Annotated in this window: 55 protein-coding genes; 47 read left to right on the top strand and 8 right to left on the bottom strand. The window is 62.0% G+C overall.

Annotated features, from left to right (window positions below; translation table 11 throughout):
* The first annotated feature begins 90 nt into the window (after window positions 1-90).
* From HX792_RS21235 to HX792_RS21215, 5 genes are all read left to right on the top strand, one after another.
* A complete protein-coding gene (locus HX792_RS21235) occupies window positions 91-1,422 on the top strand; it encodes a dicarboxylate/amino acid:cation symporter (protein ID WP_176997934.1) in 1,332 nt (443 codons plus the stop codon).
* A gap of 253 nt (window positions 1,423-1,675) precedes the next feature.
* Window positions 1,676-2,146: a (2Fe-2S)-binding protein gene (locus tag HX792_RS21230; protein ID WP_176997933.1), complete on the top strand. Its 471-nt coding sequence runs from the start codon at window positions 1,676-1,678 to the stop codon at window positions 2,144-2,146.
* Window positions 2,143-4,464: a xanthine dehydrogenase family protein molybdopterin-binding subunit gene (locus tag HX792_RS21225; protein ID WP_176997932.1), complete on the top strand. Its 2,322-nt coding sequence runs from the start codon at window positions 2,143-2,145 to the stop codon at window positions 4,462-4,464. The genes HX792_RS21230 and HX792_RS21225 overlap by 4 nt, the downstream gene beginning before the upstream one ends.
* Window positions 4,464-5,450, top strand: coding sequence for an XdhC family protein (locus HX792_RS21220; RefSeq protein WP_176997931.1), 987 nt, complete (start codon window positions 4,464-4,466; stop codon window positions 5,448-5,450). The genes HX792_RS21225 and HX792_RS21220 overlap by 1 nt, the downstream gene beginning before the upstream one ends.
* Window positions 5,447-6,058, top strand: a complete 612-nt coding sequence (locus HX792_RS21215) for a nucleotidyltransferase family protein (protein ID WP_176997930.1) — start codon at window positions 5,447-5,449, stop codon at window positions 6,056-6,058. The genes HX792_RS21220 and HX792_RS21215 overlap by 4 nt, the downstream gene beginning before the upstream one ends.
* A gap of 183 nt (window positions 6,059-6,241) precedes the next feature.
* Here the strand turns inward: HX792_RS21215 and rne are convergent, their stop codons facing one another.
* Window positions 6,242-9,394: a ribonuclease E gene (gene rne, locus HX792_RS21210; protein WP_218172741.1), complete on the bottom strand. Its 3,153-nt coding sequence runs from the start codon at window positions 9,392-9,394 to the stop codon at window positions 6,242-6,244.
* A gap of 759 nt (window positions 9,395-10,153) precedes the next feature.
* Between rne and rluC the strand changes: the two genes are divergently transcribed.
* Genes rluC through HX792_RS21195 form a run of 3 tightly spaced genes read left to right on the top strand, consistent with a single transcriptional unit; the run spans window position 10,154 to window position 12,767 of the window.
* Window positions 10,154-11,113, top strand: coding sequence for a 23S rRNA pseudouridine(955/2504/2580) synthase RluC (gene rluC, locus HX792_RS21205; RefSeq protein WP_016973682.1), 960 nt, complete (start codon window positions 10,154-10,156; stop codon window positions 11,111-11,113).
* Entirely contained in the window at window positions 11,100-11,762 is a 663-nt protein-coding gene (locus HX792_RS21200) for an HAD-IA family hydrolase (RefSeq protein ID WP_176997929.1), read from the top strand. The genes rluC and HX792_RS21200 overlap by 14 nt, the downstream gene beginning before the upstream one ends.
* Window positions 11,763-11,783: 21 nt before the next feature.
* Entirely contained in the window at window positions 11,784-12,767 is a 984-nt protein-coding gene (locus HX792_RS21195) for a S49 family peptidase (RefSeq protein ID WP_176997928.1), read from the top strand.
* A 131-nt stretch (window positions 12,768-12,898) separates the two neighbouring features.
* On the opposite strand, the gene HX792_RS21190 is transcribed toward HX792_RS21195, so the two are convergent.
* The gene (locus HX792_RS21190) at window positions 12,899-13,477 is read right to left on the bottom strand and encodes a nucleoside triphosphate pyrophosphatase (protein ID WP_176997927.1); all 579 of its coding nucleotides are present in this window, start codon (window positions 13,475-13,477) and stop codon (window positions 12,899-12,901) included.
* Window positions 13,478-13,582: 105 nt separating this feature from the next.
* On the opposite strand from HX792_RS21190, the gene HX792_RS21185 reads away from it, so the two are divergent.
* The 20 genes from HX792_RS21185 (at window position 13,583) to HX792_RS21090 (ending at window position 31,306) form a co-directional block, all read left to right on the top strand.
* The gene (locus tag HX792_RS21185) at window positions 13,583-14,113 is read left to right on the top strand and encodes a YceD family protein (RefSeq protein WP_010566563.1); all 531 of its coding nucleotides are present in this window, start codon (window positions 13,583-13,585) and stop codon (window positions 14,111-14,113) included.
* A gap of 13 nt (window positions 14,114-14,126) precedes the next feature.
* The gene (rpmF, locus tag HX792_RS21180) at window positions 14,127-14,309 is read left to right on the top strand and encodes a 50S ribosomal protein L32 (protein WP_003179396.1); all 183 of its coding nucleotides are present in this window, start codon (window positions 14,127-14,129) and stop codon (window positions 14,307-14,309) included.
* A 4-nt stretch (window positions 14,310-14,313) separates the two neighbouring features.
* Complete coding sequence (gene plsX / locus HX792_RS21175) at window positions 14,314-15,324, top strand: phosphate acyltransferase PlsX (RefSeq protein WP_176997926.1); 1,011 nt, start codon at window positions 14,314-14,316, stop codon at window positions 15,322-15,324.
* A 126-nt stretch (window positions 15,325-15,450) separates the two neighbouring features.
* The gene (gene fabD, locus HX792_RS21170; protein ID WP_176997925.1) at window positions 15,451-16,389 is read left to right on the top strand and encodes an ACP S-malonyltransferase; all 939 of its coding nucleotides are present in this window, start codon (window positions 15,451-15,453) and stop codon (window positions 16,387-16,389) included.
* Window positions 16,390-16,414: 25 nt separating this feature from the next.
* Entirely contained in the window at window positions 16,415-17,158 is a 744-nt protein-coding gene (gene fabG, locus HX792_RS21165) for a 3-oxoacyl-ACP reductase FabG (protein ID WP_015885432.1), read from the top strand.
* A gap of 191 nt (window positions 17,159-17,349) precedes the next feature.
* Complete coding sequence (gene acpP, locus HX792_RS21160) at window positions 17,350-17,586, top strand: acyl carrier protein (protein ID WP_003175607.1); 237 nt, start codon at window positions 17,350-17,352, stop codon at window positions 17,584-17,586.
* A 109-nt stretch (window positions 17,587-17,695) separates the two neighbouring features.
* The gene (gene fabF / locus HX792_RS21155) at window positions 17,696-18,940 is read left to right on the top strand and encodes a beta-ketoacyl-ACP synthase II (RefSeq protein WP_176997924.1); all 1,245 of its coding nucleotides are present in this window, start codon (window positions 17,696-17,698) and stop codon (window positions 18,938-18,940) included.
* Window positions 18,940-19,755, top strand: coding sequence for an aminodeoxychorismate lyase (gene pabC / locus HX792_RS21150; RefSeq protein WP_176997923.1), 816 nt, complete (start codon window positions 18,940-18,942; stop codon window positions 19,753-19,755). Before fabF ends, pabC begins: the two co-directional genes overlap by 1 nt.
* A gap of 1 nt (window position 19,756) precedes the next feature.
* Window positions 19,757-20,902 (top strand): endolytic transglycosylase MltG, encoded by a 1,146-nt coding sequence (gene mltG / locus HX792_RS21145; protein ID WP_176997922.1) that lies wholly within the window; start codon window positions 19,757-19,759, stop codon window positions 20,900-20,902.
* A gap of 19 nt (window positions 20,903-20,921) precedes the next feature.
* Window positions 20,922-21,554, top strand: a complete 633-nt coding sequence (tmk, locus tag HX792_RS21140; RefSeq protein ID WP_095017293.1) for a dTMP kinase — start codon at window positions 20,922-20,924, stop codon at window positions 21,552-21,554.
* Window positions 21,547-22,536, top strand: a complete 990-nt coding sequence (locus HX792_RS21135; RefSeq protein WP_176997921.1) for a DNA polymerase III subunit delta' — start codon at window positions 21,547-21,549, stop codon at window positions 22,534-22,536. The genes tmk and HX792_RS21135 overlap by 8 nt, the downstream gene beginning before the upstream one ends.
* 64 nt (window positions 22,537-22,600) lie before the next feature.
* Window positions 22,601-23,386 carry a TatD family hydrolase gene (locus tag HX792_RS21130; protein WP_176997920.1) on the top strand — a complete coding sequence of 262 codons (786 nt, stop codon included), beginning with the start codon at window positions 22,601-22,603 and terminating at the stop codon, window positions 23,384-23,386.
* Between the two features lie 444 nt (window positions 23,387-23,830).
* Window positions 23,831-24,499: a TetR/AcrR family transcriptional regulator gene (locus HX792_RS21125; RefSeq protein WP_176997919.1), complete on the top strand. Its 669-nt coding sequence runs from the start codon at window positions 23,831-23,833 to the stop codon at window positions 24,497-24,499.
* A 139-nt stretch (window positions 24,500-24,638) separates the two neighbouring features.
* On the top strand, window positions 24,639-25,607 hold the full coding sequence (locus tag HX792_RS21120) for a GTP 3',8-cyclase MoaA (RefSeq protein ID WP_176997918.1): 969 nt from the start codon (window positions 24,639-24,641) through the stop codon (window positions 25,605-25,607).
* A gap of 199 nt (window positions 25,608-25,806) precedes the next feature.
* Window positions 25,807-26,412: a DUF4823 domain-containing protein gene (locus HX792_RS21115; RefSeq protein ID WP_176997917.1), complete on the top strand. Its 606-nt coding sequence runs from the start codon at window positions 25,807-25,809 to the stop codon at window positions 26,410-26,412.
* Between the two features lie 16 nt (window positions 26,413-26,428).
* Entirely contained in the window at window positions 26,429-26,989 is a 561-nt protein-coding gene (locus tag HX792_RS21110; protein WP_176997916.1) for a DUF1285 domain-containing protein, read from the top strand.
* Window positions 26,990-27,059: 70 nt separating this feature from the next.
* Window positions 27,060-27,773, top strand: coding sequence for a GntR family transcriptional regulator (locus tag HX792_RS21105; protein WP_176997915.1), 714 nt, complete (start codon window positions 27,060-27,062; stop codon window positions 27,771-27,773).
* Window positions 27,770-28,771, top strand: coding sequence for an ADP-ribosylglycohydrolase family protein (locus HX792_RS21100; protein WP_176997914.1), 1,002 nt, complete (start codon window positions 27,770-27,772; stop codon window positions 28,769-28,771). Before HX792_RS21105 ends, HX792_RS21100 begins: the two co-directional genes overlap by 4 nt.
* A 158-nt stretch (window positions 28,772-28,929) precedes the next feature.
* Entirely contained in the window at window positions 28,930-30,396 is a 1,467-nt protein-coding gene (locus tag HX792_RS21095; RefSeq protein ID WP_176997913.1) for a cytosine permease, read from the top strand.
* Window positions 30,389-31,306, top strand: coding sequence for a PfkB family carbohydrate kinase (locus HX792_RS21090; RefSeq protein ID WP_176997912.1), 918 nt, complete (start codon window positions 30,389-30,391; stop codon window positions 31,304-31,306). The genes HX792_RS21095 and HX792_RS21090 overlap by 8 nt, the downstream gene beginning before the upstream one ends.
* Window positions 31,307-31,419: 113 nt before the next feature.
* Here HX792_RS21090 and HX792_RS21085 read toward each other — a convergent pair whose 3' ends face one another.
* The 4 genes from HX792_RS21085 to HX792_RS21070 all read right to left on the bottom strand — a co-directional run bounded on the left by HX792_RS21085 (window position 31,420) and on the right by HX792_RS21070 (window position 33,810).
* Entirely contained in the window at window positions 31,420-31,800 is a 381-nt protein-coding gene (locus HX792_RS21085; RefSeq protein WP_176997911.1) for a termination factor Rho, read from the bottom strand.
* A gap of 51 nt (window positions 31,801-31,851) precedes the next feature.
* Window positions 31,852-32,118, bottom strand: coding sequence for a hypothetical protein (locus HX792_RS21080; protein ID WP_176997910.1), 267 nt, complete (start codon window positions 32,116-32,118; stop codon window positions 31,852-31,854).
* Window positions 32,119-32,169: 51 nt separating this feature from the next.
* Window positions 32,170-32,511, bottom strand: coding sequence for a hypothetical protein (locus tag HX792_RS21075; protein ID WP_176997909.1), 342 nt, complete (start codon window positions 32,509-32,511; stop codon window positions 32,170-32,172).
* Between the two features lie 90 nt (window positions 32,512-32,601).
* Window positions 32,602-33,810 (bottom strand): MFS transporter, encoded by a 1,209-nt coding sequence (locus HX792_RS21070; RefSeq protein ID WP_176997908.1) that lies wholly within the window; start codon window positions 33,808-33,810, stop codon window positions 32,602-32,604.
* 351 nt (window positions 33,811-34,161) lie between these two features.
* Here HX792_RS21070 and HX792_RS21065 point away from each other — a divergent pair, with 351 nt between their 5' ends.
* The 8 genes from HX792_RS21065 (at window position 34,162) to HX792_RS21030 (ending at window position 44,878) form a co-directional block, all read left to right on the top strand.
* Window positions 34,162-38,199 carry a Pls/PosA family non-ribosomal peptide synthetase gene (locus tag HX792_RS21065; RefSeq protein ID WP_176997907.1) on the top strand — a complete coding sequence of 1,346 codons (4,038 nt, stop codon included), beginning with the start codon at window positions 34,162-34,164 and terminating at the stop codon, window positions 38,197-38,199.
* 5 nt (window positions 38,200-38,204) lie between these two features.
* Window positions 38,205-38,765 (top strand): 4'-phosphopantetheinyl transferase superfamily protein, encoded by a 561-nt coding sequence (locus tag HX792_RS21060; protein ID WP_176997906.1) that lies wholly within the window; start codon window positions 38,205-38,207, stop codon window positions 38,763-38,765.
* Window positions 38,766-38,831: 66 nt separating this feature from the next.
* Window positions 38,832-39,311 carry a GNAT family N-acetyltransferase gene (locus tag HX792_RS21055; protein ID WP_041161286.1) on the top strand — a complete coding sequence of 160 codons (480 nt, stop codon included), beginning with the start codon at window positions 38,832-38,834 and terminating at the stop codon, window positions 39,309-39,311.
* A 262-nt stretch (window positions 39,312-39,573) separates the two neighbouring features.
* The gene (locus HX792_RS21050) at window positions 39,574-40,395 is read left to right on the top strand and encodes an SDR family oxidoreductase (RefSeq protein WP_176997905.1); all 822 of its coding nucleotides are present in this window, start codon (window positions 39,574-39,576) and stop codon (window positions 40,393-40,395) included.
* 36 nt (window positions 40,396-40,431) lie between these two features.
* The gene (locus HX792_RS21045; RefSeq protein WP_176997904.1) at window positions 40,432-41,412 is read left to right on the top strand and encodes a substrate-binding domain-containing protein; all 981 of its coding nucleotides are present in this window, start codon (window positions 40,432-40,434) and stop codon (window positions 41,410-41,412) included.
* Entirely contained in the window at window positions 41,409-42,908 is a 1,500-nt protein-coding gene (araG, locus tag HX792_RS21040) for an L-arabinose ABC transporter ATP-binding protein AraG (RefSeq protein WP_176998018.1), read from the top strand. The genes HX792_RS21045 and araG overlap by 4 nt, the downstream gene beginning before the upstream one ends.
* A 19-nt stretch (window positions 42,909-42,927) precedes the next feature.
* On the top strand, window positions 42,928-43,893 hold the full coding sequence (araH, locus tag HX792_RS21035) for an L-arabinose ABC transporter permease AraH (RefSeq protein ID WP_176997903.1): 966 nt from the start codon (window positions 42,928-42,930) through the stop codon (window positions 43,891-43,893).
* A 181-nt stretch (window positions 43,894-44,074) separates the two neighbouring features.
* Entirely contained in the window at window positions 44,075-44,878 is an 804-nt protein-coding gene (locus tag HX792_RS21030) for an IclR family transcriptional regulator (protein ID WP_176997902.1), read from the top strand.
* Here HX792_RS21030 and HX792_RS21025 read toward each other — a convergent pair whose 3' ends face one another.
* The gene (locus tag HX792_RS21025; protein WP_176997901.1) at window positions 44,879-45,931 is read right to left on the bottom strand and encodes an NAD(P)-dependent alcohol dehydrogenase; all 1,053 of its coding nucleotides are present in this window, start codon (window positions 45,929-45,931) and stop codon (window positions 44,879-44,881) included. It lies immediately after the preceding gene.
* Window positions 45,932-46,113: 182 nt separating this feature from the next.
* Between HX792_RS21025 and HX792_RS21020 the strand changes: the two genes are divergently transcribed.
* Complete coding sequence (locus tag HX792_RS21020) at window positions 46,114-47,007, top strand: AraC family transcriptional regulator (RefSeq protein WP_176997900.1); 894 nt, start codon at window positions 46,114-46,116, stop codon at window positions 47,005-47,007.
* 170 nt (window positions 47,008-47,177) lie between these two features.
* On the opposite strand, the gene HX792_RS21015 is transcribed toward HX792_RS21020, so the two are convergent.
* Window positions 47,178-48,842: an electron transfer flavoprotein-ubiquinone oxidoreductase gene (locus HX792_RS21015; RefSeq protein ID WP_176997899.1), complete on the bottom strand. Its 1,665-nt coding sequence runs from the start codon at window positions 48,840-48,842 to the stop codon at window positions 47,178-47,180.
* 507 nt (window positions 48,843-49,349) lie between these two features.
* Here HX792_RS21015 and HX792_RS21010 point away from each other — a divergent pair.
* The 10 genes from HX792_RS21010 to HX792_RS20965 all read left to right on the top strand — a co-directional run bounded on the left by HX792_RS21010 (window position 49,350) and on the right by HX792_RS20965 (window position 56,890).
* A complete protein-coding gene (locus tag HX792_RS21010) occupies window positions 49,350-50,099 on the top strand; it encodes an electron transfer flavoprotein subunit beta/FixA family protein (protein ID WP_176997898.1) in 750 nt (249 codons plus the stop codon).
* Between the two features lie 2 nt (window positions 50,100-50,101).
* Window positions 50,102-51,031 (top strand): electron transfer flavoprotein subunit alpha/FixB family protein, encoded by a 930-nt coding sequence (locus HX792_RS21005; protein WP_176997897.1) that lies wholly within the window; start codon window positions 50,102-50,104, stop codon window positions 51,029-51,031.
* 169 nt (window positions 51,032-51,200) lie between these two features.
* The gene (locus HX792_RS21000) at window positions 51,201-52,016 is read left to right on the top strand and encodes an ABC transporter substrate-binding protein (protein ID WP_176997896.1); all 816 of its coding nucleotides are present in this window, start codon (window positions 51,201-51,203) and stop codon (window positions 52,014-52,016) included.
* Between the two features lie 9 nt (window positions 52,017-52,025).
* On the top strand, window positions 52,026-52,388 hold the full coding sequence (locus tag HX792_RS20995; protein ID WP_176997895.1) for a DUF4398 domain-containing protein: 363 nt from the start codon (window positions 52,026-52,028) through the stop codon (window positions 52,386-52,388).
* Window positions 52,385-53,200 carry an OmpA family protein gene (locus HX792_RS20990; protein ID WP_176997894.1) on the top strand — a complete coding sequence of 272 codons (816 nt, stop codon included), beginning with the start codon at window positions 52,385-52,387 and terminating at the stop codon, window positions 53,198-53,200. The genes HX792_RS20995 and HX792_RS20990 overlap by 4 nt, the downstream gene beginning before the upstream one ends.
* Before the next feature lie 250 nt (window positions 53,201-53,450).
* The gene (locus HX792_RS20985; protein WP_017138335.1) at window positions 53,451-54,890 is read left to right on the top strand and encodes a PLP-dependent aminotransferase family protein; all 1,440 of its coding nucleotides are present in this window, start codon (window positions 53,451-53,453) and stop codon (window positions 54,888-54,890) included.
* A gap of 104 nt (window positions 54,891-54,994) precedes the next feature.
* The gene (locus HX792_RS20980; RefSeq protein ID WP_176997893.1) at window positions 54,995-55,486 is read left to right on the top strand and encodes a translation initiation factor 2; all 492 of its coding nucleotides are present in this window, start codon (window positions 54,995-54,997) and stop codon (window positions 55,484-55,486) included.
* A gap of 162 nt (window positions 55,487-55,648) precedes the next feature.
* The gene (locus HX792_RS20975; protein ID WP_176997892.1) at window positions 55,649-55,903 is read left to right on the top strand and encodes a YkgJ family cysteine cluster protein; all 255 of its coding nucleotides are present in this window, start codon (window positions 55,649-55,651) and stop codon (window positions 55,901-55,903) included.
* A gap of 41 nt (window positions 55,904-55,944) precedes the next feature.
* Window positions 55,945-56,550 (top strand): START domain-containing protein, encoded by a 606-nt coding sequence (locus HX792_RS20970; RefSeq protein WP_176997891.1) that lies wholly within the window; start codon window positions 55,945-55,947, stop codon window positions 56,548-56,550.
* 103 nt (window positions 56,551-56,653) lie between these two features.
* Window positions 56,654-56,890: a hypothetical protein gene (locus HX792_RS20965; protein WP_176997890.1), complete on the top strand. Its 237-nt coding sequence runs from the start codon at window positions 56,654-56,656 to the stop codon at window positions 56,888-56,890.
* The last annotated feature ends 104 nt before the right edge of the window (window positions 56,891-56,994 follow it).

The following is a 56,994-nucleotide window of genomic DNA, read 5'->3' as shown; positions in this document are numbered from 1 at the left end:
ACAAATCCCTCCAGTGCAGGAGGGTTCGCAATTCAAGTGTCGTGGGCAATGGCGGATCTTTGCCACACGGGACGATTGAGGAACTTTGCAATGACGACTCGTCAGCCACTGTACAAATCCCTGTATTTCCAGGTGATCGTTGCAATCGTTATCGGTATTTTGCTCGGTCACTTCTACCCGCAGACCGGTGTGGCCCTCAAGCCACTGGGTGACGGCTTTATCAAGCTGATCAAAATGGTCATCGCCCCGATCATCTTCTGCACCGTTGTCAGCGGCATCGCTGGCATGCAAAGCATGAAATCGGTCGGCAAGACCGGCGGCTACGCGCTGCTGTACTTCGAAATCGTTTCCACCATCGCCCTGCTGGTAGGCCTGGTCGTGGTCAACGTGATCGAGCCGGGCGCCGGCATGCACATCGACGTTACCAAGCTCGATGCCTCGAAAATCGCCACCTACGTGACTCAAGGTGCGGACCAGAGCGTTGTCGGCTTCATCCTCAACGTGATCCCGAACACCATCGTCGGCGCCTTTGCCAACGGTGACATCCTGCAAGTACTGATGTTCTCGGTGATCTTCGGTTTCGCCCTGCACCGCCTGGGTGCCTACGGCAAGCCGGTACTGGACTTCATCGATCGCTTCGCCCACGTGATGTTCAACATCATCAACATGATCATGAAGCTCGCGCCAATCGGTGCCCTGGGCGCCATGGCGTTCACCATCGGCGCCTACGGTGTAGGTTCCCTGGTGCAACTGGGCCAGCTGATGATCTGCTTCTACATCACCTGCATCCTGTTCGTGGTCGTGGTGCTGGGCGCCATCTGCCGCGCGCACGGTTTCAGCGTGTTAAAGCTGGTTCGCTACATCCGTGAAGAGCTGCTGATCGTACTGGGTACTTCCTCCTCCGAATCCGCACTGCCACGCATGCTGGTCAAGATGGAGCGTCTGGGCGCGAAGAAATCCGTAGTAGGCCTGGTGATTCCAACCGGCTACTCCTTCAACCTCGACGGTACTTCGATTTACCTGACCATGGCTGCCGTGTTCATCGCCCAGGCGACTGACACCCACATGGACATCACCCACCAGATCACCCTGCTGCTGGTGCTGCTGCTGTCCTCCAAAGGCGCAGCAGGCGTGACCGGTTCGGGCTTCATCGTACTGGCTGCCACCCTGTCGGCCGTGGGCCACCTGCCGGTTGCCGGCCTGGCGCTGATCCTGGGTATCGACCGCTTCATGTCCGAAGCCCGCGCACTGACCAACCTGGTGGGTAACGCCGTTGCCACCATCGTTGTGGCCAAGTGGGTCAAGGAACTGGACACCGACAAGCTGCAGCGCGAGCTGGACTCTGGCGGTACCGGTATCTCCGAAACCCGCGAGCTGGATGACCTGGGCGTGGCCGAAGGCCCTGCACCTGTCGTCAAGTAAGCCGCTGATGGCGTGAACTGACGCCGCAGCAACCCACAAACGCCCCGACTTGTTCGGGGCGTTTGCGTTTCTGCCCGGCCACTCCCGGGTTTTTTGGTTTACATTAAGTAAATGCTCCATCAAAGGCCCGGTGAAGACCCGTCTTCACAAGAGAGCCTCCTCAGCCTGAGCCGATCTGCGCGCACCGAACCAGCAAGACCTTTTGCGCCAGATGGCTCGCCCCTCAACGCAGTGTGAATAGGCGGGCGTGCCCATGATTACCCTGAAACTCAACGGTCAAGACCATCAACTGGATGTCACCGAGGATATGCCGCTGCTGTGGGCGATTCGCGACGTGGCGGGCTACAACGGCACCAAGTTCGGCTGCGGCATGGGCCTGTGCGGCGCCTGCACCATTCACATCGACGGATCACCGGCACGCAGTTGCATCACCCCGATCGGCTCGGTCAAAGGCCAAGCCATCAGCACCATCGACAACCTGCACACCGATCCCATCGGCCAGGTGGTGCAGCAAGCCTGGCTGGACACCGCCGTGGCCCAGTGCGGCTACTGCCAGGGCGGGCAGATCATGTCGGCTACCGCCTTGCTGAAAACCAACCCGAACCCCAGCGATGAGCAGATCGAAGAGGCGATGGTCGGCAACATTTGCCGTTGCGGCACCTACAACCGTATCAAGACCGCGATCCGCCAGGCATCGACCCACCTGCAGGGGGCCAAGGCATGAGCCAGTTACCTGCTGATTTCGTGCTGAATAACCTCAGCCGACGTGGCTTCCTCAAAGGTGTGGGCGCTACCGGCGCACTGGTGATAGCTGCCAGTTGGGGCCTGCCCGATGCATTCGCCGCCGATGCCGTGAAGAAATACGGCGGCGACGCCATGCCCAACGGGCTGATCGATGACCCCAAGGTGTACGTCAGCATCGCCACCGACGGCACAGTGACCGTGGTGTGCAACCGTTCGGAGATGGGCCAGGGCGTGCGCACCAGTCTGAGCCTGGTGGTGGCCGATGAAATGGAAGCCGATTGGGCGCACGTGAAAGTCCAGCAGGCGCCGGGCGACGAAGTGCGCTACGGCAACCAGGACACCGACGGCTCGCGCAGCATGCGCCACTGGTATGAGCCGATGCGTCGCTGCGGCGCCAGCGTTCGGGCGATGCTTGAACAAGCGGCTGCCGATCAGTGGAAAGTGCCGCTGGCTGAATGCCGGGCGCAGTTGCATAAAGTGATTCACCAGCCAAGCGGCCGTGAGCTGGGTTACGGCGAATTGGCCGCCACCGCCGGTGCGCTGGCGGTACCTGCCCGTGACAGCTTGCGCCTCAAGCCAGCGTCGGAATTCCGTTATATCGGCAAGGAAGGCGTCAAGGCCATCGACGGCGCCGACATCGTCAACGGGCGCGCAGTCTACGGCGCGGACGTGCATTTCGACGGCATGCTCTACGCCACCATCGCACGGCCTAAAGTGTATGGCGGCAAGGTGAAATCCTTCGATGCCTCGGCGGCCTTGAAGGTGCCGGGTGTGATCAAGGTGCTGGAAATCGAAAGCCGCCCCTTGCCCTCCGAGTTCCAACCCCTCGGCGGTGTGGCCGTGGTGGCCAGCAACACCTGGGCCGCGATCAAGGGCCGGGAGGCGCTGAGCATTGTCTGGGACGACGGCGTGAATGCCGGCTACAACTCCATCGACTATCGCAAGGAGCTGGAAGCCGCTGCCTTGAAGCCGGGCAAAGTGGTGCGCAACACCGGCACCCTCGACCAGGCCATGGGCGAGGCCGACAGCACCCTGGAAGCCGCCTACTACCTGCCGCACCTGTCGCAATCGCCAATGGAGCCGATGGTCGCCATTGCGCGCTTCGACAAAGGTGAGTGCCAGGCTTGGGGCCCCAGCCAGGCGCCGCAGGTGACCCGCGAGCGCATCGCCGAGCGCCTTGGGCTGCCGTTCGATAACGTGACCTTCAACGTGACCTTGCTGGGTGGTGGCTTCGGGCGCAAATCCAAGCCTGACTTCATCATCGAAGCCGCTGTTCTGGCCAAGGAATTTCCGGGCAAGGCTGTGCGGGTGCAATGGACCCGCGAAGATGACATCCACAACTCGTACTTCCACACCGTGTCGGCCGAGTACCTCAAGGCCGGCCTGAACAAGGATGGCCTGCCTTCGGCCTGGCTGCACCGCACCGTGGCGCCGAGCATCACGGCATTGTTCGCGCCGGGCATGAACCACGAGGCGGCCTTTGAGCTGGGCATGGGCTTTACCAACATGGCCTACGCGATTCCCAATGTGCGCCTGGAAAACCCCGAAGCGGCGGCCCACACCCGCGTCGGCTGGTACCGTTCGGTGTCGAACATCCCTCACGGGTTTGCGATCCAGAGCTTTGTCGATGAGTTGGCCCACAAGGCTGGCCAGGATCCGCTGCAGTACCAGCTCAAGTTGCTCGGGCCGGACCGTCAGATCGATCCCAAGACCCTGAGCGATGAGTGGAACTACGGCGAATCCCCCGAGCGCTACCCGATCGACACCGCACGCCTGCGCGGCGTGCTGGAAACCGCGGCCAAGGCTGCCGGCTGGGGGCGCACGTTGCCCAAGGGGCGTGGCCTGGGCTTGGCGGTGCACTACAGCTTTGTGACGTACGTGGCGGCCGTGATCGAGGTTGAGGTCAAGGGCGATGGCACGCTGATCGTGCACAAGGCCGATATTGCCGTGGATTGCGGCCCGCAGATCAACCCGGAGCGCATCCGCTCGCAGTTTGAAGGCGCGTGTGTGATGGGTCTGGGCAACGCGGTGCTGGGCGAGATCAGCTTCAAGGATGGCAAGGTCCAGCAGGACAACTTCCATATGTACGAGGTGGCGCGCATGTCGCTGGCGCCCAAGGAAGTGGCGGTGCACTTGGTGACGCCCAAAGGCGAGGTGCCGTTGGGCGGCGTTGGTGAGCCCGGCGTGCCGCCGATTGCGCCGGCGCTGTGCAATGCGATCTTTGCCGCCACCGGCAAGCGTATCCGCAACCTGCCGGTACGTTACCAGTTGCAGGGCTGGCAAGAGGCGAAGGCCTGATGGACAGCGTGGATCTGAATGTCTTGCGCAGCGTGCTGGAGTGGCGCCGCGCCGGGCAACAGGTGGTGCTGTACAGCGTGGTGCAGACCTGGGGCAGTGCGCCGCGCCCGCCGGGGGCGATGCTGGCCCTGCGCGGTGATGGGGTGGTGATTGGCTCGGTGTCGGGCGGTTGCATCGAGGACGACCTTATTGCGCGCCTGCAGGACGGTCGGCTGGCGGATGACGGGCCACCGGTGCAACTGGTGACCTACGGCGTGACCCGCGACGAGGCCGCCCGATTCGGGCTACCGTGTGGCGGCACGTTGCGCCTGACTGAAGAGCGCGTGTTGGAGTGGGCCTGGGTGGCTGAGCTGCTGGCGCGTTGCGAGGCTCATCAGATCGTTGCGCGGGAGCTGGACCTGGCGACCGGTGAAGTCACCCTGAGCGATGCCAGCAAGACCGACGTGGTGAGCTTTGACGGCAAACGCTTGCGTGCCATCTATGGCCCTCGCTGGCGCCTGTTGTTGATCGGTGCCGGGCAACTGTCGCGTTATGTCGCCGAGATGGCGCGCCTGCTGGACTTCGACGTGCTGATCTGTGACCCGCGTGAAGAGTTTGTCTACGGTTGGGAGGAACAGCAGGGCCGCTTCGTGCCGGGTATGCCGGATGAAGCGGTGCTGAATATCCAGACCGATGAACGCACTGCCATTGTCTGCCTGACCCATGACCCGCGCCTGGATGACATGGCCTTGCTCACGGCATTGAATTCCAGGGCGTTTTACATTGGCGCGCTGGGGTCGCGGGTCAACAGCCAGAAGCGTCGGGAAAACCTGGCGCAGCTCGGCCTGTCGGCGGAGGCGATTGCGCGCCTGCACGGGCCGATCGGCGTGTATATCGGCAGCCACACCCCGGCGGAAATCGCTTTGTCGCTGATGGCGGAAATTGTCGCGATCAAGAATGGCGTGGCGGCGGTGCAGAAAAAACCGCTGTCGGTGCTGGCCGAGTGACAGTCACGGCGATTGTGCTGGCGGCAGGGCAGGGCAGGCGTTTTCGCACTGAAGCGGGGGCGGATAAGGATAAATTGCTGGCCGATTGCACGGGCCGGGATGGCGTAACGCGAGCGGTCATCGAGCAGGTGCTGGCGAATTTGCCTGCGCGCGTGGCACGGCGTCTGTTGGTGACCTCGCCTGAGCGTACGGAAGTGATTCGACTGGCCAAGGCCTATGGCTGTGAGGTTTTGCTGCTGCACTCGGCCGGCATGGGCGAGAGCATCGCTGCAGCGGTGGCGGCCAGTGGTTCGGCTGACGGTTGGCTGGTGGTCTTGGGGGACATGCCGTTCATTCAGTCGTCGACTATCGAGCAGGTGGTCGAGAGGCTGCAAGCGGATAGCATCCACGTCCCGGTGCAGGCGGGGCAGTATGGTCACCCCGTGGCGTTTGGTCATGGGTTCGGGCCAGGGTTGAGGGCGTTGGCGGGTGATCGCGGCGCTAGGTCGCTGTTTGCCGCTGGCGCTGTCAGGGAGATCCTGGTGGATGATCCTGGTGTGTTGTGGGATGTCGACTTGCCCTCCCTCCTGAGCTACACCCCACCTCCTGAACTGCCCTCCAGGTCCTGAATTGTCCCCGACCCTGTAGGAGCCCGGCTTGCCGGCGATGGCGCCCCCGGATATGTCGCATGGCTCAAGGGCCTCATAGCCGGCAAGCCGGGCTCCTACAGTGGATATTGGGGGTTGTATACGCGCAGCCAATAAAAAGCCCCGCCTGATCACTCAGGCGGGGCTTTTCAGTTACGGCTGGACTCAGGCGAGAGGTTTGCTCTCGTGTTCTGCTTCCAGTGCAGCAGCGGCGGCTGCGGCGGCCTCGGCTTCCTTGCGACGACGACGCACTTCACGTGGGTCGTTCGGCGCGCGGCCGTTTTCGGTCAGGGCGCTGGCCGGGGCGGCTTCGACCACCGGGGCTGCCACTTCGGCAACCACTGGGGCTTCAACCACTGGAGCAGGCTCAACAGCCGGTGCTGGTTCAACCATTGGGGCTGGCTCGGCAACCACGACTTCGGCAACCGGTGCTGGCGCTTCTTCAACCACTGGAGCAGGCGCTGGCGCTTCAACCGGAGTGGCGGGTTCGGCAGTCCATTGGAAGGCGGTCTGTTCTTCGCGAACTTCACGCACTTCTGGAGCGGCTTCAACCACTGGCTGTGGTTCAACGACCGGCGCAGGCTCAACCGCTGCCACTTCAACTTCTGGCAGGGTTTCTTGAACCGGGGCAACTTCCACTTCCGGAACAACCGGCGCTTCGATCGGGGTAGTGGCCTCGACAACCGGGGCTTCTACCGCAGGCACTTCAACCACTGGCGTTTCGACTACGGGTGCTTCAACCACGGGCGCTTCGGCTGCTGGAGCCTCGGCAACAGGTGCTTCAACAACAGCGGTGTCTTCAACGGCCGCAGTGGCGCGTTCAGCCTGCTCGTGAGCCTGGGCTTCAGCAGGTGCGCTGATGACCGAGCTGGCAACGGCAGCAGTGACGGCCAGGCCGGCAGCCAGTTCGGCGCCTGTTGGCTCCTGGGTGGTGCCTTCAGCGTTCTCGCCGGCTTCTTCCGAGCCTTCGATCACGTTGCCGTTGGCATCACGTTGACGCTCACGACGGTTGCTGCGACGACGCTGGCCACGGGAGCGGCGGCGCGGACGATCGCCTTCGGCGCCTTCCTGACCGTCTTCCTGCAGTTGCTCTTCGCCGGTCAGTACTTCTTCTTCACTGGCGGCAGCGGCTTGCTCTGCACGTGGCTGGCGTTCTTCACGCGGGGCACGTGGTTGACGCTCTTCACGTGGCGCACGTTCTTCACGCGGCTGGCGAGCCGGGCGTTCTTCGGCAACAACGGCAGCACCGGCAACGGCTGGGGCAGCATCCAGCGGTTCGCGCAGTTCACGCACGCGTTCTTCACGCTCGCCACGTGGCTTGCGATCTTCACGCGGAGCACGTGGTGTGCGCGGTGCGCGCTCTTCACGCGGTGCACGTTCTTCACGGGCTACGGCCGGGGTGTCTTCACGGGCTTCGCGAGGTGCACGTTCTTCACGCGGTGCGCGTTCTTCACGTGGGGCACGCTCTTCGCGCGGCTTGCGTTCTTCGTCACGGCGACCGTTGCGGTTACGGCTCTGCTGGCGACCGTTGCGACGTTCTTCGTTGCGTGCAGGGCGCTCGGCAGCTGGTTTTTCAACCACAACCGGTGCAGCTGGCTCTTCCTTGGTGGCGAACAGGCTGACCAGCGACTTCACCAGGCCCTTGAACAGGCTCGGCTCAGGCAGGGCGGCCGGTGCGGCAACTGGAGCAGCGGCTTCGGTTGGCACCGGAGCGTTGGCACGGGCCGGCGCTGTCTTGACCGCGGCTTCCTGGCGAACCAGGGTGCGGGTAGCAGCGGCTGGCTGGACTTCTTCCACTTCGGCAGCGGCAGCAGCGATTTCGTAGCTGGACTGGTTGTTGTGGGCTTCCGGGCTGTCATCACGCAGGCGCTGCACTTCGAAGTGCGGCGTCTCGAGGTGATCGTTCGGCAGGATGACGATGCGGGCACGGGTGCGCAGTTCGATCTTGGTGATCGAGTTGCGTTTTTCGTTGAGCAGGAAGGCGGCAACCGGAATCGGCACTTGGGCGCGGACTTCAGCGGTGCGGTCTTTCAGGGCTTCTTCTTCGATCAGGCGCAGGATCGCCAGGGACAGCGACTCAACGTCACGGATGATGCCGGTGCCGTTGCAACGCGGGCAGACGATGCCGCTGCTCTCGCCCAGGGATGGACGCAGGCGCTGACGGGACATTTCCAGCAGGCCGAAGCGCGAGATGCGGCCGACTTGCACGCGGGCACGGTCAGCTTCCAGGCATTCGCGGACTTTCTCTTCCACGGCGCGCTGGTTCTTGGCCGGGGTCATGTCGATGAAGTCGATCACGATCAGGCCGCCGATGTCACGCAGGCGCAGCTGGCGGGCGATTTCTTCAGCCGCTTCCAGGTTGGTCTGCAGGGCGGTTTCTTCGATGTCGCTGCCTTTGGTCGCACGCGCCGAGTTGATGTCGATGGACACCAGGGCTTCGGTCGGGTCGATCACGATGGAGCCACCGGAAGGCAGTTCGACCACGCGCTGGAAGGCGGTCTCGATCTGGCTTTCGATCTGGAAACGGTTGAACAGCGGCACGCTGTCTTCGTACAGCTTGATCTTGCTGGCGTACTGCGGCATCACCTGGCGGATGAAGGTCAGGGCTTCGTCCTGGGCTTCAACGCTGTCGATCAGCACTTCGCCGATGTCCTGGCGCAGGTAATCGCGGATGGCGCGGATGATGACGTTGCTTTCCTGGTAGATCAGGAACGGCGCGGAGCGATCCAGGGACGCTTCCTTGATGGCGGTCCACAGTTGCAGCAGGTAGTCGAGGTCCCACTGCATTTCTTCGCTGCTGCGGCCAAGGCCGGCAGTGCGAACGATCAGGCCCATGTCGGCCGGTGCGATCAGGCCGTTCAGCGCTTCACGCAGTTCGTTGCGCTCTTCGCCTTCGATGCGACGGGAAATGCCGCCGGCACGTGGGTTGTTCGGCATCAGGACCAGGTAACGGCCAGCCAGGCTGATGAAGGTGGTCAGGGCGGCGCCCTTGTTGCCACGTTCTTCTTTTTCGACCTGGACGATGACTTCCTGGCCTTCGCTCAGGACGTCCTTGATGTTCACGCGGCCTTCGGGAGCTTTCTTGAAGTATTCGCGGGAGATTTCTTTGAGGGGCAGGAAGCCGTGGCGCTCGGAGCCGAAATCGACAAAGGCAGCCTCAAGGCTTGGTTCGATGCGAGTAATACGGCCTTTATAGATGTTGGCCTTCTTTTGCTCGCGTGCACCGGATTCGATGTCCAGGTCGTAGAGGCGCTGGCCATCTACCAGTGCAACACGCAACTCTTCGGGTTGAGTCGCGTTAATCAGCATTCTTTTCATGTTGTACCGTCGGTTTCCGGGCTGCCGGAAACGGCGTTCGGCACACACGACTTCTCACGGTCGGTGTCAGGTGCGTCAAGAGTGGTTGGCCACTCCAGTGTCCAGCGACATCTGCCCAGAGGGGGCAAAGGCGCGACGGACGCGTCCTGCTTGTCTGCTGCGGCGCCACAGGCGCCACTTCAACAAAAGCTAAGGTCAGGAGGAGGAATCAACCGGCGACTGTGGACGAGATGAAGCGTCTAAATATAAGCCTAGTGCTACACGGTCCGACGGTTGTGCATCTCCACCCTACACGTATCCCTGATAATTCGGGTGCTGCCGCGCGCAGAATCCGCAGCGGGTTGGCATTTACCGTGTTCTCCAATGGGGAGTCCACGCTCATGGCTAAACAAGACTAGGTGTGGGCGGTTGCGCTCTCACTCAGCTCTTAACAGGCGTTGTTTCCGAAGCATTCGCCGTGGTCTGGCTCAAGACTGACTGCACTTTGTGAACTGGCCGTAAATATCGGCGCAGAACGCGAGTATTCACTCTGCTTTCTGCACTCGCTTCAGGCCTCATGTCACCTGCGCTCGTTACAATCTGGAGCCTTCCAGGGTGGCGAAAACCCCGTAGGACGGCCTCGCGTCCTGATGAATTGCGATGGTCAGGGCCGGCAGTTTGCCGCATGTCCTCTGGCCAGGCCGCTTTTGGCGGCGTTCGCGACTATAGCAGCAATGATTAAGTGCTTCAATTCCATAAAAAATTGTTATCATCGCCGCCATGACGACTCCCGACCCCCAGACCCCCAGCGTTCAGCTGCTCGAGGTCTCGCCGGAATATGCCGGCCAACGCATCGACAATTTTCTCCTGGCCAGGCTCAAAGGCGTGCCCAAGACCTTGATTTACCGCATCTTGCGTAAAGGTGAAGTGCGCGTGAACAAGGGCCGGATCAAGCCCGAGTACAAGTTGCAGGCGGGCGATATCGTCCGTGTGCCGCCGGTTCGCGTACCGGAACGCGACGAGCCTGTGCCGCTGGCCCAGGGCCTGCTGCAACGCCTGGAAGCCTCGATTGTCTTCGAAGACAACAAGCTGATCGTGATCAACAAGCCTTGCGGCATTGCGGTTCACGGCGGCAGCGGCCTGAACTTCGGCGTGATCGAAGCTTTCCGTCAACTGCGCCCGGACGCCAAGGAGCTGGAGTTGGTCCATCGCCTGGACCGCGACACCTCCGGCCTGCTGATGATTGCCAAAAAGCGCAGCATGTTGCGCCACCTGCACACCGCCCTGCGGGGCGATGGCGTGGACAAGCGCTACATGGCGCTGGTGCGTGGCAACTGGGCCAGCTCCATCAAGAGCGTCCGCGCGCCGTTGCAGAAGAGCAACCTGCGTTCCGGTGAGCGCATGGTGGAAGTGGACGAGGAGGGCAAAGAAGCCCTGACTCTGTTCAAGGTGCTGCGCCGCTTCGGTGACTTCGCCACCATGGTCGAGGCCAAGCCGGTGACCGGGCGTACCCACCAGATTCGCGTGCACACCCTGCATGCTGGCCACTGCATCGCCGGCGATACCAAATACGGCGACGAGGACTTCTCCAAGGAAATTCGCGACCTGGGCGGCAAGCGCCTGTTCCTGCATGCCTACATGCTCACCGTGCCGCTGCCCGACGGTGGAGAATTGAAGCTGCAGGCGCCGGTCGATGAGATGTGGGCCAAGACCGTGGAGCGTTTGAGTGTCGCACCTTGATTACAAGCTGCTGATTTTCGATTGGGACGGCACCTTGGCCGACTCCATTGGCCGGATTGTTGAATCCATGCATGCCGCGTCGGCCCGCTCGGGCTACGCGTTGTGCACTGATCTGGCGGTCAAGGGCATCATCGGCCTGGGGTTGCCCGAGGCGATTCGCACCTTGTACCCCGAGATCAGTGATGCCGAGCTCATCGCGTTCCGCGAGCACTATGCTGATCACTACATCGCGCTGGAGGCTACGCCTTCGCCCCTGTTCGAGGGGGTCAGGGCGTCTTTGGAAGCCTTCCGCGCGGAGGGTTATCACTTGGCAGTCGCCACCGGCAAGGCCCGTCGCGGGCTGGATCGCGTGCTAAAGGCGCATGGCTGGGAGGATTATTTTGATATCACTCGCGCCGCCGATGAAACTGCCAGCAAGCCTCACCCTCTGATGCTGGAGCAGATCCTGGCCCATTGCGGCGTGTCGCCGCGCCAGGCGCTGATGGTGGGCGATGCCTCCTTCGACCTGATGATGGCGCGCAATGCGGGCATGGACAGCGTCGCCGTCAGCTACGGCGCCCAGTCCGCCGAGGCGCTTGAGCAGTACGAGCCGCGCCTGACGATCAATCATTTTTCCGAATTGCAGGCCTGGCTCAGCCGGGCCCGATAAGTCTTTGCTGGGGTTAATGGCATGAGTGACGAGTGGAAGGCGCCCGAAAAGGCTGAAAGCAGTGATGACAAAAGCTGGAAGCTGCTGGAGAAAACCCTCCTGGCCAGCGTCCAGGAACAGCGTCGTTCGCGGCGTTGGGGGATCTTTTTCAAGTTGCTGACCTTTGTGTACCTGCTGGGAATGCTGGCATTGTTCAGCCCGCTGGTGGACATGGAGAAAAGTGCGACTCGCAGCGCCAATTACACCGCGCTGATCGAAGTGCGGGGCGTGATTGCCGACAAGGAATCCGCCAGTGCCGACAATATTGTCAGCAGCCTGCGTGCCGCGTTCGAAGACTCCAAGGTCAAGGGCGTGATCCTGCGTATCAACAGCCCGGGCGGTAGCCCTGTGCAGTCGGGTTATGTGTATGACGAGATTCGTCGTCTGCGCGCCTTGCACCCGGACATCAAGCTGTATGCCGTGATTTCCGACCTGGGCGCCTCCGGTGCCTATTACATTGCCAGCGCCGCAGACCAGATCTATGCCGACAAGGCCAGCCTGGTGGGCTCCATTGGTGTGACGGCGGCCGGTTACGGGTTTGTCGGCACCATGGAGAAGCTGGGGGTGGAGCGTCGCACCTACACGTCGGGCGAGCACAAGTCGTTTCTTGACCCGTTCCAGCCGCAAAAGGCCGATGAGACCCAGTTCTGGCAGGGCGTGCTCGACACGACCCATCGTCAGTTCATTGCCAGCGTGAAGCAGGGGCGTGGGGATCGTTTGAAGGACAAGGACCATCCGGAGCTGTTCTCCGGGTTGGTGTGGTCGGGCGAACAGGCCTTGCCGCTGGGGCTGATCGATGGCCTGGGCAGTGCCAGCTCGGTGGCGCGGGATGTGATTGGCGAGAAAGAACTGGTGGATTTCACCGTTCAGGAATCGCCGTTTGATCGCTTCTCCAAGAAGCTGGGCGCCAGCGTGGCAGAGAAGCTCGCCTTGTATATGGGCTTCCAGGGACCGACCCTGCGCTGATCTAACAGGCGCACCGATTCAACTGTAGGAGCCGGCTTGCTGGCGATAGCGGTGGTCCAGTCGACATTTATATTGGCTGAACCACCGCCATCGCTGGCAAGCCAGCTCCTACAGTTGTTTTTGGGGTGGGCTTAAGGGATTTGCACGCCTTCGATGAGTAGCATGTCCACTAGGCGGATAAGCGGCAGCCCGATCAGGCTGGTGGCATCTGGCCCCTCCGTGCTCTGGAACAGGCTCACGCCCAACCCCTCGGCCTTGAAACTGCCTGCGCAGTCATACGGCTGCTCGATCCGCAGGTAGCGCTCGATCCGTTCAGCGTCCAGCTCGCGCATGTGCACGGTAAAAGGCACGCAATCCACCTGACAGCGTCCGGTCTCGGTGTTGAGGAGTGCCAGGCCGGTCAGGAAGCTGACCCGCTTGCCGCTCGCGGCCAGTAGCTGATCCCGGGCGTTTTCAAAAGTGTGCGGCTTGCCGATAATGCGGCCTTCCAACGCTGCCACTTGATCGGAGCCGATGATCAGATGGCCTGGATGGCTGGCGGCGAGGGCGCGGGCTTTGTGTTCGGCCAGGCGCTTGACCAGCTCCACGGCAGACTCATTTGCACGATGGCTTTCGTCGATATCCGGCGAGCTGCAGATGAACGGCAGGTGCAGGCGGCTCAGCAATTCCCGGCGATAAACCGAGCTGGATGCGAGTAATAAAGGCAGCATGGGCGTCTCCTCAAGGCAGCCGGGGATTCTAGCGGGGCGACCGGCTGACGCACAGGGCTGAATTTCCTTTGACATGGCCGGGTGCATCCCTATAATGCTGCGCCTATGTTGAATGACCCGATTCCACCTCACGTTGACCCGCGCAAATTGGCTGATCGTGGCACTTCCCTTCAAGGTGAATTGCTGCTGGCCGATTTGGAGAGACTCTGCGACCCGCTTTCCGACACTGTCGGTACGGTGCAGGCCAAATTCGTTTTTGAACGAGATGAACGTAAGTCTGTGGTAATCCACAGCTTTATCGACACCGAAGTCAAAATGGTTTGCCAGCGTTGTCTTGAGCTGGTCACCCTGCCGATCCATAGCGAATGCAGTTATGCTGTGGTGAAGGAGGGTGCGAATACCCAGTCGTTGCCGAAAGGTTATGACGTGCTGGAACTGGGCGAAGATCCTTTGGATCTGCATGCACTGATCGAGGAGGAGCTTCTGCTCGCCTTGCCCATTGTGCCTGCTCATCATCCGGAAGAATGCCAGCAGCCGGCGGGCCTCGATGACGAGCCCGAACCGAGCGAGGACGAGGTAACGCGGTCCAACCCGTTCAGTGTATTGGCGCAGTTAAAGCGTGACCCAAACGTTTAGGAGTTAATCAATTATGGCTGTTCAGCAGAACAAAAAATCCCGCTCCGCCCGTGACATGCGCCGTTCGCACGACGCTCTCGAGGCAAGCACCCTGTCCGTAGAAAAGACCACCGGTGAAGTTCACCTGCGTCACCACGTATCGCCAGAAGGCGTATACCGTGGCCGTAAAGTGATCGACAAGGGCGCTGACGAGTAATCACTTGTCTGCTCTAGTCATCGCGATTGACGCAATGGGCGGGGACTTCGGTCCCCGCAGCATTGTTCAGGCCTGCATTGCCAGCCTGTCTGCAACGCCCTCGCTGCACCTGACCCTCGTCGGTCAACCCTCCCTCCTTGAAGAACTGATTGCCAGCCATCCGGCGGTGGATCGCGCGCGCCTGACGATTACGCCGGCCAGCGAAACCATCGGCATGGATGAAAAGCCGGCGGCGGCCCTGCGTGGCAAGCCCGACTCTTCAATGCGGGTGGCGCTGGAGCTGCTGCGTGATGGCAAGGTGCAAGCCTGTGTCAGCGCCGGCAATACCGGGGCCTTGATGGCACTGTCGCGGCATGTGCTCAAGACACTGCCGGGGATTGATCGCCCGGCCATGGTGGCGGCGATTCCGACGCAAAAGGGCTACTGCCAGTTGCTGGACCTGGGCGCGAATGTCGATTGCAGCGCCGAGCACCTGTTCCAGTTCGCGGTGATGGGCTCGGTGGCCGCCGAGGCGCTGGGTGTTGCCCGGCCTCGTGTGGCCCTGCTGAATATCGGCACCGAGGACATCAAGGGCAATCAGCAGGTCAAGCTGGCCGCCACCTTGCTGCAAGGTGCGCGGGGTTTGAACTACATCGGCTTTGTCGAGGGTGACGGTTTATACCGGGGCGAGGCGGATGTGGTGGTGTGCGACGGGTTCGTCGGCAATATCCTGCTCAAGTCCAGCGAAGGCCTGGCGACGATGATCGCCACGCGCATCGAGGCGCTGTTCAAGCAGAACCTCGCTTCTCGTGTGGTGGGCGCCCTGGCGATGCCCTTGATGCGTCGCTTGCAGGCTGACTTGGCGCCTGCGCGGCACAACGGTGCGAGTTTTCTGGGGCTGCAGGGCATTGTGATAAAAAGCCACGGTTCGGCAGGTGTGGAGGGCTTTCAGAGTGCGATTGCGCGCGCCCTGATCGAGATCCAGGAAAACCTGCCGCAACGCTTGCACGGCCGTCTCGAGGACCTGTTGCCTTAGGCGAATCGGCCCGGGAGTGCTTAAATGTGACCGGCCAGTTCAATTGACCATCCAATCTGTCAGTTTCGTGCGCTCCCACCGTAGGAGTGCGCATTTTTGACGACCAGATCATTAGGGGCTTGTTACATGTCTACATCCCTCGCATTCGTCTTTCCAGGGCAGGGTTCGCAGTCCCTCGGCATGTTGGCCGAGCTGGGCGCGCAGTACCCGCTGATCCTGGACACCTTCAAGGAAGCTTCCGACGCCCTGGGTTACGACCTGTGGGCACTGACCCAGCAGGGGCCGGAAGAGCAACTCAATCAAACCGACAAAACCCAGCCGGCCATCCTGACCGCTTCGGTCGCCCTGTGGCGTCTGTGGCTGGCTGAAGGTGGTGCGCGCCCTGCATTCGTCGCCGGTCACAGCCTGGGCGAATACAGTGCCCTGGTGGCGGCTGGCAGCCTGACCCTCGGTGAGGCGGTCAAGCTGGTCGAGCGTCGCGGTCAACTGATGCAAGAAGCCGTTCCGGCCGGGCAGGGCGGCATGGCCGCTATCCTGGGGCTGGACGACGCTGTCGTGATCGAAGCCTGTGCCGAAGCGGCTCAGGGCGAAGTGGTCAGCGCGGTGAACTTCAACTCCCCTGGCCAGGTGGTGATCGCCGGTGCCAAGGCTGCGGTCGATCGCGCCATCGAAGGCTGCAAGGCCCGTGGTGCCAAGCGCGCATTGCCGTTGCCGGTGAGCGTGCCGTCCCACTGCGAGCTGATGCGCCCGGCAGCCGAGCGCTTTGCCGAGTCCATCGCCGCCATCAACTGGCAGGCGCCGCAGATCCCGCTGGTGCAGAACGTCAGCGCGGCCGTTGCCGCCGACCTCGACACCCTCAAGCGCGACCTGCTGGAGCAGCTCTACAAGCCGGTACGCTGGGTTGAGTCAGTGCAAACCCTGGCCGCTAACGGTGCGACTGAACTGGTTGAGTGCGGCCCGGGCAAAGTCCTGGCCGGCCTGAACAAGCGCTGCGCCGATGGCGTGTCGACTGCCAACCTCAACACCCCGGATGCCTTCGCTGCCGCCCGCGCGGCACTGGCCTGAAACCCCGAACTTAGGAGAAGCCTGCATGAGTCTGCAAGGTAAAGTTGCACTGGTTACCGGCGCAAGCCGTGGCATTGGCCAGGCGATCGCCCTGGAACTGGGCCGTCAGGGTGCCGTTGTGATCGGTACCGCCACTTCCGCCTCGGGCGCCGAGCGTATCGCCGCGACCCTGAAGGAAAACGGCGTGCAAGGCACCGGCCTCGAGTTGAACGTGACCAGCGATGAGTCCGTGGCTGCCGTACTGGCCGAGATCACTGCACAGTTCGGCGCGCCGGCGATTCTGGTGAATAACGCCGGTATCACCCGCGACAACCTGATGATGCGCATGAAAGACGACGAGTGGTACGACGTGGTCGATACCAACTTGAACAGTCTGTTTCGCTTGTCCAAGGGTGTTTTGCGCGGCATGACCAAGGCGCGTTGGGGCCGAATTATCAATATTGGCTCTGTAGTGGGTGCCATGGGCAACGCAGGCCAAGTAAACTACGCAGCCGCCAAGGCAGGTCTGGAAGGTTTCAGCCGTGCACTGGCGCGTGAAGTCGGTTCGCGGTCGATTACGGTCAACTCGGTGGCCCCAGGGTTCATCGACACCGATATGACCCGTGAACTGCCGGAAGCACAGCGTGAAGCCTTGCTGACGCAGATTCCGCTGGGCCGTCTGGGCCAGGCTCAAGAGATCGCGAATGTGGTCACTTTCCTGGCGTCCGACGGTGCGGCATACGTGACTGGGGCTACAATCCCGGTTAACGGCGGGATGTACATGAGTTAAATTGTGACGGATCGCTTCAAAAAAATGTCATACGAGCTGTCTAAAATCCGTTATAAAGCTGCAACTTAATTTATAGGCAGGTGGCCGACCGGGTACAGGGTGAAGCTTTCAGTTGAAAAGCTGAAATGGCTTTCTATACACTTACCCACTGGCCAGCTGCCTGAATTTGTCCATTAGGAGTTAAACAAGGTATGAGCACCATCGAAGAGCGCGTCAAGAAAATCGTCGCCGAGCAACTGGGCGTTAAAGAAGAAGAAGTGGTCAACACTGCTTCCTTCGTAGAAGACCTGGGTGCCGATTCCCTTGACACCGTTGAGCTGGTGATGGCTCTGGAAGAGGAATTCGAGACCGAAATCCCGGACGAAGAAGCTGAAAAAATCACTACTGTTCAAGCTGCTATCGACTACGTTACTAGCCACCAGGCGTAATAGTTTTTAGTCGTCGCTTGCTGTTGGGAAAAACCGCACTGCTGTTACAGCGTGCGGTTTTTTCTTTAGCTCTATAGCAAAGTGTCGTCATTAGAAAAAGGAGAGTGCTGTGTCGCGTAGACGCGTCGTAGTCACCGGTATGGGTATGTTGTCGCCACTGGGTACGGATGTGCCGAGCAGTTGGCAGGGCATTCTGGCTGGCCACAGTGGTATTGGTCTGATCGAACACACGGACCTTTCTGCCTATTCCACCCGTTTTGGCGGCTCGGTAAAGGGTTTCAATGTCGAGGAATATCTCTCGGTCAAGGAATCCCGCAAACTCGACCTGTTCATTCAGTACGGCCTGGCAGCCGGTTTTCAGGCAGTGCGTAACGCTGGCCTGGAAGTCACCGACGCCAACCGTGACCGCATCGGCGTGGCCATGGGTTCGGGTATTGGCGGTCTGACCAATATCGAAGAAACCAGCCGCACGCTGCATGATTCCGGCCCCCGTCGAATTTCGCCGTTCTTCGTACCGGGCTCGATCATCAACATGATTTCCGGTTTCCTGTCGATCCACTTGGGCGCACAGGGACCTAACTACGCCATCGCCACCGCGTGCACCACCGGCACGCACTGCATCGGCATGGCGGCGCGCAACATCGCCTATGACGAAGCCGACGTGATGATCGCCGGTGGCGCCGAGATGGCGGCCTGCGGCCTGGGCATGGGGGGCTTCGGCGCATCCCGTGCGCTGTCGACCCGCAACGACGAACCGACCCGCGCCAGCCGCCCTTGGGACAAAGGCCGTGACGGTTTTGTGTTGTCCGACGGTGCCGGCGCCCTGGTACTCGAAGAGCTGGAGCACGCCAAGGCGCGTGGTGCCACGATCTACGCCGAGCTGATCGGCTTTGGCATGAGCGGTGACGCCTACCACATGACTTCGCCACCGTCCGACGGTGCCGGCGCGGCGCGTTGCATCTCCAACGCCTTGCGCGATGCGAAGGTCAACGCCAACCAGGTTCAGTACATCAACGCCCATGGCACCTCGACCCCAACGGGCGACCTGGCGGAAGCCGAGGCCATCAAGTCGGTGTTCGGTGAGCATGCCTACAAGCTGGCGGTCAGCTCCACCAAGTCCATGACCGGTCACCTGTTGGGTGCGGCGGGCGCGGTCGAGGCGATCTTCAGCGTCATGGCCATCAAGGACCAGGTCGCCCCGCCGACCATCAACCTCGATGAGCCGGACGAAGGCTGCGACCTGAACTTCGTGCCGCACGAAGCCCAGCCGATGCCAATCGACGTGGTGTTGTCCAACTCGTTCGGTTTTGGTGGCACCAACGGTTCCCTGGTGTTCCGCCGGTTCGCCGAGTGATGCAAAGCTGGGTCGACGGTCAGCCAGCGGACAGCGCGCCCCTGAAAGATCGCGGCCTGGCGTATGGCGATGGCCTGTTCGAGACCATCGCCGTCAAGGCCGGGCAGCCTGTGTTGCTCGACCGCCACCTGCATCGTCTTGAAGAGGGATGCAGGCGCCTCGCCTTCACTGCGGATCACGGGTTGATTCGCACTGAAGTGCTGGCCTACGCCGCAGCCCTGGGCAGCGGTGTGCTCAAGCTGATCCTCACCCGTGGCGACAGCCTGCGCGGGTATGGCGTCAACCCTGGCGCACCTGTGCGCCGCATCGTGCAGGGCAGTCCGCCCGCCACCTATTCCCCTGCCCATGGAACCGACGGCATCCGTCTGTTTCCGTGTGCGACTCGCTTGGCCGAGCAGCCTCTGTTGGCCGGTCTCAAGCACCTCAATCGTCTGGAGCAGGTGATCGCCCGCGCCGAATGGCAGGACTCCGAGCATGCCGAAGGCCTGATGCTGGATATGTCCGGTCGCGTCATCGAAGGCGTGTTCAGCAACCTGTTCCTGGTGCGCAACGGCTTGTTACTAACCGCCGATCTGACGCGTTGTGGCGTCGCGGGCGTGATGCGTGCCGAGATTCTGGCCCAGGCGCATGCCCTGGGAGTCCCTGTGGCCGTGGCCGACATCAGCCTGGAGCAGTTGCAGCAGGCGGATGAAGTGTTCATGTGCAACAGCGTTTATGGCATTTGGCCGGTGCGCGAGTGCGCTGCGATGAGCTGGCCGGTTGGGCCGCTCACCCGTAAACTGCAGGGCATTGTTCGCGCGCTATTGGATATTTGAGTTGATACGAAAACTGGTTTTACTGCTGCAGATCGGCCTGGTCTCGGCGGGCTTGCTGCTGGGCTTCTCGGCCTGGAAGCTTGACTCTGCCTTGAAGCAGCCCTTGAACCTGCCCCAGGAACAATTGCTCGACGTGCCGGCAGGGGCGACGCCCACCGGCACCTTCAACCGCCTGGAAGCCGAAGGCGTGCTTGATGACGCCTTCTGGTTGCGCCTGTACTGGCGCTTCAATCTTGACGGCCAGCCACTGCACAGCGGCGAATACCGCATGACCCCCGGCCTCACCGCCCAAGGCCTGATTGGCCTGTGGCAGCGCGGCGAAGTGGTGCAATACAGCCTTACCCTGGTAGAAGGCTGGAACTTCCGCCAAGTGCGTTCGGCCCTGGCCAAGCATGAAAAGATCGTACAGACCCTGTCTGGCCTGACCGACAGCGAAGTGATGGACAAGCTCGGTCACCCCGGCGTGTTCCCCGAAGGGCGATTCTTCCCCGACACTTACCGTTTTGTGCGCGGCATGACCGATGTCGAGTTCCTGAAAAAAGCCTACAACCGCCTCGACGATGTGCTCGCCCAAGAGTGGAGCAAGCGCGCTGCCGATGCGCCGTACACCGACCCTTACCAAGCCCTGATCATGGCTTCCCTGGTCGAGAAAGAAACCGGCGTGCCCGAAGAGCGCGGGCAGATTGCCGGGGTGTTTGTGCGGCGCATGAAGATCGGCATGCTGCTGCAGACCGACCCGACCGTGATCTACGGCCTGGGTGAGCGCTACAACGGCAAGTTGACCCGCGCTCACCTGAAAGAAGCCAACCCCTACAACACCTACATGGTGGCCGGCCTGCCGCCGACACCCATCGCCATGGTCGGTCGCGAGGCGATTCACGCCGCGCTGAACCCGGTGCCGGGCAGCAGCCTGTATTTCGTCGCCCGTGGCGATGGCAGCCATATTTTTTCCGATGACCTGGATGCGCATAATGCCGCCGTGCGCGAGTTCCAGCTCAAGCGTCGTGCCGACTACCGCTCCAGCCCTGCACCGGCGGTGAAGCCTGCGCAAGACGCAACGCCAGCGGCCGATGTGCCTGCGCCAGCGCCGGTTGAACCGTCGGCCGAGCCTGCGCCGGACACTGCTGCGCCGCAAAGCCCGCAATAATTCTGACTAAGGACTGCCTGTGACTGGCTTGTTTATTACCCTGGAAGGCCCCGAAGGCGCTGGCAAAAGCACCAACCGCGATTACCTCGCCGAGCGCTTGCGTGCCGAAGGTATCGAAGTGGTGCTGACCCGCGAGCCCGGCGGCACGCCGCTAGCCGAGCGTATCCGCGAGGTGCTGCTGGCGCCGGGTGAAGAGCAGATGAACCCGGACACCGAACTGCTGTTGGTGTTCGCTGCCCGTGCCCAGCACCTGGCCGAGGTGATTCGCCCAGCCCTGGCGCGTGGTGCCGTGGTGATCTGTGATCGGTTCACCGACTCTACCTATGCCTATCAGGGCGGTGGCCGGGGTCTGTCCCTGGAACGCATCGCCACGCTTGAAACCTTCGTTCAAGGCGACCTGCGCCCGGACCTGACCCTGGTGTTCGACTTGCCGGTTGAAGTCGGCCTGGCCCGCGCCAGCGCCCGGGGTCGCCTGGACCGTTTCGAGCTGGAAGGCCAGGCGTTCTTTGACGCAGTACGCACCGCGTTCCTCAAGCGTGCTGCGGCCGAGCCTGCGCGCTACTACCTGCTGGATGCCGCCCAACCGCTGGCCCAGGTGCAGCACGCCATCGACGCCCTGTTGCCCACACTGCTGGAGCGTGCCCGTGGCTGAAGCCTACCCGTGGCAGGAAGGTCTCTGGCAGCAATTGGCCGGCCGTGCCCAGCACGCCCACGCCTACTTGCTGCATGGCCCCATCGGTATTGGCAAGCGCGACCTGGCCGAGCGCCTCATGGCCAGCCTGCTCTGCCAGAAACCGGTCAATCTGGAAGCCTGCGGCGAGTGTAAGTCGTGCCTGCTGCTCAAGGCCGGCAGCCACCCGGACAACTACCTGCTGGAACCTGAAGAAGCCGACAAGGCCATCAAGGTCGATCAGGTGCGCGATCTCGTCAGCTTCGTGGTGCAAACCGCGCAGATGGGCGGGCGCAAGGTTGTGCTGATCGAACCGGTGGAAGCGATGAACATCAACGCCGCCAACGCCCTGCTCAAGAGTCTGGAAGAGCCGTCCGGCGATACCGTGTTGCTGCTGGTCAGCCACCAATCGAGCCGTCTGCTGCCGACGATCCGCAGCCGTTGCGTGCAGCAGGCGTGCCCGCTGCCCAGCGAGGCCATGAGCTTGCAATGGCTGGCGAAGGCGCTGCCGGACTGTTCCGAAGATGAACGCGTCGAGCTGTTGACCCTGGCCGCAGGTTCGCCGCTGGCTGCCGTGAAGCTTCAGGCCCAAGGTGTGCGTGAACAACGTGCCCTGGTGGTGGACGGCGTCAAGAAGCTGCTCAAGCAGGAACAGTCCGCGACCCAACTGGCCGAAGGCGCCTGGAAGGACATCCCGTTGTTGCTGCTGTTCGACTGGTTTTGCGACTGGTCGAGCCTGATCCTGCGCTACCAGTTGACCCAGGACGAAAGCGGGCTGGGCCTGCCGGACATGCGCAAGGTGGTGCAGTACCTGGCCCAGAAGAGCGCCCAGGACAAGGTGCTGGCCATCCAGGACTGGATCCTCGCCCAGCGCCAGAAAGTCCTGGGCAAGGCCAACCTCAACCGCGTGCTGTTGCTTGAAGCGCTGTTGGTGCAGTGGGTCGGCCTGCTCGGCCGGCGTTAATTTCCGTGGCCGACAGGTGTATCGTCGGTCAGACCTTTTCCGTGAACCAAGTTGTCTTTTTCCTATGCTCGTAGATTCCCATTGCCACCTTGACCGCCTCGACCTTGCCCAGCACGCCGGCTCCCTTGATGCTGCCCTCGAAGCGGCGCGCGGACGTGGAGTAGGGCACTTCCTGTGCATCGGCGTGAGCGCCGAGAACGCCGCCGACGTCAAGGCCCTGGCCGAGCGTTATGCCGATGTGGATTGCTCGGTGGGTATCCACCCGCTGGACCTCAAGCCCGGCGAAGCCCCGGCTCTCGACTGGTTGCTGGGTGAACTCAACCACCCGCGGGTGGTGGCCATTGGTGAAACCGGCCTGGACTACCATTACGAGCCTGAAGCCGCCGAGTTGCAGCAGGCGTCTTTCCGCCTGCACCTGCAAGCCGCCCAGCAGACCGGCAAGCCGGTCATCGTGCATACCCGTGGCGCTCGCGCCGACACCCTCGCGTTGCTGCGCGAAGCCGCGTTGCCCCAGGCCGGCGTGCTGCATTGCTTCACCGAGGATTGGGACATGGCCAAGGCGGCCCTGGACCTGGGGTTCTACATTTCGCTGTCCGGTATCGTCACCTTCCGCAATGCCGATGCCCTGCGCGACGTGGCCCGCCAAGTGCCGGCCGACCGCCTGCTGGTCGAAACCGATTCGCCGTACCTCGCTCCGATCCCCCATCGCGGCAAACCGAACCTGCCGGAATACGTACGTGACGTGGCGGATTACCTGGCAATGCTGCGGGGTGAGTCCTATGAGCGCTTCGCCGAACAGACCACCGAGAACTTCAAACGCCTATTCCCGCTGGCGCATGTTGCCGGCTGACGAGGCCAAATCGCAGGCAAAAAAAACCCGGGTTCTGGGGGGTGAATCCGGGCTAAGACCATTAGGAGTAAAACAAGGGCACACAGTCCGTCGGTACCCAGGTCGACGCGTCACTTGGGGGAGATGCCACGTCGACAATTGAAGTATTGATCAGTATCCCATTCAGTCCAGTCGCATCTGATCGTTTTTTAAACAGATTTGGAATACGCGCGCTTCGCTTGAGTTCTCATTGAGCCAGTGCACAGGTGTATGTATTGCGTATTATTTCTGACTGATAGCGATGAATTCGTTGGCACATTGAAAGTTAAGTGCATTGCGGGTTCACATAGACATTGCCCAACGACTGTTCAGTCGGGATAATCCCTCGCACTGGGTAAATCGTATCGCCACGTATCCGTGGCCCTGCGCAACCCTCCCACATTGACCTCTGCAGACTTCTCCCTCATGCAAAAAGAACCCCGTAAGGTCCGTGAGTTTCGCCGCCGTGAGCAGGAAATTCTCGACACAGCACTCAAGCTGTTCCTCGAACAAGGTGAAGACAGCGTCACCGTCGAGATGATTGCGGATGCCGTGGGTATCGGCAAAGGCACGATCTACAAGCACTTCAAATCCAAGGCCGAGATTTACCTGCGCCTGATGCTCGACTACGAGCGCGATTTGAACGAGCTGTTGCATTCGGCCGACGTCGACAAGGACAAGGAGGCGCTGTCCCGGGCCTACTTCGAGTTCCGCATGCGCGACCCGCAGCGCTACCGCCTGTTCGACCGCCTGGAAGAGAAGGTGGTCAAGGGCCACCAGGTGCCGGAGATGGTCGAGGAGTTGCACAAGATCCGTGCCTCGAACTTCGAACGCCTGACCCTGCTGATCAAGGGCCGCATCACCGAAGGCAAGCTTGAAGACGTGCCGCCGTATTTCCACTACTGCGCGGCATGGGCGCTGGTGCATGGCGCGGTGGCGCTGTACCACTCGCCGTTCTGGAGCAATGTGCTGGAAGATCAGGAAGGTTTCTTCCAGTTCCTGATGGACATTGGTGTGCGCATGGGCAACAAGCGCAAGCACAGCGCTGACCTGCCAAGTCCCGATTCCAAGGGCGGGGAAACCCCTGCTGTATAAGTCATTCGCCACAGTGATGGCCCAATGATTTACTGCCAGGCGCAGTGTCCCAGGAATATACTCAGGCAAGGATCTTGCTAAAAGCTGATTTATGAGTCAGCTTTTAGCACGCCCCCATCATCCTCTGCCGGAGTGATCCATGATCGTTGATCGTCAAGGCAGGCGTTTTCGCAATTTGCGAATCAGCCTGACCTCAGCCTGCAATTACGCGTGTACCTACTGCGTGCCTAATGGCAAGCGGCTGGTGGCTGCCCAGGACGAACTCTCGGCCGAGGCCATGGCCCGTGGCGTGGCTTACCTGATCGAAGCGGCGGGCATCGACCGCCTGCGCATCACCGGGGGCGAGCCACTGGTCAGCCCCAAGCTGGAAGCCTTCATGGGCGCGGTGGGGCAGATGGGGCTCAGTGATATCAGCTTGACCACCAATGGCCAGCTCCTGGCGCGCAAGTTGCCGCTGCTGGTGGAGGCGGGTATCCGGCGCATCAACGTTTCCCTCGACACACTGGACGCCGACGCCTTCCGCAGCATCGCCCGTGGCGGCGACCTTGCCACTGTGCTCGACGGCATGGACCAGGCCCGCGCCGCCGGCCTCAAGATTAAAGTGAACATGGTGCCGTTGCGTGGGCAGAACCTGGACCAGGTCATGCCGCTGCTCGACTACTGCCTGGAACGCGGCTACGAGTTGCGCTTCATCGAGCTGATGCGCATGGGCCACTTGGCCAAGGACTCCAACGCGTTCCTGCAGCAGTTTGTCAGCCTGCAGCAATTGCTCAGCCTGATCGGCGAACACCACGAATACCTGCAAGCCAACGCCCCGGTGGACGCCACCGCCGTGCGTTACGAAGTCCCAGGCAAAGGCTTCTTCGGCGTGATCGCTAATGAAAGTGTGCCGTTTTGCCGGACCTGTTCGCGGCTGCGGCTGTCCTCCACCGGCTGGCTGCATGGCTGCCTGTCGTCGAGTAACCGTCACTACATCGGCGACTTGCTGGACAAGCCCCGCCACCAGGCGCTTCCCGCGCTGCAAGGTTTGTTGATGAAGGCCCTGGGCGACAAGCAGGAAGTCGCCTTCTCTGGCGGTGCCACCATCATGAAGATCATCGGCGGCTGACCCCATCCCCTGTAGGCGCGGGCTTGTGTGGGAGCTGGCTTGCCTGCGATGCAAGCACCTCGGTGGATCAGTCACACCGAGTTGATGCAATCGCTGGCAAGCCAGCTCCTACAGATATTCAGCATTGCGATGAATGGCCTGGATTCTGCATCTCACGCCCATTCGCCGGTTTTCCGTCACCGGCTTCTGGAGGATTAGGATGCGTAGTCTGGTGTTGTTGCTGGCGTCGATGACGCTGAGTGGTTGCATGACCGTCAGCGATATGGCCGAAGGCACCCGTTATCAGATGAGTGACGCTGGGCTGCTGGACCACAGTGATACACGCCGCAGCGCCTCGATTCGCGTGCAGCCCGACTCATTCATCTTTATCGCCCAAGGTGCCTTTGTGCCGCCGGGCAGCGCCTACCCACGTCCCAACGTGGTGGCCGAAGAAGCCTTCAACGGTTTCGTCGAGTACTTCCCCATGGTGCGTCGCGCCCGCCAGACCGAAGGCCTTGAACAGGCAATGTCCGAAGCCCGTGCAGCCGGCGCGCACTACCTGCTGTACTGCCGCTTTGCGGCAGCCGATGACCGCATCGGCAATGCCGACGAGTGGACCGACCAGCAAGCCCTGGACCGCGTTGGCCTGGACAGTGGCGTGATTCAGGTCATGCTGATTGAGACCAGCACCCAGTATTTGATTGATACTGTGCGCATTCGCAGCCGTGGCGGTTTACTGACGTTCCACGACAACAAGCCTCAAGACCTGATCGCCCGCCCGCTGGCGCAGTACGCGCGCAGCCTGCTGGGGATGAGCGACCAGTAACTCAAAGGAGACCCGCATGACCGATTCCGCCAAGGCCAACGACCTGTTGGCCCAACTGCCCAAGGGCAAGGGACCGGCGCCGGTGCACCTGTGGAACCCGGATTTCTGCGGCAACATCGACATGCGCATCGCCCGCGACGGCACCTGGTTCTACCAGGGCACGCCAATCGGGCGTAAACCGATGGTCAAGTTGTTCTCCAACATCATTCGCCGCGACGGCGATGAGTATTTCCTGGTGACCCCGGTGGAAAAGGTCGGCATCACCGTCGATGATGCGCCGTTTGTCGCGGTCACGCTGGAAGTGGAAGGGCAGGGCGAAAGCCAAGTGCTGCGCTTTACCACCAACGTCGACGATCAGATCGAGGCGGGCCTTGAGCACCCGCTGCGGGTGGTGATCGACCCTGTCACCCAGGAACCTGCGCCTTACCTGCGGGTGCGCACCAACCTCGAAGCCCTCGTGCACCGCAACGCGTTCTACCAATTGGTGGAGCTGGCGGTGAGCCGTCCGATCAACGGTCAGAACTGGCTGGGCGTCTGGAGCGGCGGGGAATTTTTCCCCATTGGCCTGGAGCCCTGAGGCGGTTTTTTTCATCTCTCTGAAATAATTCGCTTGCTGCCATCGGGCGCTTTCGGTTATCAATTTGTACATGATTAGACATGTTCGATTTGATAAGAAAAAACGCGTCGTCGACGAGCTCATCCGCCGTATCGAGGGTGGGGTGATGGCCGACGGTTTCCTGCTGCCGGGCGAGCATCAACTGGCCGAGGAGTTCGCGGTCAGCCGCGGCACCCTGCGCGAAGCCCTGGCCGAGCTCAAGCGTCGCAACTACATCGCGACCCAGAGCGGCGTCGGCTCCATCGTCACCTTTGACGGCATGGTGCTCGACCAACGCAGCGGCTGGGCCCAAGCCCTGGCCGACACCGGCGCACTGGTCACCACCGACATCCTGCGCCTGGAAGCGGTCACTCGGCCGGACCTGGCCAGCCGTTTCGGCAGCGACCAGTTCATCGCCCTCGACCGTCGCCGGCGCACCACCGATGGCGTCGCCGTGTCCCTCGAACGTTCACTGATGCCTGCCGCGGGAGGCCTGGAAAGCCTGCCGCGAGTCGGCCTGATCGATAACTCCCTGACCATCACCCTGGCAGCCTACGGTTATGTCGGCGCCGAAGGTGACCAATGGATCGGCGCCGAGCCGCTGAACGACGAAGACGCCGAGCTGCTCGGCCGACCTGCCGGCACCGTGTTTCTCAAGGCCTCGCGCACCACCTACGACCGCCGCGAGCGCTTCATGGAGTACGTCGAGAGTTTGCTCGACCCTTTGCACTTTCGCTTGCACCTGCAGTTTGGAGCCTTGAAATGACCCCGGATATTCGCGCACTCGGCGCGTTCTACGGCTTGGCGCTGGGCGATGCCCTCGGGATGCCTACCCAGTCCCTGAGCCGCGAGCAAGTCAGGGCGCGCTTCGGTGCCATCACCGGCCTGGAAGACGCCGACGCCGACCAACCGATTGCGCCGAACATGCCTGCTGGCTCGATCACCGACGACACCGAGCAGGCGATCCTGGTCGGCGAGTTGCTGGTGGAAGGGCACGGCAAGATCGAACCCACGGTACTGGCCCAGCGCCTGATCGAGTGGGAAGCGGTGATGCGCGCCAAAGGCTCCCAGGATTTGCTCGGGCCGTCGACCAAGCGTGCCATCGACATGATCCTCGCCGGCCACACACCTGAAGAGTCCGGACGTTATGGCACCACCAACGGCGCGGCGATGCGCATCACCCCCGTGGGCATCGCGGCCGACGTCAGCGACCCGGAGCACTTTATCCAGGCGGTGATCCAGGCCTGCCAGGTCACCCACAACACCAGCCTCGGCATCTCCAGCGCCGCTGCCGTGGCGGCTGTGGTCTCGGCGGGCATCAATGGCACCGACCTCGGTGAAGCCCTGAACATCGGTGTGCAGATCGCCCAGCAGGCGGAAAACCATGGCCACTGGATCGCTGGTGGGCGCATTTCCACCCGCATCAGTTGGGCGCGCACTTTGAGCGTCGGCAGTGGCGACAAAGCCTTGTTCGCCGACTTGCTCTACGAATTGATCGGCACCTCCGTCGCCTCTCAGGAGTCGGTGGTGGTGTCGTTTGCCCTCGCGCAGCAAGTGGCGGTGGGGGAGATGAATGCTTTCGAGGCCCTGTGCCTGGCCGCCAGCCTCGGCGGTGACACCGACACCATCGCCGCCATTCTTGGGGCGATGTTAGGCGCGTGCCTGGGCCTGCAGTGCTGGCCCGAGGCGCTGATCGAACAGGTCAAGCAGGTCAATGGCCTGGAGTTGCAGCCGCTGGTGCAAGGGCTGCTGAAACTGCGCTGACCCCTGTAGGAGCCCGGCTTGCCGGCGATGGCGTCCTCACTATCGCCATCGCCGGCAAGCCGGGCTCCTACAAGGTTCGCGTCGAGTCAGGATGACCGGTTCACCGCTTTGATTCTCTGCCACAACCACAACAATACAGGCACCAGGAGCACCCTCTCATGAGCAGCACCTCTTCCGGCCAAAGCGCCGGGCAATTGGAAACACGCGGCATAGAACCGGTCCCCGAAGGCGAGTGCAACGGCCATCCGCTGCAACTGTTCTGGGTGTGGTTCGCCGCCAACATCAGCATCCTCGGCTTGCCCCTGGGCGCGACGCTGGTGGCGTTCCGTGGCCTGGCCATCTGGCAGGCGATCATCGTGGCGATCCTCGGCGCCGCTGGCTCCTTTGCGGTGGTGGGCATCATTTCCATCGCCGGGCGTCGCGGTCGTGCGCCGAGCCTCACGCTGTCCCGAGCCATCTTCGGCGTGCGCGGCAATATCGGCCCCACCCTGGTCTCGCTGATGTCGCGACTGGGCTGGGAAACCGTCAACACCACTACCGCCGCGTTCGTGCTGCTGTCGTTGTGTTCGATCCTGTTCCATTCGCCGGTCGAGGCGAAAAGTGCGCCGGTACTCACCCTGATCTTCATCGCGATCTTCGTGCTGTTGACCCTGTCGGTGTCCGGCCTGGGCCATGCCACCTTGCTGGTGATCCAGAAGTGGGCCACCTACGTGTTCGGCGCCTTGAACATCCTGGTGGGCGGTTTCCTCTGCGCCACCATCGACTGGAGCGCGGTGTTCAACGCCACGCCGGCACCGTTGAGCGCGATGATTATCGGCGTGGGTACCATGGCGGCCGGCACCGGTATCGGCTGGGCCAACGCCGGTGCCGACATGTCGCGCTACCAGCACCGCAGCGTCAAGGCCGTGCGCCTGGTGGCGTCTGCCGCGTTTGGCGCGGGTATCCCGCTGGTGTTGCTGATCACCCTCGGCGGCCTGCTGTCGGTGGGCAACAACGACTTGGCGTCGGCCACCGACCCGATCATCGCGATCCGCGACATGCTGCCGACCTGGATGGCCGTGCCGTACCTGATCACGGCCTTTGGCGGGTTGCTGCTGTCCAACAACCTCTCGGTGTACTCGGCCGGCCTCACCACGTTGACCCTGGGCCTCAAGGTCAAGCGTGTGCACGCGGTGATCGTCGACATCGTGGCGATCTTCGCCGGGTCGATTTACTTCATGTTGATCGCCGACAGCTTCTATGGCCCGTTCATCACCTTCATCTCGCTGCTGGCGGTGCCGATCACGGCATGGGTCGGCATCTTTGTGGTCGACCTGATTCATCGCCATTACTACAGCCCCAAAGACCTGCTGGACGTCTCCCCAAGCAGCGCCTACTGGTATCGTGGTGGTGTGGAATGGCGCGCGTTCGGCGCCTGGGCCGTGGCGATCGTGCTGGGCTTCAGCTTCACCACCATCGGCACCACCGCAGAAAACATCTGGTTTGCCGGGCCATTGTCCGACTCCTGGCTGGGCCATAACGGCCTGGGCTGGATCGTCACCTTCCTGGTGGCCGGTGGGATTTACGCCGTACTGGGCGGCGCCGCTGATCGTCGCCCGGCTTTAGTAGAGAGCCCCAATGTCTAGATTGCTGCACACCGGCCAGGTCATCGTCGACTTGGTCATGGCCCTCGACACCTTGCCCGCAACCGGTGGCGACGTACTGGCGCAATCGGCCAGTTTCGAAGCCGGCGGTGGTTTCAACGTGATGGCCGCCGCCCTGCGCAATGGCTTGCCGGTGGTTTACCTGGGGCGTCATGGCAACGGTCGATTTGGCGACCTGGCCCGCGCCGCGATGCAGGCCGAGGGCGTGGAAATCGCCCTGCCTGCCAGCGAGGGCAAAGACACCGGTTTGTGCGTCTCGCTCACCGAAGCCAGTACCGAGCGCACGTTCATTTCCCATATCGGCGCCGAGGGTGACTTGAGTGCTGATGACTTGGCCAGTGTGACGCCGCATGCGGACGACTATGTGTACGTCAGCGGCTACAGCCTGTTGCTGGACGGCAAAGCGCAAGCGCTGCTCGATTGGCTGCTGGCCTTGCCGCGTGAAATAACCGTGGTGTTCGACCCGGGCCCGCTGGTCAAGGCGCCAGACTCAGCGCTGATGGTTGCGTTGCTGCCACGCATCGATATCTGGACCAGCAACGGCCCGGAAGCGCTGGCATTTACCGGTGCTGGCACGGTTGCGCAGGCGTTGGGCGAACTCAATCGCCATCTGCCCGAGGACGCGTTGCTGGTGGTACGCGACGGGCCGAATGGCTGCTGGGTCAGCCGCCAGGGCAAGGCCGAACATGTGCCGGGTTTCAAGGTTAAGGCCGTGGACAGCAACGGTGCGGGCGATGCCCATGCCGGCGTGTTCCTCGCCGGGTTGGCCAACGGTTTACAACCGGCCGAAGCGGCACGCCGTGCCAACGCGGCCGCTGCCCTGGCCGTGACTCGCTGGGGCCCCGCCACCTCCCCAGGCACCGCCGAAGTCGACGCACTGCTCGCCGAATAATCACCCACCCCTGTAGGAGCTGGCTTGCCGGCGATAACGGTCCATCTGTTCCCTCTCGGGCAACAGACACACCGCCATTGCCGACAAACCGACTCTTGGAGTCGGGGTTGGGGTCAGCCGGCTTTGTGCAACGCTTCGATCAGTTGATCCTTGCGCATCGTCGATCGCCCCACGACTCCCTTCACCCGTGCTTCCTTGAGCAGGCTTTCCTTCGTCTGGGTTCCCAAGGATGCACGACTGTTGCGTGGTTGCCCTGCACGGGTGGCAGCAGCGCGCTTGGCTGAGGCGTGGCGGTCCGCCGCCTTTTTGGCTGGCGCTTTGCGCTGGCCCGAGCCCCCGGCTTTTTCGCCACCACCGGACTGTTTGTTCACGGTGGCCCAGGCGCGAGCTTGTGCCTCGTCCTCGGGGACGCCTTTTTGCTCATAACTGCTTTCAATACGCGCAGCCTTGCGTTTCTGTGCGGCGGTGTATTTGGCTTTGCTTCCAAGAGGCATTGCGATACTCCTTCTGGCCCCGGTGACGGGGCCAGACCAGACAAAAATGAATTACTGCGAACCTGCACCGTCCAGCTTGCGCGCCTCATCCACACCGGACGCGGTGAGCTTGATCGGCAAGTTCAGCGCATATTCACCGGCATCGTCGGTGGTCACATGCCCATCCTTGATAAGCCCGCGGTCCTGCAGGAAAGCCAGGACACTGGCCACCTCTTTTTCGCCGCGGTAGTTATCCAGCACCTCCTTGCCCAGGCCGTTGGGGTGGGCGTGCAGCAGGCGGGTGAGGACTTCTTTCTCAAGGTTTCTATCGACGTTCATGCGTACCTCTTCACTGGGGAATGATCGGGTGTCGGTGGTGCGTGCGATGGATCAAGGTGCAGGTTGTTTCGGCGCGCCCGGGATGTTCGAGTCATCGCCTTTGTTGATTTTCGGCTGATTGACCGCCGGGCCCATCTTGCCGTTACCCACTGCGGGCGGGCTTTGACGGCCGGTGTCCTGGCCTTGGGTGCGTGGGTCGGCGCCTGGGGCACCTGGGGTGGTGTTATCGATGACGGCACCGCCGTTGGTGTCCATGCCGGTGCCCATGGATTTCTGGGACTCGGACGTCGCCGGGTTGGTCGGGCCAGTCGACGAGGTGGCGGCGAAGGCGCTCAGGGAAGCGGCAGACAGCAGGCCGGTGAGGGCGAGGGCGGCAAACTTGGAAGGCTTCATGAGGGTATCTCCATAGGGTTGATGTCCTTACCCTTTATTGGTCCGCCCTCACTTGCGGTTCGTGCCTGGGTGGCGACGAACGGTCTTGGGTCACCTGTAAGATTTTGTGTGACAGGCCTCGCTCTTCGACAGGCTCCGGCGCCAGATCAGCCGCGCCACCGTGATCAACCAGTTGAACAGCGCCACCCCCAGCACGCACGCCAGCAGCGTCGGCAGGCCGTGCTCGACGATGATCTTGCCCGCCAGCAGAGGGAAGCCGAACACCCCCACAAAATACGCCAGGCTGAACAGCAGCAACGCCTGGGACGTGGTGCCAGCCGGCGCTTCATTGGCCACCAACCCGTTGATCACCGAATACGTCAGGCCATACCCGACCCCCAGGATCACGGCCGCCAGCAAATAGCTGCCACTGCCCGACACCCCATAACCGAACAGCACCACCGACAGCACCATCAAGCCTGACAACACACAGGCGGCACGGTAGGCATCCCGCTTGACCACGAAGCCGGCAATCAGCAGGCGACTGGTGATTGCCGCGCTGAGAAAGCCCAGGAAGAACAACGAATAGTCCAGCGAGCGGGCCGCCGCGTAGCTGGTCTGGAACGACGACAAACCGCCGAATACACAACCGCCCAGGCCGACCATGACAATCGCAAACGCGGCTTTGGACGACAGCACCTCGCGTGTCGCCACCCAGGAAATGCGCGCCACCGGCGCATTGGCGTGTCCCTTGAGATGCGCGCCCAGGCGCCAGAACATCACCACCCCAACCAGGCTGGCGAATGCAGCGAGCAGGAACGCACTCGTCAGCGGCAACCCCAGCGCGCTCGCCGCGCGCCCCAGCAACGGGCCGGAGCCGATGCCGCTCATCATGCTGCCCGACAGCAACGCAAAGTAACGCGCGCGGTGCTGGGGTTCTACCAGCACGGCCACGATGATCGGCCCCAGGGTATAGAACACCCCCCAGCCCAGCCCCAATGCCAGGCCGAACAGCATCATCCCTTCGCCAAACCCCGGCACCAGGGCAAAGCCCAGGCACGCCACCACCAGCAACAGGCCGAGCACGGCAATCGAGCGGGCGGCGCCCAGCCAGTCGGCCAAGTGGCCCGACACCAGCACCGCGACAAAGGTGCTCAGCATCGCCATGGAAATCACGCTGCCGGCGTCATGTTCGTTGCCGCCGCGTGTGTGGATCAGCAGCGACAGCAGGAACGTCGAGCCGTAAGACAAAGACAACAAAAAACTCGCCAGGCAGAACAACACGAAGTGTCGCCGGGAGAACGTGGCAGCAGCGGGCATGGGGAAAACCTGGCGGTTATTGGATTTATGGCGCCAACTTTTAGCACGGGTGAAGCCGAGGTTTGTTGTGGGGTTACCGGTTTCAGCATTAGCCCGGGGCGGAGTAAAGCCGCTGTTTGCCTTGCCTCCAGACCAGCGGTCAAGCCGAGTGAGTTTGTTCAACCGCCGTACAGCTGGCCTTTGCGATAGTCCTGATGCGTGATCCGGGTCGTGAGGTATCTGTCGCTTTCAAGGCTGAACCTGAGGGCCTCGTTCGCCTGTGAATGTATCGAGGCGGATACCAAGTGGACACGCAGCATTACAAATCGGCGCCTTGGCCGGATTGACCCTCACACAGCGAACACTGCCGCCATGACTACTGTGACCTTGCTGAAAGACCCCGTTGTCACCCGACCGACAGAGGTGTTGTACGGTCCCCTCCAGCCTGAATTGTTGCGTCACGAAGTGCTGGCCGACCTGCTCGAGGCCACGGTGCGGCGTGACCCCCATCAGGTGGCGCTGATCGATGGCGAACGCCAGCTCAGCTATGGCGAGCTGGACCGCCAGGCCAGTGTCGTGGCCTCACGGTTGATCGAAGCGGGTGTGGCGCCGGGCCAAATCGTCGGCCTGTGGATGCCGCGCGGGCTGGAGCTGCTGGTCATGCAGGCAGGCATCGCCAAGACGGGGGCCGCGTGGTTGCCGCTGGACCAGGACACGCCGCTGGAGCGCCTGCAGATTTGCATGGACGATGCTCAGGCGGTTGGCGTGTTGAGCTGCGAAAGCAACGCTGCGGCGCTGCGCAGTGTCGGGCTGGTCGCCTGGACCGCCGAAGCGTTGCTCGCGCCCACCGATGCGCCGTTGTTACGCCGCACTAACGCTAAACCGGAAGACCCGGCCTACGTCATCTACACCTCCGGTTCCACCGGCAAACCCAAGGGCATCCTGATTTCCCAGGGCAGCATCTGCCATTTCCTGCGCAGCGAGAACGCGATTCTCGGCATCCAGGCCAGCGACCGCGTGTACCAGGGTTTCTCGGTGGCTTTCGACATGTCGTTCGAAGAAATCTGGATTGCCTATCTGGTGGGCGCCACCTTGTGGATCGGCCCCAAGGACATCACCGGTGACCCCGAAGCCTTGCCGCGCATGCTCGTCCAGCAACGCATCAGCGTGCTGCACGCGGTGCCTACGCTGCTGGCATTGTTCAGTGAAGACGTGCCGAGCCTGCGCCTGATCAACCTGGGCGGCGAGATGTGCCCCGAGTCGCTGGTGGAGCGCTGGAGCCGCCCCGGCCGGCAGATCTTCAACACCTACGGGCCTACCGAGGCCACGGTGTCTGCCAGCCTCGCGCGCTTGGTGCCCGGCAGCCCGGTGACCATCGGCACGCCACTGCCCAACTACGGCTTGCTGGTGATCGACGCCGACCTGGCCCCGGGCGCCACCCCGACTTTGCTGGGTCGTGGGCAGACCGGCGAGCTGTGCATCATCGGCCCGGGCCTGGCCGACGGCTACCTGGGACGGCCAGACCTGACCCGCGAAAAATTCATCAGCAACCCGTGGTCCACCGGCTACTACGATGAGCGCCTGTACCGCACCGGCGACCTGGCGCGCATCGAGGCCGACGGCCAGGTGATGTGCCTGGGCCGCGCCGATGACCAAGTGAAGATCCGTGGCTTTCGCGTCGAACTGGGCGAAATCGAGGCCTTGCTGGCCCAGCAGCCGGGCGTCGGCACCGTCGCGGTATTGCTGCGCAATGACGGCGGCATGGATCAATTGATCGCCTACCTGGTGCCGGAAGGCGGCGTGGCAGTCGATGGCTTGCCCGCACAATTGCGCAAGGCATTGCAGGCGCGGTTGCCGGCGTACATGGTGCCGGGTCGCTTTGAATTGCTCGACGGCATGCCCCGGCTGACCTCCGGCAAAATCGACCGCAAGGCCCTCAAGGCGCGGCCGCTGGGCGTAGACATCAGCGGCGCGAACCTGGAGTCGGACACCCCGGAAAACCCCGGCGAAACTGTCCTGTTTGTCGCCCTGGAAAAACTCTTCCCCGGCCAGCCGATCCGGCGCGACGCCGACTTCTTTTGCGACCTCGGCGGTCACTCATTTTTTGCCGCGCGGCTGGCTTCGGCCTTGCGTGCCGACGAGCGTTTCGCCCACATCACCGTGCGCGACATCTACCAGCAACGCCGCGTCGGTGCGATTGCACAGGTGCTGCAAACCGCGCCACAGCCGGTCGTACAGGAAGCCGCCTGGACACCGCCTTCGGCCCTGGCGCGCTGGCGTTGCGGGCTGGCCCAGGCGGCGGTGATGCCGGCCATGGTGTGCCTGCGCATGAGCCAGTGGCTGGCGCCGTTTTTTACTTATCACTACCTCACCGGCAGCCCCGGTGATTCGGTGGCCACGGCCACGGCGGCGTCCATCGGCGTATTCCTGTTGGCGACGCTGTTGCAGTTCGTGCTGGCCATCGCCGGCAAATGGCTGATCGCCGGGCGCCTGAAACCGGGTGTCTATCCGTTGTGGGGCCTGACCTATTTTCGCTGGTGGGCCGCATCGCGCATGGTCGAGTCGGCGCCGGTCTACCTGCTAAGTGGATCGTCGCTGTATGGCCTGTGGCTGCGTGCACTGGGGGCCAAGGTCGGGCGCGAGGCCAACATCGGCTCGGTGGGCGTGCGGGTGCCAGACCTGCTGCAGATCGGCAATGAGGTGAGTATCGGCAACGGCGTCAGCCTGGAAAATGCCCGGGTCGAGCGCGGCCAATTGCACCTGGGCCAGGTGGTGATCGACGACAACGCCTGCCTGGGTTCGTACACGATCCTGGAAGGCAACACAGCCGTCGGCCGCAGTGGCCACCTGCAAGGGCAATCGGCATTGGCCGACGGCCGCCGCGTGCCGGCCGGGCGTATCTGGAGCGGTTCGCCGGCGACCGATATCGGCGCGTTCGACCCCGCCAGCCTGCTACCTCGGCCCGTTGTCAGTCGCGGGCAACTGGCGCTGGAAAACCTGTTCTACGTGTTTGGCATCCTGCTGGTCGCCACGCTGTTTTTCATCCCGGTGTTCCCGACGTTTTTCCTGATCGACTGGTTCGATGAGCAACACATTCTGCCGCTGTTGCAGGAACAGCATGTGAGCCTGCAACTGCTGCGCTACTTTGCCCTGGCACTGCCTGCGGCCGCCGTGCTGATCGTGGTGATGATGCTGGTCTCGGCCGGTTTGCGCTGGGCTGTGTTGCCCCGCCTGAAAGCCGGCCACTACCCGGTGCACAGCCGGGTGTATTGCAGCAAATGGTTGGTGAGCCATATTCAGGAGGCCAGCCTCAATGTGCTGTCGGGCCTGTATGCCACGGTGTACGCGCCGTTGTGGTATCGCCTGCTGGGCGCGCGGGTAGGTCGCGATGCGGAAATTTCCACGGCGCAAGGCGTGATTCCCGACATGCTCACCCTGGGCGATGAAACCTTTATTGCCGACGCGGTCATGCTCGGCGACGAACAGGTGGATGGCGGCTGGATGCGCATTCAACCAACGGTGGTGTCGCACCGCAGTTTTGTCGGCAACGGTAGCTACATCCCGGACGGCACCACCTTGCCTGAGAACGTACTGATCGGCGTGCATTCCCGCGCCCCGGCCAATGCGCAGATCGCCAGCGGCGATACGTGGCTGGGCTCGCCGCCGATCAACCTGCCGGCGCGTGAGCAGGTCAGTGGGTATGCCGACCACCTCACGTTCCGCCCGTCTCTGTGGCGCCGTCTGGCCCGTGGCGCGATTGAAGGGCTGCGTATCGTGCTGCCCCACGCCACCGTGATTGCGGTGGGTTATACGGTGATGATCGACTTGATGCCCGTGGCTGAAGACGAGCGTTGGGGCGCGGTGCTGGGCTACCTGGCGCTGATCGGCTTGGCCTACAGCCTGGGCAACTACCTGCTGGTGGCGGCGTTGAAGTGGCTGGTGATGGGCCGCTATCGCAAACGCTCGGCGGCGATGTGGACGCCGTTTGTGTGGCTCTCCGAAGGCATTACCAGCCTCTACGAAGGCATGGCGGCGCCCAACTTCATGAGTTACCTGCGCGGCACGCCGTGGCTGCCGCTGGCCTTTCGCGGCCTGGGCTGCCGTATCGGGCGAGGGGTGTACATGGACACCACCGACATCACCGAATTTGACTGCGTCACCATCGGTGACCACAGCGAATTGAACGCCGGTGCCTGCCCGCAGACGCACCTGTTCGAAGACCGCGTGATGAAAATCGACCAGGTGCTGATCGGTGAGCGCGTCTACATGGGGCCACGCAGCTCGGTGCTGTACAGCGCTGAAGTCGGCAGCGGCGCACGGCTCGGGCCGCTGACGCTGGTGATGAAAGGCGAGTGCATTCCGGCCTCCAGCAGTTGGGTGGGCTGCCCGGCGGCACCGGCGCGAGGTTGATAGCGATGCACGTATTCATGTGGCCGGAAACACGGCCGCGCTGGCAGGACGGTGTGTTGTTGATCGGCCTGCGACACGTGCCAGGCATGACCCGCGAAGCCGCCCGGGCGCGGGTGCGTCAGGCACTGAGTGAGGCATTGCTGCAGGCGCTCGATGTGCCCCAGGAGCGCATCCGCTTTCACTCGGCACCGGGCGAGGCCCCACAGATCCGTGTGCCCGGGCATGAAGACGCCGGGCTTTCCATCAGCCACGACGGCGATTTTTCGGTGGCAGCGGTGCACTTGCATGGCCCGGTCGGCATCGACGTGATGGCGGTGCAGGACACCCCGGACTGGCAAAGCGTGACGAGCGACTACCTGGGCCCGCACGTGCTGGCGCGCTTGTGCGCCGCGAACCAGGCCCAGCGCGCTCGCCTGTTTACCCGCGCCTGGTGTGAGCGCGAGGCACGGCTCAAGTGTGTGGGGCAGGGGTTGGGCGAATGGTCGCCACGGGCCGCGCGGGGCTGTCGCACCGTCGAGGTGGGGTTGCCGGCCGGGCTGGTCGGCGCCTTGGCCCTGCGCGCATAAATTGCGCTGCAATCGGTCATCAAAGCGCCTTAGTATGTGAGCTTTGAAATTGCCCAAGGCTCGCCCATGACCATCGAGATTCGCCCTGCCGTGCCCAGCGATGCTGCGCAGATCCTGACTTTCATCACCGAGCTTGCCGAGTACGAAAAGGCCCGGCATGAAGTGATCGCCAGTGTGGTGGATATCGAGCGCAGCCTGTTCAGCGAGGGTGCCACCGCCCACGGCCTGATCTGTTCGCGGGACGGTTTGCCGATCGGTTTTGCGGTGTTCTTTTTCAGCTATTCCACCTGGTTGGGCAGCAACTGCCTGTACCTCGAAGACCTCTACATCAACCCCGAGCAACGCGGCGGCGGCGCCGGCAAGAAGCTGCTGCGCCACTTGGCGAAGATTGCCTGTGACAACGGTTGCGGACGCTTCGAGTGGAGCGTGCTGGACTGGAACGAACCGGCGATTGCCTTCTACAAATCCATCGGCGCCCAGCCGCAGGAAGAGTGGGTGCGCTACCGCATGGAAGGCGACGCGCTGCGCGATTTTGCCCAGGGCTGAAGCCCCCTGAACTTCAAGTGTGAAAGGAGGGCTTGTGTGGGAGCTGGCTTGCCTGCGATTGCATCACCGCGGTGTGAATGACGCACTGCGGCGCCTGTATCGCAGCGGTGCGGCGACCCGACAAGCCAGCTCCCACACAAGCCCTTTTCTTTTAGTTTCTCTCACTATATGGGATGCAAATTTATATATTGAGATGTTTCAAAAGATGGGTTTATAGTCGGCTGCATCAGCACTCACTACCAAAAATAAAACAGGTGAAGCGATGCAGGCCCAACCGTTGTCATTACCCGCCGTGCCCGAGCCGACTTATGGCGAGCGGCTGAAGAACAAAGTAGTGATCATCACCGGCGCCGCCCAAGGCATTGGCGAGGCGATCGTCGCTTGCTTCCAGGCCCAGCAGGCGCGCCTGGTGATCGCCGATATCCAGGGCGACAAGGTCGAGAAAGTCGCCGCCCACTGGCGCGAACGCGGTGCCGAGATTGTCGCGCAGCCCGTCGACATCACCTCCAAGGTGCAATGGCAGGCGCTGGTCAATGTGGCCATCGAGCGCTTCGGCCGCGTGGACGTGCTGGTCAACTGCGCCGGGGTCAACGTGTTCCGCGACCCCCTGGAAATGACCGACGAAGACTGGCGCCGCTGCTTCGCCATCGACCTCGACGGTGCCTGGTTCGGTTGCCGCACGGTGCTGCCGCACATGATCGAGCAGGGCATCGGCAACATCATCAATATCGCCTCCACCCATTCCAGCCACATCATCCCCGGCTGCTTTCCGTACCCCGTCGCCAAGCACGGTTTGCTTGGGCTGACCCGCGCCCTGGGCATCGAATACGCACCCAAGGGTATTCGCGTCAACGCCATCGCCCCGGGCTACATCGAGACCCAGCTCAACGTCGACTACTGGAACGGTTTCCCCGACCCCCATGCCGAGCGCCAGCGTGCGTTCGACCTGCACCCGCCCAAGCGCATCGGCCAACCGATCGAGGTGGCGATGACCGCGCTGTTCCTCGCCACCGACGAGGCGCCCTTTATCAATGCCACCTGCCTGATGATCGATGGCGGGCGGTCTGTGATGTACCACGACTAGAACTCGCAGCTCTTCAATAACAACAAGAGGTGGTTCATGTTCAAGAAAACACTAGGCGCCGTGGCGCTGGCAGTGGCGTTCAGCGGTTTTGCATCGGCCGAAGAAGTGAAGATCGGCTTTCTGGTCAAGCAGGCCGAGGAACCGTGGTTCCAGACCGAATGGGCCTTCGCCGAGAAAGCCGGCAAGGACCAGGGCTTCACCGTGATCAAGATCGCCGTGCCGGACGGCGAGAAGACTTTGTCGGCCATCGACACCCTGGCCGCCAACGGCGCCAAGGGCTTTGTGATCTGCCCGCCGGACGTGTCCCTCGGCCCGGCGATCATGGCCAAGGCCAAGCTCAATAACCTCAAAGTGCTGGCGGTGGATGACCGTTTCGTCGATGCCAAGGGCAAGCCCATGGAGGACGTGCCTTACGTCGGCCTGGACGCCTACAAGATCGGCCAGAAACAAGGCGAAGCCATGGCCGCCGAAGCCAAGCATCGCAACTGGGACTGGAAGGAAACCTATGCCGTCATCAACACCTTTGACGAGCTGGAAACCGGCAAGAAACGCACCGACGGTTCGGTAGAAGGCCTCAAGGCTGCAGGCTTGCCGGCCGACCATATCCTGTTCAGCGCACAGAAAACCCTCGACGTGCCGGGCAGCATGGACTCCACCAACTCGGCCCTGGTGAAACTGCCGGGCACTGCGAAAAACCTGATCATCGGCGGCATGAACGACAGCACCGTGCTGGGTGGCGTGCGTGCCACCGAAAGCGCCGGCTTCAAGGCCGCCAACGTAATCGGCGTGGGCATCAACGGCACCGATGCCATCGAAGAACTGAAGAAATCCGACACCGGTTTCTACGGCTCGATGCTGCTGAGCCCTGACGCGTCGGGCTACAAGACCGCCAGCGCGATGTTCGAGTGGGTGACCAAGGGCACCGAGCCTGCCAAGTTCACCGCCTTGGATAACGTGACCCTGATCACCCGTGCCAACTTCAAGGAAGAGTTGAGCAAGATCGGTCTGTGGAAATGACCGGCGCGGCCTTGCGCTTCAATGGCATCGGCAAGGAATTTCCCGGTGTGAAAGCCCTGGCGCAGATCAGCTTTGAAGCGCGGCCCCATGAGGTGCACGCGCTGATGGGCGAGAACGGCGCGGGCAAGTCGACCTTGCTGAAAATCCTCGGCGGTGCCTACCTGCCGAGCAGTGGCACGGTGCAGATCGGCGAGCAGACCATGGCCTTCAAGAACGCCGCCGACAGCATTGCCAGCGGCGTGGCGGTGATCCATCAGGAACTGCACCTGGTGCCGGAAATGACCGTCGCCGAAAACCTGTTCCTGGGGCACTTGCCGACGCGCTTCGGCGTGGTCAATCGCAGCCAATTGCGCAAGCAAGCGTTGGCCTGTCTCAAGGGGCTGGCCGATGAAATCGACCCAGAGGAAAAGCTCGGGCGGTTGTCCCTGGGCCAGCGCCAACTGGTGGAAATCGCCAAGGCGCTGTCCCGCGGCGCCCATGTGATTGCCTTTGATGAACCCACCAGCAGCCTGTCGGCGCGGGAGATCGACCGCTTGATGGCGATCATCACGCGCCTGCGGGACGAGGGCAAAGTGGTGCTCTACGTATCGCACCGCATGGAGGAAGTGTTCCGCATCTGCAATGCGGTCACCGTGTTCAAGGACGGCCGTTACGTGCGCACCTTTGATGACATGAGCACACTGAGCCATGACCAGTTGGTGACCTGCATGGTCGGTCGCGATATCCAGGATATCTACGACTACCGGCCTCGCGAGACGGGCGAGGTGGCGCTTCAGGTCGAGGGTTTGCTTGGGCCGGGCCTGCGTGAACCGGTGAGCCTGAAGGTACACAAGGGCGAGATTCTTGGCCTGTTCGGATTGGTCGGGGCAGGGCGCACGGAGCTGTTTCGGCTACTCAGTGGCTTGACCCGCAGCAGCGCTGGCAGCCTGGCGCTGTGTGGGCAAACACTGCAGTTGAACTCCCCTCGCGATGCGATTGCCGCCGGTGTGCTGCTGTGCCCGGAGGACCGCAAGAAGGAAGGCATTATTCCGCTGTCCAGCGTGGCGGAAAACATCAACATCAGCGCGCGCGGTGCGCACTCGGCGTTTGGCTGGCTGCTGCGCGAAGGCTGGGAGAGGGGCAACGCCGAGCAGCAGATCAAGGCGATGAAGGTCAAGACGCCGAACCCGCAGCAGAAAATCATGTACCTCTCAGGGGGCAACCAGCAGAAGGCGATTCTCGGCCGCTGGCTGTCGATGCCGATGAAAGTGCTGCTGCTGGACGAACCCACGCGGGGCATCGACATCGGCGCCAAGTCGGAGATCTACCAGATCATCCATAACCTGGCGGCCAGCGGCATTGCGGTGATCGTGGTGTCCAGCGACCTGATGGAAGTGATGGGAATCTCCGACCGCATCCTGGTGATGAGCGAAGGGGCGTTGACCGGCGAATTGACCCGCGAACAGGCGGACGAAGCACGCCTGTTGCAACTGGCTCTCCCGCGTTCGCGGGCTTGAAGAATTCGAGGGTGTAGGTATGTCACAGGTAAAAACTGCAAAGGGCTTCTGGCCGGGTTTCAACCAGCGCAAATTCCTCGACGATTGGGTGATGCTGCTCGCGGCGTTGACCATCTTTGTGCTCAGCGCGCTGTTCATCGACAACTTCCTCTCGCCGCTGAACATGCGTGGCCTGGGCCTGGCGATTTCCACCGTGGGCATTGCGGCGTGCACCATGCTGTTCTGCCTGGCGTCGGGGCATTTCGACTTGTCGGTGGGCTCGGTGATCGCCTGTGCCGGTGTGGTAGCGGGGATCGTGATCCGTGACACCGACAGCGTGGTGCTCGGTGTGTCGGCGGCGTTGGCCATGGGCCTGGTGGTGGGGCTGATCAACGGCATCGTGATCGCCAAGCTGCGCATCAATGCGTTGATCGCCACGCTGGCTACCATGCAGATCGTGCGCGGCCTGGCCTACATCTTCTCTAACGGCAAGGCCGTCGGCGTAATGGACGAAGGCTTCTTCGTGTTCGGCAACGGCCAGTTGATGGGCGTGCCGGTGCCGATCATCATCACCGTGCTGTGCTTTGTGTTCTTTGGCTGGCTGCTCAACTACACCACCTACGGGCGCAACACCATGGCCATCGGCGGCAACCAGGAAGCCGCGTTGCTGGCGGGTGTGAACGTTGATCGCACCAAGATCATCATCTTTGCCGTGCACGGTTTGATTGGTGCGTTGGCCGGGGTGATCCTAGCCTCGCGCATGACCTCAGGCCAGCCGATGATCGGCCAGGGGTTTGAGCTGACGGTGATTTCGGCCTGCGTATTGGGCGGGGTATCGCTGAGCGGCGGCATTGGGATGATCCGCCATGTGATTGCCGGGGTGCTGATTCTGGCGATCATCGAGAATGCGATGAACCTGAAGAACATCGACACCTTTTACCAGTACGTGATCCGAGGCTCCATCCTGCTATTGGCCGTCATCATCGACCGCATGAAACAACGCTGAAACCCGAACCTGTGGAGATCAAAATGTGGGAGCTGGCTTGCCTGCGATAGGATCACCTCGGTACAGCTGATCCACCGAGGTGTCTGCATCGCAGGCAAGCCAGCTCCCACAGTGGATCTCCACTGTTTTGAGGGACGGTATTTGCCATAATGCCCCCGCTTTTTACACTTATAGGCCCGATATGCAGGAAAACCCTCAGCCCACCGTCAAAGAAACCGCCCCCACCGGCACCCAAACCCTGTTGCGTGGCCTGGGCGTGGTGCAGGCGGTGGCGGCCGGTGCGCGGGATCTGAAAGAGATCGCCCGGCGCATCGGCACCACCCGCAGCACCACCCACCGCCTGGCCAGTTGCCTGGTGGAAGAGCGCTACCTGCGCGTGGTGCCGCAAGTCGGTTACCTGCTGGGCCCCAAGCTCATCGAACTGGGTTTCCAGGCACGTGAAGAGTTGCCGCTGGTGACCTTGGCCATTCCTTATCTGGATGAGCTGTCGGCATTGACCGGCGACACCATTCACCTGGCCATTCGTGAATACGACGACGTGCTGTACCTGCACAAGAACCCGGGGCGCAATGGCCCGGAAATGCGCTCGCGGGTCGGCCATCGCATGCCGTTGGCGCGTACCGGTATTGGCAAGGCGTTGCTGCTGGATGACCCGGTGCAGGAATGGCAGCGCCTGTACGAAGTGAGCCAGCCGGTTGCCGGTAAACACCAGCCGTGGCCGCAGCACCCGGAACAGTCCTGGGCGCAGTTCGAGCAGCGCATGCACGAGTACGTGGTGGGGGGCTTTGCGTTCGATCTGGAAGACAACGAACCGTCGATCCGTTGCGTGGCGGCACCGGTGCGCGATGCCAGCCGGCGAATCGTCGCCGGCATCAGCATCGCCAGTACCGTGCCCTACATGCCGCTGGAGAAAATGGCCGAGCTGATCCCTGTGGTCAAACAGGTCGCAGCGCGGCTGTCAGCGGAGTTGGGCGCTAAGGCCTGATCAGGCCTTCAGGGTCGCCATGTCGATGACAAAGCGGTACTTCACGTCGCCGGCGATCATGCGGGCGTAAGCCTCGTTGATCTGGCGGATGTCGAGCATTTCGATGTCGCAGGTGATGTTGTGCTCGGCGCAGAAATCCAGGACTTCCTGGGTTTCGGCAATGCCGCCGATCAGCGAGCCGGCCAGCACTTTACGGCCCAATACCAGCTTGGCGGCGTTGACCGGTGGGTCGACCGGTTCGATCAGGCCGACCAGGATATGCACGCCGTCAAAGCGCAGGGTGTCGAGGTAGGGGTTCAGGTCGTGCTGCACCGGGATGGTGTCCAGCAAGAAGTCGAACTGCCCGGCGGCGGCCTGCATCTGTGCGTCATCGGTGGACACGATCACGTGGTCGGCACCCTGGCGACGACCTTCTTCCGCCTTGCTGGCCGAGCGGGTGAACAGCGTGACTTCGGCGCCCATCGCCTTGGCGAACTTGATGCCCATGTGGCCCAGGCCACCCATGCCCAGCACGCCGACTTTGTCGCCGGCCTTCACGCCGTAGTGCTTGAGCGGCGAGTAGGTGGTGATGCCGGCGCAGAGGATCGGCGCGGCGCTGGCCAGGTCGAGCGTGGCCGGGATCTTCACCACGAAATGCTCGCTGACCACGATGCTGTCGGAGTAGCCGCCCATGGTGTTGCTGCCGTCTACCCGGTCCGGGGTGGCGTAGGTCATGGTCGGGCCTTCGAGGCAGTATTGCTCAAGGTCCGCGTGGCAAGCGTCGCAGTGACGGCACGAGTCGACCATGCAGCCGACGCCGACCAGGTCACCGACTTTGTGCGCGGTGACGCTGGCGCCGACGGCGGTGACTTTGCCGACAATTTCGTGGCCGGGCATCAGCGGGTACACGGCGATGCCCCATTCGTTGCGAGCCTGGTGGATGTCGGAGTGGCACACGCCGCAGTAGAGGATCTCGATGGCCACGTCATCGGCGCGCGGGCTGCGGCGCTCGAACGACATGGGGGCCAGGGGAGTGGTGGGCGACTGGGCGGCATAACCGATAGCGGTGTACATGGAGGCAACCTCGCAAAAGCAATCACAGGTGAGGCGGCGCATTTTCCGCGCAGGGTCGGTGGGCGGCCATGGCGATTGCTCCGAACCTCATGCCTATTCGTCCGGGAGTGCCGGGTGTTTGGATCCATGTGCCTTCAGACCTGCGATGATGTTCTCATCCCTTTTTCGCGAAGTTTTTTGCCATGTTGTTGACCCGCCATCTCGATGCCAACGCCACCCTGGTTGCCTTGATCGAGGGGCTTACGCCCTGCGACGGTTTCTCCCCGACGAACCTGCCCGGCGTGCAGGTATTGCGCGCCAGTTGCGACGTGGCGCGCGGGCCGCAGATCTATGAGCCGAGCCTGATGTTCGTGGCTCAGGGCAGCAAAGTTGCTTACCTGGGCCCGCGTACGCTGGAGTACGGCGCCGGGCATTACCTGATCCAGGCGATGCCGGTGCCGTTCGAGTGCGAGACGTTTGCCATGGCGCCCGATGCGCCGCTGTTCGGCGTGACGGTGGGCATCGACCGCGTGGTGCTGGGTGAATTGGTGATGGCCATGGGCATTCAGGCCGGGCCGCCACCGACGGCGCAGACCCTGGAGTCGATGAGTTCGGTGGTGCTCGATGATGCGATGCGCGGTTGCGTCGAGCGGCTGTTGCAGTGCCTGCACGATCCGCTGGAAAGTCGGATCATGGGCCCGGCGCGGGTGCGCGAATTATTGTTCACCGCATTGCGCGGGCCACAGGCAGATGTGCTGCGCGCCCTGGTGGAACAGCAGGGGCAGTTTTCGCGGATTGCCACGTCGTTGAGTCACTTGCACGCTCACTATGACGAGCCGCTGAATATCGAAACCCTGGCGGGGTATGCGCACATGAGTGCGTCGACCTTTCACGAGCATTTCAAGCGCTGCACGATGTTGTCGCCGGTGCAGTATCTGAAGCGTTTGCGCTTATTGAAAGCCCAGCAGTTGCTGCTGGTGGAGGGCATGGGCGTGGCGCAGGCGGCGCACCGCGTGGGGTATCAGAGCACGTCGCAGTTCAGTCGCGAGTACAAGCGCTACTTCGAGCGCAGCCCGGGTGAAGAGCGCGCTGCCTAAATCTTATTGATTCAACCCGGTCAATGTGGGAGCTGGCTTGCCTGCGATAGCGGTCTGTCAGTGCCTTATGTATAGCTGGCCCACCGCTATCGCAGGCAAGCCAGCTCTCACAACTGACCGCGCTGTGTCAGCTGTAAAAAAAGGCTCCCATTTGGGAGCCTTTTTTTGGCTTACATATTCGGGTAAGTCGGTCCGCCCGCGCCTTCCGGCGTGACCCACGTGATGTTCTGCGAAGGGTCCTTGATGTCACAGGTCTTGCAGTGCACGCAGTTCTGGGCGTTGATCTGGAAGCGCTTCTCGCCGTCTTCCTTGGTGATCACCTCATACACGCCAGCCGGGCAGTAGCGCTGCGCCGGTTCATCGTAGAGCGGCAGGTTGGTGCCGAGTGGGATGCTCGGGTCCTTGAGCTTCAAGTGGCACGGTTGCTCTTCTTCATGGTTGGTGCTGGAGAGGAACACCGAGCTCAACTTGTCGAAGCTCAGCTTGCCGTCGGGTTTGGGGTAGTCGATCTTCTTGCTGTCCTTGGCCAGCTTGAGGCAGGCGTAGTCCGGCTTGGTGTCGTGCAGGGTGAACGGCATCTTGCCGCCCAGGATGTTCTGGTCGAACCAGTTGAAACCTGCGCCGAGGATCGGGCCGAACTTGTGCATCGCCGGGCCGAAGTTGCGGCTGGCGAACAGTTCTTCGTAGAGCCAGCTGTTCTTGAAGCTGTCGACGTAAGCGGTCAGTTCATCACCGCCTTCGGATTCGGCGAACAGGCGGTCGGCCACGGCGTCGGCGGCGAGCATGCCGGACTTCATCGCGGTGTGGCTGCCCTTGATCTTGGCGAAGTTCAGGGTGCCGAGGTCGCAACCGATCAGCGCGCCACCTTTGAAAACCATCTTCGGCAACGAGTTCAGGCCGCCTTTGCAGATGGCACGGGCACCGTAGCTGATGCGCTTGCCGCCTTCGAGGTACTGGGCCAGCACCGGGTGGTGCTTGAGGCGCTGGAACTCATCGAACGGCGACAGGAAGGTGTTGCTGTAGGACAGGTCGACGATCAGGCCGACGACCACCTGGTTGTTTTCCAGGTGGTAGAGGAACGAGCCACCGGTGTTCTCGGCGCTCATGATGTCCAGTGGCCAACCGGCGGTGTGCACCACCAGGCCTGGCTGGTGCTTGGCCGGGTCGATTTCCCAGATTTCTTTCAGGCCGATGCCGTAGTGCTGGGCGTCGGCGTCGCTGTCCAGGTTGAAGCGCTGGATCAGTTGCTTGCCGATGTGGCCGCGGCAGCCTTCGGCGAACAGCGTGTACTTGCCACGCAGTTCCATGCCGGGGGTGTAGACGCCTTCTTTCGGGTTGCCTTCACGGTCGACGCCGAGGTCGCCGGTGATGATCCCGCGTACCACGCCGTTTTCGTCGAACAGTGCTTCCTGGGCGGCGAAGCCTGGGTAGACTTCCACGCCCAGGTTCTCGGCCTGCTGGGCCAGCCAGCGGCACAGGTTGCCCAGGGAGATGATGTAGTTGCCTTCGTTGTGCATGGTCTTGGGCACAAAGAAGTCAGGGACCTTGGTGGAGGCTTCGGGGCTGCGCAGTACATAGATGTCATCGCGCACCACCGGGGTGTTGAGCGGGGCGCCGAGTTCTTTCCAGTCCGGGAACAGTTCGTTCAGGGCGCGTGGTTCGAACACGGCACCGGAGAGGATATGGGCGCCGACTTCGGAGCCTTTCTCGACCACGCAGACGCTGATTTCCTTACCGGCTTCGGCGGCCTTCTGCTTCAGTCGGCAGGCGGCAGACAGTCCCGCCGGGCCAGCGCCGACGATGACCACGTCGAATTCCATGTATTCGCGTTCCACAGGCTATCTCCTACTCAAGGCTCAACAGGCTTTTTTTTCTAATGGGTGGAGGTTCGGTGTCGTCTTGCAGCAACGGCAGGACCCACCTTTCTCTCTAGGTGGCGCATTATATCTACACCACTGGCAGCGTCCAATACAAACGTTTGTTTGAATTGCTCGCAGGCTAGGTAAATCAAAGAGACGCGGCTTATGACGGGCTATTTTGCCGTATTGACCAGAATAGGCGTTCCGGTCAATATACGGTCGGTTTTGCGCTTACCGTAGGCAGACTGCAGGTTTCAAGAGCACGTCCAAAAGCAAGAAAGGTGGCGCGCGTCCAAGCAATGGCGCGCAGTTTACACGCTGCGATAAAGAATGACCTCTCAGTCACTGCTGACGAACGGTCATCACTTCCCGTGAGCAAGGTCATCCGCCGACGTTTTTGGAGGTGCCCTTGTGTGCCGATGAGCATCAACCGCCAGGTTCGCCTAGGCGACTTTCTTTTCACCGGAGAGTAACGAGGAATCCATGAAGGTTCTTGTAGCTGTCAAACGCGTTGTCGATTACAACGTGAAAGTTCGCGTCAAGGCGGACAATTCCGGCGTCGACCTTGCTAACGTCAAGATGTCGATGAACCCTTTCTGCGAAATCGCTGTGGAAGAAGCCGTCCGCCTGAAAGAGAAAGGCGTGGCGACTGAAATCGTCGTGGTTTCCATCGGCCCTACCACTGCTCAAGAGCAGCTGCGTACCGCCCTGGCATTGGGCGCCGACCGCGCCATCCTGGTCGAGTCCGCTGAAGAGCTGACCTCCCTGGCCGTTGCCAAGCTGCTCAAGGCCGTTGTCGACAAGGAACAGCCTCAGCTGGTGATCCTCGGCAAACAGGCCATCGACAGCGACAACAACCAGACTGGCCAGATGCTGGCTGCCCTGACCGGTTACGGCCAAGGCACCTTCGCTTCCAAAGTTGAAGTGAATGGCGACAGCGTCGCGGTGACCCGTGAAATCGACGGCGGCGCACAAACCGTTTCGTTGAAACTGCCGGCCATCGTCACCACCGACCTGCGTTTGAACGAGCCGCGCTACGCGTCCCTGCCAAACATCATGAAAGCCAAGAAGAAGCCGCTTGAGTCGGTGACTCCAGACGCTTTGGGCGTTTCCACCGCCTCCACCAACAAGACCGTCAAGGTTGAAGCACCGGCTGCTCGCAGCGCGGGCATCAAGGTCAAATCGGTGGCTGAACTGGTCGAGAAACTGAAAAACGAAGCGAAGGTGATCTGATCATGACTATCCTCGTAATCGCCGAACACGATAACAAGGTGCTGGCCCCGGCCACCCTGAACACCGTGGCTGCCGCTGCTAAAATCGGTGGCGACATTCACGTACTGGTTGCCGGCCAGGGCGCTGGCGCCGTGGCTGAAGCCGCTGCGAAAATCGCGGGCGTGAGCAAAGTCCTGAACGCTGACAATGCCGCCTACGCGCATCAGTTGCCAGAAAACGTTGCTCCGCTGGTAGCTGAGCTGGGCGCTGGCTACAGCCACATCCTGGCTGCCGCCACCTCTAACGGCAAAAACATCCTGCCACGCGTTGCCGCGCAGCTGGACGTTGACCAGATCTCCGAGATCATTTCGGTAGAAAGCACCGACACCTTCAAGCGCCCGATCTACGCCGGTAACGCCATCGCGACCGTACAGTCCAACGCTTCGATTAAAGTCATCACCGTGCGTGCCACCGGTTTCGACCCGGTTGCCGCCGAAGGTGGTTCGGCTGCCGTTGAAGCCGTTGCGGCTGCCCACGACGCTGGCACTTCCAGCTTTGTTGGCGAAGAGCTGGCCAAGTCGGACCGTCCTGAGCTGACCGCTGCCAAGATCGTCGTTTCCGGCGGCCGTGGCATGCAGAACGGTGACAACTTCAAGCACCTGTACGCCCTGGCCGACAAGCTGGGCGCTGCGGTCGGCGCTTCCCGCGCGGCCGTCGACGCAGGTTTCGTACCCAACGACATGCAGGTCGGCCAGACCGGCAAGATCGTCGCGCCACAGCTGTACATCGCCGTCGGTATCTCCGGCGCGATCCAGCACTTGGCCGGTATGAAAGACTCCAAAGTGATCGTCGCGATCAACAAGGACGAAGAAGCACCGATCTTCCAGGTGGCTGATTACGGCCTGGTGGCGGACTTGTTCGAAGCTGTACCTGAGTTGGAGAAGCTGGTCTAATCCAGCCGCTTCACTTATAAAGAGCCCGGTCGTATGACCGGGCTTTTTTTTGCCCCGTAGGAGCCGGCTTGCCGGCGATAGGCCTGTCAAATCTGTATTGGTCGTACGGACGCCATCGCCGGCAAGCCGGCTCCTACAAGGGATGCGTTTGTCATTGGGAGGAGGGGTCATGGAATTGCGTCGTTGGAGTGTATTGTTGGGGCTTGCGTTGCTGCCGGGCCTGGCGCCGGCCGCCGGCAAATGCGAGCGCCTGGTGATCACCGGCAGCCCGGACGCGCCACCGCTGCTGTGGCGTGACCCGCAAGACCCCACGCACCTGATCGGCGCCACCGCCGATGTGTTGCAACAGGTGGGCAAGGACCTCGGCCTGAAAATCGACCTGCTCTACGGCGGCAAGCGCTCCCTGGCGCTGGAGGAAGTGCGCAGCGGGCGCATGGACGTTCTGGCCGATGCGCCGCTGAACCTGGGCGAGCTGGAAACCCTCGACTACATCCACCCGGCGCTGGTGCAGATCGATTACCTGGTGTGGACCCGCAAGGACTCGACGCTGGTGTATGCATCGGCCGCGGACCTGCATGGCCACAAGGGCGCAGTGTCAGAGCGGGCGCGCTTGAGTGCCGACTTCGAGACGTTTGCCGGCCAGCAACTCAGCTTGCAGCGTTTGCCCACCCTGACCCCCGCGTTTCAGAAGCTGCTGCTCGGTGAGGTGGACTACGTGCTGGCCGGACGTTATTCCGGCATGGCCATGGCCCAGACCCTGGGCATGAGCAATGACCTGGTCGCCCGCGAAGTGCCCATCGACCAGCCGGGCCTGTACCTGGCGATTTCCCACAACTCGGCCTGCAATGATCCGTGGCTGCGCGGACAGTTGGCCAAAAAGATGACAGAATTGCCCGCTTCCGGTGTGGCGCAAGCGGCGTTGCAGCGCAATCTGGAGCGTTGGAAAGCGCAATTGCAGCAACCTGTCGGCACCCCAGCAAAGTAAGGATTTTCAGTGACTCTTCGACCTCTTTTCGCGGCCCTCGCCGTTGTCGCTCTGGCGGGATGTGCAGCCGATCCTGCGCCGAATGAACAAATACGCCTCACCCAGCAGGCCCTGGAACAAGCCAGTGCGGTGGGCGCCAGCACCGATGAATCGCCTGAACTGAAACTGGCTGAAGACAAATTCGCCCGGGCCAAGGCCGACATGGCCGACCAGTCCTACAAACACGCGCGCATGCGTGCCGAACAGGCTGAGCTGGACGCACGCCTGGCCGAAGCCCAGGTGCTGACCCGCAAGAGCCAGGAACAACTGAATGTGCTCAACACGCGCATTACCCGCCTGCGCAAGCAATTGCAGTTGGGAGAAGCCCAATGAGCCCGTTGATCCGTGGATTGAGCTGTGTGTTGCTGCTGGGCAGCGCGGCGTTGGGCGGTTGTGCCAGCCAGCCCAACAGCGAGCAGGCCTTGCAACTGGCCAGCAATGACTTCCAGAAGGTCAAGGAAGATACCAACGTGCTGCGCTTTGCGCCCAAGGACATTATCCGTGCCGGCGAGTCCCTGGCCCGCGCCGACCGTTTGTCCAGCTACTGGGGCAGCGGCGCCGACGTGGTGCATTACGCCTACCTGAGCCAGCGCTACAGTGCCATCGCCCGTGAACACACCGAACAGGCGCTCAACGCCGAGCGCGGCGTCAAGCTCGAACTGGAGCGCCAGCGCCTGCAACTGGCCCTGCGTGAAAACAAGCTGGCCAGCGTGCAGCAGCAAGGCAAGTGGCTTGAGCAGCAAATCGCCAGCCTGACCACCACCCAGACCGATCGAGGTTTGGTGATGACCTTGGGCGATGTGCTGTTCGACACCGGTGAAGCCGAGCTGGAAAACTCGGCCAACCGCACGGTGCTGAAAATCGTGCAGTTCCTGCAACTGAACCCCAAGCGCACAGTGCGCATTGAGGGTTACACCGACAACACCGGCGGCGAGCAGGAAAACCTGAAACTGTCCCGCGACCGTGCGCAATCGGTGGCCGATGTGTTGATGGACCTGGGCATTGATGAGCAACGCATCGAAGTCCAGGGGTATGGCGATCAGTACCCGGTGGAGGCCAACGCTTCCGAGCGGGGCAGGGCGCAGAACCGTCGGGTCGAGATCGTCTTCTCCGATGAAAAAGGCCAACTCGGCGCCGCCCGCTAACGCCTGGCACCGATCAAAATGTGGGAGCTGGCTTGCCTGCGAAGGCGGTGTATCAGTCAATATTTCATTGGTTGACACACCGTCTTCGCAGGCAAGCCAGCTCCCACCGTTGTTTGGTGTACACCCTTACAGTTTTTACTGTCACTCCCGCCCGCGCTCGACTATTGTGGCAACTGTCCCCGTACACTTCTAAACTGTGCCGGTATGTTTCACACAAAAATAAAATACCCGTGAAATCGAGTGCTGCGTCATGACCAATCTGTTGCTTTACCAACGTATCGCCCAGCAACTGGCTGAGGATATCCGGCGCGGTGTCTATCAACCGGGGGAGCGCGTGCCTTCGGTGCGCAAGATGAGCTCCCAGCTCAATGTGAGCCATGCGACGGTATTGCAGGCCTACGCCAACCTGGAAGACCAGGGGCTGATCCGGGCGCGGCCGCAATCGGGCTACTACGTGCACCAGACCCCCGCGCTGACGGCCCCTACGCCGGACATCGCACGGGTCGAGCGCCCAGGGTTGGTCACCCGCAGCAGCATCATCCAGCAGGTCTTGGTCGAGTCGCGCCGCGAAGGGGTGTTCCCGCTGGGCGCGGCCGTGCCGAGTGTCGACTACCTGCCCGTACGGGCACTGCACCAGCAGTTGGCCAAGGTCACGCGCTTCCAGAGCCCGCGGGCGTTCAGCTACATGTTCAGCCCCGGCTTCGAGCCGTTGCGCCGCCAGGTGGCGATCCGCATGCGTGACGCCGGCGTGGTGGTGGACCCTTCCGAAGTGGTGATTACCCACGGCTGTGTCGACGCGTTGCAGATGTCGTTGCGTGTGCTGACGCGCCCTGGCGACCTGATCGCCGCTGAGTCGCCGACCTATTACGGTTTGCTGCAACTGGCGGACCTGTTGGGCCTTAAAGTCATCGAGATCCCCAGCGACCCGGCCACCGGCATGAGTTTGGAAGCCCTGCAATTGGCGGCCAACCAATGGTCGATCAAGGCCCTGGTGCTGACCACGCGCTTGAGCAACCCGCTCGGCGCGACCATGCCCGAGGAGCGCCAGAAGCAACTGCTGCGCCTGGCGTCGGACTTTGATATCCAGATCGTCGAGGACGATATCTACGGCGAGCTGATGTTCGAGCTGGGCCGTACCAAGGCGCTTAAAGCCTACGACCGCCTGGACCGGGTGATCTACTGCTCGAGCTTTTCCAAGACCTTGTCGCCGGGTGTGCGCATCGGCTGGATGATCGCTGGCAAGTACCAGCAGGAAATCCAGCGTCTGCAGATGTTCAGCACTCACTCGGCGTGCAGCGTGACCCAGATGGGCGTCGCGGCCTACCTGGAAAACGGTGGCTATGACCGGCACCTGCGCTACATCCGCCAGGAATACCGCAAGAACCTCAGCGCATTTCAGTTGGCGGTGCAGCAGTATTTCCCGGAAGGCACGCAAATGACTCGTCCGACCGGGGGCTTTATCTTGTGGGTCAGTTTGCCGGGCCGGGTCAATACTCAGGAACTGCACGTGCGCGCCTTGCAGCAGGGCATCAGCATTGCGCCCGGGGTGATATTCAGTAATACGGAACAGTTCAACCACTGTATTCGCCTCAACTGCGGCACCCCGTGGAACCGCGAGGCAGAGCGCGCGCTGATGACACTGGGGATGCTTGCCAGCCAGTTGTGCCAGGAAACCGCAGCGGGTTTTTGAGGCGTGCATTGGGGACAGTACGGATCGCCGGCAGATCAGCACGCTTGTCATGCCGCGCACAACAAGCGAGCATATGGCCCTCTGCCGTTAATGCTGTTGGCGATATGACCTCTATTTTTCGCGCTGCTGTGGTGATTGGCCTGCTAAGCCTGTGCAACGTCGGCACGGTGCTGGCGGCAACCCCCGTGACAGACAGCAAGCCCGCCGCCAGCAGCCAGCAGAAGACCCCCGCGAAGAAACCGGCCCCGGCTAAAAAAGCCCCGGCCGCCAAGAAAAAGGCGGCGGCGATCAAAAAGCGTGCACCGATCGCCAGCAAGTCCAAATCGGCCCATGAAGTCGCCCAGACCCAACTGCCACCGGCACAGTTGGACCTTTCCCTGCCGTCGGACATGGTCCGGCACTTGCAGCCGATTGGCACCATGCCCAAGCCCAAGAGTGTGCCGTTGTTGCCGCCGATGTTCGGTGAGAAGCCGTCGGACAACAGCGCGTTCCAGATCAACGGCCGCCTGCTCAGCAACGAGATGAAGCTGCAACTGCGTAACGAAGAGCGGCGTGAAGTGGAAGGCGCCGCGCTGGATTTCGAATTCAAGCAGTAAACTTTTCCCCCGAAGGTGACCCCGACCTTCGACCATCTGTCGCAGACTGGTCAGTCACTTTTGTTTTGTGCGAAAAACCCCTGTTAGACCATTTTAAAACGGCTGTTTTAGGGCGTACTCTAGCCCGGCCATCCACATTGAGTCGTCGAGGACCTGCTGGTCATGAAATGCCGTGAAGGCTGTGGCGCTTGCTGCATCGCCCCCTCCATCAGTTCACCGCTGCCGGGAATGCCTCAGGGCAAACCTGCGGGGGAGCGTTGCCTGCACTTGTCGGTCGAACAGCTATGCCTGCTGTTTGGCCAGCCGGAGCGACCTGCGGTGTGCAGTGATTTCAAGGCAGATCCTGAGGTGTGTGGCACCGACCAGGCCGATGCAATCCGATTGATCGGCTGGTGGGAGCAGATGACGGCGGCTTGATGGGCTTTACTATCGGAACTTCAACAATAAGGAATACAACAATGGGTTCGCTGAAACGAATGGCTGTGTTGTGCGGTTTTACGGTGTTGTTTGCTGCCACTGCCCAGGCTGAGGATTGGCAAGTCGCCAAGGACGAAGACGGTATCAAAGTGTCTTTGAGCGAAATTGCCGGCTCCAAGTACAAGGCCTATCGCGGTGTGACCGTGATCAAGGCTCCGGTGGCAAAAATCGTAGCGCTGCAGGAAGACGCCGTCGGCGCTTGCACCTGGATCCACGAGTGCAAATCGCAGAAATTGCTGAAGACCGAAGGTGACAAGAGCTGGACCTATACCCAGTTCAAGGCACCGTTCCCGGTGACCGACCGCGATTCCATCCTCGAAATCACCACCAGCAAGGCGGCTGACGGTACCGTGACCCGCAAGCTGCTGGAAGTGCCGACCTACCAGCCTGAAGTCAAAGGCTACGTGCGTGTGGCCCAGGTGGATGGCTTCTGGAAGCTGGTGCCAAAAGGCGACAGCCAGACCGAAGTCACTTACCAGGTGCACACCGAGCCAGGTGGTAGCGTGCCGTCGTGGTTGGCCAACAAGTTCGTGGTGGACGCGCCGTTCAACACCTTGAAAGCCCTCAAGGAACGCGCCGAGAAGTAAGCGCTATCGGTCCGGTGCCTCCGGCCTTGGGTGGAACGTTTGGCGAACCCCCAAGGTCCAGATAGATGTGAGCCCACACGCGGGCTTTATCGAGGAGGCACCGATGCAAACGTGGCAAATTACATTCGTTGATGACCACGGCGTTAAAGCTGTGGAGCAGTTCACCTGCGAACAAAAGCCCAGCCTCGAAGACGCTGCGCACATGATTCGCAACAAGCTGGTGCCCGTTGCGGCCGAGCTTGACCTCAATGACCTGGAGGGCCGCAAGCCCGAGCCGACGGTCAAGATCCTCAAAGACCAGAACAGTATCCAGATCCTCGACATCTCGCCTGCCGCCTGAACATTCCCTGACTGCCATTAAAGCGCCTCTGGTGGAGGTGATAGCTTCGCGCTACTCTGCAATCGAGATCAGCGAATGATTCGCTAAGGTCTGGTCTTGTCAGC

This window comes from Pseudomonas sp. B6002 (assembly GCF_013385985.1).
GTDB lineage: Bacteria > Pseudomonadota > Gammaproteobacteria > Pseudomonadales > Pseudomonadaceae > Aquipseudomonas.
This window is presented reverse-complemented; position numbering and strand designations above follow the sequence as displayed.

Coding starts and splice junctions, on each gene's coding strand:
- HX792_RS21235 (WP_176997934.1), top strand. CDS start 91: ATGACGACTCGTCAGCCACTGTACAAATCCCTGTATTTCCAGGTGATC.
- HX792_RS21230 (WP_176997933.1), top strand. CDS start 1,676: ATGATTACCCTGAAACTCAACGGTCAAGACCATCAACTGGATGTCACC.
- HX792_RS21225 (WP_176997932.1), top strand. CDS start 2,143: ATGAGCCAGTTACCTGCTGATTTCGTGCTGAATAACCTCAGCCGACGT.
- HX792_RS21220 (WP_176997931.1), top strand. CDS start 4,464: ATGGACAGCGTGGATCTGAATGTCTTGCGCAGCGTGCTGGAGTGGCGC.
- rne (WP_218172741.1), bottom strand. CDS start 9,394: ATGAAAAGAATGCTGATTAACGCGACTCAACCCGAAGAGTTGCGTGTT.
- rluC (WP_016973682.1), top strand. CDS start 10,154: ATGACGACTCCCGACCCCCAGACCCCCAGCGTTCAGCTGCTCGAGGTC.
- HX792_RS21195 (WP_176997928.1), top strand. CDS start 11,784: ATGAGTGACGAGTGGAAGGCGCCCGAAAAGGCTGAAAGCAGTGATGAC.
- HX792_RS21190 (WP_176997927.1), bottom strand. CDS start 13,477: ATGCTGCCTTTATTACTCGCATCCAGCTCGGTTTATCGCCGGGAATTG.
- HX792_RS21185 (WP_010566563.1), top strand. CDS start 13,583: ATGTTGAATGACCCGATTCCACCTCACGTTGACCCGCGCAAATTGGCT.
- rpmF (WP_003179396.1), top strand. CDS start 14,127: ATGGCTGTTCAGCAGAACAAAAAATCCCGCTCCGCCCGTGACATGCGC.
- fabD (WP_176997925.1), top strand. CDS start 15,451: ATGTCTACATCCCTCGCATTCGTCTTTCCAGGGCAGGGTTCGCAGTCC.
- fabG (WP_015885432.1), top strand. CDS start 16,415: ATGAGTCTGCAAGGTAAAGTTGCACTGGTTACCGGCGCAAGCCGTGGC.
- acpP (WP_003175607.1), top strand. CDS start 17,350: ATGAGCACCATCGAAGAGCGCGTCAAGAAAATCGTCGCCGAGCAACTG.
- pabC (WP_176997923.1), top strand. CDS start 18,940: ATGCAAAGCTGGGTCGACGGTCAGCCAGCGGACAGCGCGCCCCTGAAA.
- HX792_RS21130 (WP_176997920.1), top strand. CDS start 22,601: ATGCTCGTAGATTCCCATTGCCACCTTGACCGCCTCGACCTTGCCCAG.
- HX792_RS21125 (WP_176997919.1), top strand. CDS start 23,831: ATGCAAAAAGAACCCCGTAAGGTCCGTGAGTTTCGCCGCCGTGAGCAG.
- HX792_RS21120 (WP_176997918.1), top strand. CDS start 24,639: ATGATCGTTGATCGTCAAGGCAGGCGTTTTCGCAATTTGCGAATCAGC.
- HX792_RS21115 (WP_176997917.1), top strand. CDS start 25,807: ATGCGTAGTCTGGTGTTGTTGCTGGCGTCGATGACGCTGAGTGGTTGC.
- HX792_RS21110 (WP_176997916.1), top strand. CDS start 26,429: ATGACCGATTCCGCCAAGGCCAACGACCTGTTGGCCCAACTGCCCAAG.
- HX792_RS21105 (WP_176997915.1), top strand. CDS start 27,060: ATGATTAGACATGTTCGATTTGATAAGAAAAAACGCGTCGTCGACGAG.
- HX792_RS21100 (WP_176997914.1), top strand. CDS start 27,770: ATGACCCCGGATATTCGCGCACTCGGCGCGTTCTACGGCTTGGCGCTG.
- HX792_RS21095 (WP_176997913.1), top strand. CDS start 28,930: ATGAGCAGCACCTCTTCCGGCCAAAGCGCCGGGCAATTGGAAACACGC.
- HX792_RS21090 (WP_176997912.1), top strand. CDS start 30,389: ATGTCTAGATTGCTGCACACCGGCCAGGTCATCGTCGACTTGGTCATG.
- HX792_RS21085 (WP_176997911.1), bottom strand. CDS start 31,800: ATGCCTCTTGGAAGCAAAGCCAAATACACCGCCGCACAGAAACGCAAG.
- HX792_RS21080 (WP_176997910.1), bottom strand. CDS start 32,118: ATGAACGTCGATAGAAACCTTGAGAAAGAAGTCCTCACCCGCCTGCTG.
- HX792_RS21075 (WP_176997909.1), bottom strand. CDS start 32,511: ATGAAGCCTTCCAAGTTTGCCGCCCTCGCCCTCACCGGCCTGCTGTCT.
- HX792_RS21070 (WP_176997908.1), bottom strand. CDS start 33,810: ATGCCCGCTGCTGCCACGTTCTCCCGGCGACACTTCGTGTTGTTCTGC.
- HX792_RS21065 (WP_176997907.1), top strand. CDS start 34,162: ATGACTACTGTGACCTTGCTGAAAGACCCCGTTGTCACCCGACCGACA.
- HX792_RS21060 (WP_176997906.1), top strand. CDS start 38,205: ATGCACGTATTCATGTGGCCGGAAACACGGCCGCGCTGGCAGGACGGT.
- HX792_RS21055 (WP_041161286.1), top strand. CDS start 38,832: ATGACCATCGAGATTCGCCCTGCCGTGCCCAGCGATGCTGCGCAGATC.
- HX792_RS21050 (WP_176997905.1), top strand. CDS start 39,574: ATGCAGGCCCAACCGTTGTCATTACCCGCCGTGCCCGAGCCGACTTAT.
- HX792_RS21045 (WP_176997904.1), top strand. CDS start 40,432: ATGTTCAAGAAAACACTAGGCGCCGTGGCGCTGGCAGTGGCGTTCAGC.
- araG (WP_176998018.1), top strand. CDS start 41,409: ATGACCGGCGCGGCCTTGCGCTTCAATGGCATCGGCAAGGAATTTCCC.
- araH (WP_176997903.1), top strand. CDS start 42,928: ATGTCACAGGTAAAAACTGCAAAGGGCTTCTGGCCGGGTTTCAACCAG.
- HX792_RS21030 (WP_176997902.1), top strand. CDS start 44,075: ATGCAGGAAAACCCTCAGCCCACCGTCAAAGAAACCGCCCCCACCGGC.
- HX792_RS21025 (WP_176997901.1), bottom strand. CDS start 45,931: ATGTACACCGCTATCGGTTATGCCGCCCAGTCGCCCACCACTCCCCTG.
- HX792_RS21020 (WP_176997900.1), top strand. CDS start 46,114: ATGTTGTTGACCCGCCATCTCGATGCCAACGCCACCCTGGTTGCCTTG.
- HX792_RS21010 (WP_176997898.1), top strand. CDS start 49,350: ATGAAGGTTCTTGTAGCTGTCAAACGCGTTGTCGATTACAACGTGAAA.
- HX792_RS21005 (WP_176997897.1), top strand. CDS start 50,102: ATGACTATCCTCGTAATCGCCGAACACGATAACAAGGTGCTGGCCCCG.
- HX792_RS21000 (WP_176997896.1), top strand. CDS start 51,201: ATGGAATTGCGTCGTTGGAGTGTATTGTTGGGGCTTGCGTTGCTGCCG.
- HX792_RS20990 (WP_176997894.1), top strand. CDS start 52,385: ATGAGCCCGTTGATCCGTGGATTGAGCTGTGTGTTGCTGCTGGGCAGC.
- HX792_RS20985 (WP_017138335.1), top strand. CDS start 53,451: ATGACCAATCTGTTGCTTTACCAACGTATCGCCCAGCAACTGGCTGAG.
- HX792_RS20980 (WP_176997893.1), top strand. CDS start 54,995: ATGACCTCTATTTTTCGCGCTGCTGTGGTGATTGGCCTGCTAAGCCTG.
- HX792_RS20975 (WP_176997892.1), top strand. CDS start 55,649: ATGAAATGCCGTGAAGGCTGTGGCGCTTGCTGCATCGCCCCCTCCATC.
- HX792_RS20970 (WP_176997891.1), top strand. CDS start 55,945: ATGGGTTCGCTGAAACGAATGGCTGTGTTGTGCGGTTTTACGGTGTTG.
- HX792_RS20965 (WP_176997890.1), top strand. CDS start 56,654: ATGCAAACGTGGCAAATTACATTCGTTGATGACCACGGCGTTAAAGCT.